Genomic DNA, 55,377 nt, shown 5'->3' with positions numbered 1-55,377 from the left:
GTAACCCGACACCGGTCGACGATGCCGCACGGGTGATTCTGTCGGTGCTCAAGCAGCTCGATTGCAGTGCGCCGCTGTGGGGCACTTACCATTACGCCGGCAACGAGGCGACCACGCCGCTGGCGCTGGGCCAGGCTATCCTTACCGAAGCAGGCCAATACCGCCAACTGGCGGTGCAGGCGCCGACACCGCAGGCCCATGCGGCACGGCCGGATGCCAGCGAAGAGCCGCAGAACGCTGTACTGGCCTGCAAGAAAATCCTTCATACCTTCGGCATCAAGCCGCGCGCCTGGCGCGCCGGCCTGCCGCCTCTACTGGACCGGTTCTACCGCCATGGCTGACGCCCCCATCCTGATCACCGGCGGTGCCGGCTTCATTGGCTCCCACCTGTGCGATGCGTTGTTGGACAAAGGCTACGCCGTACGCATTCTCGACGACTTCTCCACCGGCCGGCGCAGCAACCTGCAGGTTGACCACCCACGGCTAGAGCTGATTGAAGGCGATGTGGCCGACGCCGGGCTGGTCACGCAGGCTGCGGCAGGCTGCCGTGCCGTGGTGCATCTGGCGGCGGTGGCCTCGGTGCAGGCCTCGGTCGAAGACCCGGTGCGTACCCACCAAAGCAACTTCATTGGCACCCTCAATGTGTGCGAAGCCATGCGCGTGCATGGTCTGCGCCGGGTGCTGTTCGCCTCCAGTGCGGCGGTGTACGGCAACAATGGCGAGGGTGAATCGATTGCCGAGGACACGCCCAAGGCGCCGCTGACGCCCTACGCCGTGGACAAGCTGGCCAGTGAGCAGTACCTGGACTTCTACCGCCGTCAGCATGGCCTGGAGCCGGTGGTGTTCCGCTTCTTCAATATCTTCGGGCCACGCCAGGACCCGTCCTCGCCGTATTCCGGGGTAATCAGCATCTTCTGCGAGCGCGCAGTGCAGGGCTTGCCGATCACCATCTTCGGCGATGGCGAGCAGACCCGCGACTTCCTTTACGTGGGCGACCTGGTGCAGGTAATGGTGCAGGCACTGGAGCAGCCCCAGGTCGAGGAGGGGGCGGTGAACATCGGCCTCAACCAGGCCACCTCGCTGAACCAGTTGCTGGTGGCGCTTGAGAAGGTGGTGGGCAGCTTGCCGGCGATCAGCCATGTGGCGGCGCGTTCGGGTGATATTCGCCATTCGCGGGCGGACAACCAGCGGTTGCTGGCGCGGTTCGAGTTTCCGCAGGCGACGCCGATGGTTGAAGGTCTGGCGCGGCTACTGGGTAAAAGCTGATAGCGCTGGGGCCGCTTTGCGGCCCTTTCGCGGCACAAGGCCGCTCCTACAACGACCGCGTAAAGCCAATGGACTTACTGTCACTGTGGGAGCGGCCTTGTGTCGCGATGGGCTGCGCAGCAGCCCTAAAAATCACCCATGCCGCACAACCCTGCGCAGGCAATCCTCGGCCCCCAGTACCCGCCCATCCACAGCCCGCACCTGCAAAGTCTCAAGCGCCTGCCCCGTAATACCCTCCACCAATTCAGAACGCGCTTCCCCCGCTTCAAACAGGTACCGCTCCCCCCACTGCCTCAAGCCAACCACCACCGGAAACACCGACCGCCCTTTCTCGGTCAGCACATATTCCTTGTAGGCACTGCCATCCGATGCCGGCTGTGTCATCAGCAGCCCGCTTTCCACCAGCAGCTTGAGCCGTGAGGCGAGGATGTTCTTCGCCAGCCCCAGGTTCTTCTGAAACTCACTGAACCGCCGCAGGCCATCGAAGGCATCGCGCAGGATCATGAGTGCCCAGCGATCACCCAATACCTCCAGGGCTCGGGCCACCGGGCATTGGGCATTGTTTTCATCGAGCATGGGGTGGGCCTTTCCTGATTGTCTGGTTGCAGATTAAAACCACATTTGCTAAATAGCCAGGGGTGGTTTCAAATCGAAACCAAATTGACGAGGCCTGACCGATGACATCTGCGCTGACACGCGGGCTAACCCTGCTGCTTGCCATCACCAGCGCCATGGCGGTGGCGACGGTGTACTTCGCCCAACCTTTACTTGAATCGATGGCCGCCGATCTGGGTGTGGTGCAGCAGCAAATTGGCTGGGTAGTCGGCGTGACCCAGGCAGGCTATGCCCTGGGCCTGCTACTGATCGTGCCACTGGGGGACCTGATCGACCGCAAGCGCCTGTTGCTGGGCCAGTTGCTGTTTTCTGCCCTGGCGCTGGTCGGCGTCGGCATGGCGCCCAACTGGGCGATGTTGCTGCTGGCCTTGGCCATCACCGGGCTGATGGCCGTCATGGTGCAGATAATGGTGGCGCATGCGGCCAGCCTGGCTTCACCCGGTGAGCAGGGGCAGGCCGTGGGCACCGTCACCAGTGGCGTGGTGCTGGGGATTCTATTGGCGCGCCTGGTGGCAGGTGGGCTTGCTGACTTGGCCGGTTGGCGCAGTGTGTATCTGGTTGCCGCAGGGCTGCTGACGCTGCTGGCCCTGGTGCTGTGGCGCAGCCTGCCCGGTGGGCAGCCGCTCGTACACCGGCCTGGCTACCGGGCGTTGATCGTGTCCCAGTTCCGTTTGTATCGGGAAGACAGGCTGCTGCGCCAGCGCGGCGTGTTTGGCGTATTGATCTTCGCTGCGTTCAGCGTGCTGTGGAGTGCCATGGTCATGCCCCTCAGCGCCGCGCCATTGGCGTTGAGCCATACCGAGATTGGCCTGTTCGGCCTGGCAGGTGTTGCGGGTACTTTGGCGGCTGCGCGCGCCGGTCGCTTGGCCGACCAGGGGCTGGGAGAGCGCACCACCGGGCTGGCGCTGGCGCTGCTGACGCTGTCGTGGTTGCCCACAGCTTTTGTCGGGCAGTCGCTGATGGCCTTTGTGCTAGGCGTGCTGATGCTGGACTTTGCCGTGCAGGCGGTGCATGTCACCAACCAGAGCCTGTTGCTTGCAGGGCGTGGTGCGATGGCTAGCCGATTGATCGGCGCCTACATGTGCTGCTATTCGCTTGGCAGCGGGCTGGGGGCGGTGCTTGCGAGTTGGGTGCATGCCCGTTGGGGGTGGGCTGCGGTATGTGGGCTTGGCATGGCCTTCAGTGCGGCAGCGCTGGGCTACTGGCTATGGCTGCAACGCGCGAGGGCGGCCGAAGCCGCCCTGCAGTGTTCAGGTCAGAACTTGTAGCCAAGGCCGACCATGTACACCCACGGGTCGACATCGACGTCGACCTTGGTCTTGCTGTAGCCCAGCGCGGTCGGGCCGTTGACACTGGCTTTGGTGTCGATGTCGACGTACCAGACCGAGGCGTTGACCAGCAGGTTTTCGGTCAGCATGTAGTCCATGCCCAGTTGGCCGGCAATACCTACCGAATCCTGCAGCTTGAGGTTGCTGAAGCCTTGTTGCTTACGTGCGCTGCTCAGGTCTTCGTCGAAGAACAGGGTGTAGTTGATCCCCACGCCGGCGTACGGCTGGAAGCGCGAATTCGGCTCCATCGGGTAGTACTGCAGCGACAGGGTCGGTGGCAGTTGCTTGATGTCTGCCAGCTTGCCGTCCAGCCCGCCGCCCAGGCCTTTAACGCCGACGGTGTGCTTGAACGGGGTGGCTGCCAGCAGTTCCAGGCCAATGTGGTCGGTGAGCATGTAGGCAAAGGTCAGGCCCAGCTGGGTGTCGCTGTCCAGGGTCGCCTTGGTGCCCGACACCTTGTTGCCGTCGAACTTCAGGTCGCCGCTGCTTTCGTTCGGGGCGGTGGTGATGGCGCCTGCGCGCAGGATCATGTCCCCCGCCTGGTAGGCGTGGGCGGCAGGGGCGGCGAGCGCAAGGGCCACAAGCGAGGCGCCGAGCAAGGACTTGTTCATGGAAGCTCCCAAAGGACGTTATTAATCGAGTAGTCCAATGGTACGGAGCTGTTTAAACAGAAAGTTTGACCCAGCTCAAAGAAGCGTCTTCACGAATTCGAAACAGTTCTCATCTCAGCTCATAAACGTATATTTTCTCAGCTTCCATCTGGTAGCCGGCGTCGGCCAGTTCGCTGCTGGAGGCTCTAACTTGCATCTTTCCCTCGATCCAGTACGGCTGGTATAGGTCTTCGACGCGCACGCCCATCTCGCTGAAAATATGCACGATCTGATTCGACGGCGGGGGTGGCACGTGGATGCACGCACCGTAGTAAGGGACCAGCAGGAACTCGGTGGTGCGGCCTTCTTCGCTTACCTCCAGCGGCACGATGTAGCCCGGCAGCTTGACCTGCTGGCCGTCGAGGCCCTTCACCACTGGGGCATCGGGGGCTTGCTGGCGCGCGGCTGGCGCGGACTCCGCAGACAGGGCGTTGCTGAGCTGTGACATGTCATGCAGCGGCGCCAGTTGTGGCGGGATGACCGGGGCGCCTTCGGGGATCAAGGCCGGCCAGTCCAGCTCCTTGGGTTCGGCGGCCCATAGCGGCATTGCTACCAGCAACAGCAGGGCCAGCAGCATGCGCATTGCCGGCCTCTTCGCGGGCGTGCCCGCGAAGCAGGCGGTGAGGTGTCTGATCATTACGCGCACTCAGAGGTGTATGGACAGGCCATCGGCCAGCGACTGCCGATAGGCCCGCCACGCCGGCACGCTGCCCATCAGCAATGCCGCCCCCAGGATGATAGCCAGCAAGGCCCATTCATGAGCACTCGGCAGGGGCAGTGGCAGATACAAGCCATAGTTGGCCTGCACGTACCCCTGCGCCAGGGCAATCCCCGCATACAGCAAGCCAAGCCCGGCCACGATCCCGACCGCCGCCAGTGACAGCGCCTCCAGTACCAGCAGCCCCGCGATATGCCACGGCCTGGCCCCGACCGAACGCAAGATCGCCATCTCCCGGCGGCGCTCGTTGAGGCTGGTGAGAATCGCCGTCAGCATGCCGATCAAGCCGGTCAGCACCACGAACAGCGACACCACGAACAACGCTTGTTCCGCCGTGCCCATCAGGCTCCACAGCTCTTGCAGGGCCACGCCTGGCAGGATTGCCAGCAACGGCTCGCTGCGGTACTCGTTGATCTCGCGCTGCAGGCTAAAGGTCGCGATCTTGTTGTTCAGGCCCAGCATGAACGCGGTAATGGCGGCAGGTTGCAGGTCCATCGTGCGTGCCTGCTCGGCGCTGATGCGTCCGGCGCCTCGGGCCGGTACGCCGTTGTGCCAGTCGATATGGATGGCCTCCATACCGCCCAGGCCGATATGCAGGGTGCGGTCGACCGGTGTGCCGGTGCGCTTGAGCACGCCGACCACGGTGAACGGCTTGTCGTCATGCTTGACCAGGCTGATGGCTGCCACGCCGTGGGCCAGCACCAGCTTGTCACCCAGTTTGTAGTGCAGCGCCTCGGCCACTTCGGCGCCGAGCACCACCTCGAACGGGTCGCTGGCAAACTCACGCCCTTGGCTCATTTCCAGATGCTGGCGGCGGCCGTACTGGTAATGGCTGAAGTAATCCGTCGTGGTGCCCATCACTCGGTAGCCGCGGTGCGAGTCGCCCAGCGAGATCGGGATCGCCCACTTCACGCGCGGGTCCTGTGCATAGTGCTGGAAGCTGTCCCAGCGGATGTTGTTGGTAGCGTTGCCAATGCGGAACACCGAATACAGCAGCAGGTTCACCGAACCGGAGCGGGCGCCGACGATCAGGTCGGTGCCGCTGATGGTGCTGGCGAAGCTGGCGCGCGCTTCTGTGCGAACACGTTCCACCGCCAGCAGCAGGCACACTGACAGGGCGATGGCGAAGGCGGTGAGAAAGGCGGTGAAGCGGCGGTTGGCCAGGCTGGCCAGGGCAAGGCGGAGCAGGTACATCAGGCCTCCCGGGGCTTGGCGGCGCGGTTGAGGTCGGCCAGGGAAAGGTGACGGTCGAACAGTGGTGCCAGGCTCTGGTCGTGGCTGACGAACAGCAGGCTGGCACCGGCTGCGCGGCATTCATCGAACAGCAGGCGGATGAACGCTTCGCGTGTGTCGGCATCCAGCGCCGAGGTCGGTTCGTCGGCAATCACCAGTTCTGGCTGGCCGATCAGGGCGCGTGCGGCGGCGACCCGCTGTTGCTGGCCGATCGACAGGCTGTCGGCGCGGCGGGCGAGCAGGGCGGGGTCGCCCAGGCCCAGGTGGGCCAGCAGCGCGCCGGCCGCCTGGTCGACACTGCCATGGCGCTGCTCGGCGCGGGCCTTGCGGCTGTGCGAGAAGCGGCAGGGCAGCTCGACGTTTTCACGTACAGAGAGAAACGGCAGCAGGTTGAACTGCTGGAAGATGTAACCGGTGTGATCGACCCGAAAGCGGTCGCGGGCGCCCTGGCCCAATTTGCCGAGGTCCTGGCCAAGCAACTGGATGCGGCCCTGATCCGGCACGTTCACCCCGCCGAGCAGGCCCAGCAAGGTGGTCTTGCCACTGCCGCTGGGGCCCTTGAGGAACAGGGCTTCACCCGCGTCCAGGTGGAATGCCGGAATATCCAGCAACGGCGGCTGACCTGGCCAGCCGAACACCAGGTCATGCAGTTTGATCAACGGCTGGCTCATTCAGAAGGCGACCGCTGCCTTGGCCGGCGTGGTTTCCACGCCTTTCTGGCCGTTGGGGCCGATCAGTTGCACGTTGATTTTCTGGGTGGCCGGGAAAGCCTTGAACAGTGGCGCCAGGTCCACCTGTGCCAGTTTGTCGGGGTTGGCACAGGCGAGCTGGTAATGGGCACCGATGTCGCTGTGCTGGTGGCCGTGCGCGTGTTCGTCACCCTCGTCGTCGGCTTTCAGGGCATCACCGAACAGCGGGCTTTCCAGCTCCTGCTGTTCTTCCTTGCAGTTCGCTGCTGCAGAAAGGCCGAACAGCTTGAGGGGTTGTTCGAGTTGCTGGCGCACGGCGGCGACCTTGGCCTTGTCTGCATCGCTGCTGGCGGCATGCTCGAAGCCCACCAGGTTCATTGCCGGGCTGTCCAGCTCCAGCTCCAGGGTGTTGTCATCAAGCACGACGTTGAGCTTGGCCACGCCATGCTCGTGGGCGCCGAGCGTGCCGTGGGCGTGGTCATGATCATGATCATCGTGGGCATGGGCCACGGCCAGTGGCAGCAAGGCGAAGGGCAGGGCGAGCAGCAGGCGACGCATGGACGACTCCGGGGCGGGCTGGAAGATTGGGTTATGTTATAACAACTTTTCTGCGCGCCGCCAGCCTGCGTGGCTAAGGTTTCATGTTGCGGTAGCATGGCTGCATTGACCTGGGCTCAAGGAATGCATCATGAGAATTCGTGGACAGATTGGTGACTGGCCGGTGGACCTGACCATCGAGCTGGCGCCTGAAGAGTGGGCGCAACTGGGTAAGCCAATCGAGGTGCCTGCTGTGGCACAGGGTGCTGCGACGTCTACTGTTGCGCCACCGCGTCAGGATGACGGGCAATGGTCCGCAGCGCGTGAAGTGTTGCGCCTTGCCGGGCAGATGAGCGGGCCGGAGTTGCTGGACCGGCTGGAAGGGCTGGCGGGAAGCACGGCGGCGGGCAAACGGTTGCTGGTGCGCTTGCGGCACAGCAGTGAGGTGAAGGTGGAAAGTGGCGTGGACTCGCCGGTCTATCACTGGGTTGGGTGAAAGAACCCTACAAGGATCAGGTGGCCGTGGGTTCCGTACGGTCCCTGTAGGAGCAGCCTTGTGCTGCGAATGGGCCGCAAAGCGGCCCCGGCATTCTCAGAACATCGCCGCCGACAGCTTGCGGCGATACACACCAACCAGCGGGTGATCCCCACCCAGCAACTCGAACACCTGCAGCATCGCCTTCTGCGGCAAGCCGTTCTCGTAACCACGGTTACGCTGGAACAGCTTCAGCAGCCCATCCAGCGCCGCCTCGTACTGCTGGCGCGCCAACTGCTGGATGCTCAGCTGGTAAGCCGCTTCATCGTCTTGCGGGTTCTGCGCCAGGCGGGTTTTCAGGTCGGCCACTTCCGGCAGGCTGGCGGCCTGGCGCAGGAAGGTCAGCTGAGCCTTGGCGCCGGCCAAGGCGGCCTTGTGCTCGTCGGTCTTGACCGCATCCAGCACCACCTGGGCCTCGCCCAGTTCACCGCGCTCGGCCAGGCAGCGGGCGTACAGGATCAACGCCTCTGCATTGCTGTTGTCTTCACCCAGCAGCGCCTGCAACAGCGCTTCGGCTTCGGCAAAGCGGCTTTCGGCAAACAGCGCCTTGGCCTGCTCCAGTGGCGAAGCGGTGGGGGCGGCGGGCATCTGCACGTGTGGCTCGAGCATGGCGCGAATCGCCGATTCCGGCTGAGCCCCGGCAAAACCGTCCACCGGCTGGCCGTCCTTGAACAGCACCACGGTCGGCAGGCTGCGGATACCGAACTGGGCAACCACCTGTTGCTCCACGTCGCAGTTGATCTTGGCCAGCAGCAACTCGCCCTGGTAACCCTCGGTGATCTTGGCCAGCAACGGCATCAGTGCCTTGCACGGCGCGCACCACTCGGCCCAGAAGTCCACCAGCACCGGCTTGTGGAAAGAGTTCTCGATCACCAGTTGCTGAAAGGTGGCATCGGTAGCGTCGAAAATGTAAGGCGTGTCTTGGGTCATCGCGACTCTCGCAAACTCGTGAATGGCACCACTATAAGGCGTCGCGGCTGGCGTGGTACAGGCTGACCCTGCGGAATTCGTGTGGCTCGGCCAGGTCCGGCAGGGTCAGTGCTTCGAGCACGCCCAACTGCTGGTACAGCGGGTGGCTGAAGTCGCGTACCCGCGAGTCGGCCACCAGCGCCTGGCGACCGCGGCTGAGGAAGGCATCCAGCAGCGGCAGATTGGCGCGGTCGTACAGCACATCGGCAACCAGGATCAGGTCGAAGCGGTCGTCCTCGGCAAAGAAGTCGCTGCTGTAACTGAGCGCTACCCCGTTCAGCGCGGCATTGGCGCGGCAGGCATCCAGGGCCAGCGGGTCGAGGTCGCAGGCCACCACTTCCAGTGCCCCGGCGCGCGCGGCGGCAATGCCGGCGATACCGGAGCCGGCGCCAAAGTCCAGCACGCGCTTGCCGGCCACCCATTCCGGGCGTTCGGCCAGGTAGCGGGCCATGGCCAGGCCACTGGCCCAGCAAAAGCTCCAGTAGGGCGGCTCTTCAAGAATGCGCCGGGTTTCGTCGCTGCTGAATGCACGGTCCATGTTCTGGTCGTCGATCAACCACAGCTTCAGGTCACAGCCGGGCAGCTCGCTGACGATCAGGCGCGCTTCGCCGATCAGGCCGCCGAGAGCCTGTTGCAGGGCCAGTGGCGCCACTTAAGGTGCCTTCTCGAAACGCAGCGGGCCGGTGGCCTGGGTCTGGGCCTGGCTGATACGTACCGGCGGCAGGTGCATGATCAACTGGCCGGAACGGCTGGCGCGGCCACGTAGCTCGACCCTCGCGCCGGCCGGGAAGGCCTCGGGGTTGAAGCGAAGGTGGTAGGGCAACGCTTGCCCGGTGCCGGTCAGGTTGCTGCTGGCCAGCAGGCGTTGCGGGCGGTCGCGTTCGTCGATGACCAGCAAGGCCAGTTCCACGTCGGCACCGGCCGGGATTTCCAGCAAGGTGCCGCTCAGTTCACGCTGGTAGGCCGGCAACGGGCCCAAGACTTCGGCCGGTTTGGCCGAGCGTGTTGGCGTGGGCGCCGGGAGGGTATCGGTCTTCGGCCTGTCGCTGCCGCAAGCGGCGAGCAGGGCGGCGCAGCACAGCACGACGAGCGCTCGGTAGTGCATGGGGGAGTCCTTAACGGGCAGATTTCCCATGGATGTTAACCCCTTTGGCTTGTCTTGCCAGTGCAATGCGCTACCATGGCCCTCCCTTTTTTTGTTGCCTGCCACCATGCACTGTCCCTTTTGCGGTGCCAACGACACCAAGGTCATCGACTCTCGCCTCGTTGCCGAGGGCGAGCAGGTGCGCCGCCGCCGCGAATGCGTGGCCTGTGGCGAGCGCTTCACCACCTTCGAAACCGCCGAACTGGTGCTGCCCCGGCTGATCAAGCAGGACGGCACGCGCCAGCCTTTCGACGAAGACAAGCTGCGCGCCGGCATGCAACGGGCCCTGGAAAAGCGCCCGGTCAGCGTCGAGCGCCTGGAAGCGGCGCTGGCCCACATCAAGAGCCGCCTGCGTGCCACTGGCGAGCGCGAAGTCAAATCGCTGGTGGTGGGTGAAATGGTCATGGCCGAGCTGCGCAAGCTCGACGAGGTGGCTTATATCCGCTTTGCCTCGGTGTACCGGCGTTTCCAGGACCTGGACGAGTTCCGCGAAGAAATCGACCGCCTGGCCCGTGAGCCGGCTAAAGAGTGAACATGCCCAGCCAAGCCGCCATCCTTGACGCCCACTACATGGCCCGCGCGCTGGAGCTGGCGCGCAAGGGCCTGTATACCACCCACCCCAACCCGCGCGTAGGCTGCGTGATCGTGCGTGATGGCGAAGTGGTCGGCGAAGGTTGGCACGTGCGCGCCGGCGAGCCGCATGCCGAAGTGCATGCCCTGCGCCAGGCCGGTGAGCGTGCCCGTGGCGCTTGTGCCTACGTTACCCTTGAACCGTGCAGCCACCATGGGCGCACGCCGCCGTGTGCCGAGGCGCTGGTCAAGGCTGGTGTGGCGCGGGTTGTGGCAGCCATGCAGGACCCTAACCCGCAAGTGGCGGGGCAAGGCCTGCGGCGCCTCGCCGAGGCCGGTATCGAGGTGGCCAGTGGCGTGCTCGAAGCCGAGGCCCGCGCACTCAACCCGGGCTTTCTCAAGCGCATGGAAACTGGCCTGCCGTTCGTGCGCGCCAAGTTGGCCATGAGCCTGGACGGCCGCACCGCCATGGCCAGTGGCGAAAGCCAGTGGATTACCGGCCCGGCTGCCCGTTCGGCGGTACAGCGCCTGCGCGCCCGCTCCAGCGTGGTGCTGACCAGCGCTGCCAGCGTGCTGGCCGACAACGCCCGCATGACCGTACGTGGCGCCGAGCTGGGCCTGGATGCCGAAACCACAGCCCTGGCTCTCAGCCGAACGCCGCTGCGCGTACTGGTCGATGGCCGCCTGCGCCTGCCACTGGATGCGCCGTTCTTCCAGGCTGGCCCGGCACTGGTGGTGACCGCTGTCGCAGATGACCCGCGCTATGCCGCTGCCGGCCACGAATTGTTGAGCCTGCCAGGTGACAATGGTCAGGTCGACCTGCCGGCGCTGCTGCAGGCCCTGGCCGCTCGCGGTGTCAACGAAATCCTGCTGGAAGCCGGTGCCGGCCTGGTCGGTGCCTTTGCCCGCCAAGGCCTGGTGGACGAATATCAGCTGTTCGTTGCCGGCACCTTCCTCGGCTCCCAGGCCCGCCCGTTGCTGGACTGGCCGCTGGACAAGATGAGCGAAGCGCCGCGATTGAAAATTACCGAAATGCGGGCAGTGGGCGATGACTGGCGGGTCACAGCCATCCCCCTGCCGGCACCCGGCGTATAATGCCGGGCTTGCCCCGTGCAAACCGTTTTTGAGGAAGACCCCATGTTTACCGGCATCATCGAATCCATCGGCACCATCCGCAGCCTCACCCCCAAGGGTGGTGACGTGCGCGTCTACGTCGAAACCGGCAAGCTCGACCTGGGTGACGTCAAGCTGGGCGACAGCATCGCCGTCAATGGGGTATGCCTGACCGCTGTCGAACTGCCGGGCAATGGCTTCTGGGCCGACGTCAGCGTCGAAACCCTCAAGCGCACCGCGTTCATCGACCTCAAGAGCGGCAGCAAGGTCAACCTGGAGAAAGCCCTGACCCCCACCACCCGCCTGGGTGGGCACCTGGTCAGCGGCCATGTCGACGGCGTCGGCGAAATCATCTCGCGCAGCGATAACGCCCGCGCCATCCAGTTCCGTGTGCGTGCACCCAAGGAGCTGGCCAAGTACATCGCCCACAAGGGTTCGATCACCGTCGACGGCACCAGCCTGACGGTCAATGAGGTCAATGGCGCCGAGTTCGAGCTGACCATTGTCCCGCACACCCTGTCCGAAACCATCATGGCCGACTACCGCGCAGGGCGTCGGGTAAACCTTGAGGTCGACCTGCTGGCCCGTTATCTGGAGCGCTTGCTGCTGGGTGACAAGGCTGCCGAACCGAGCAAGGGCAGTGGCATTACCGAAAGCTTCCTGGCCGCCAACGGCTTCTTGAAATCCTGATTGAGAAGGGGGTGCCGCGTGGCGCTCAACAGCATCGAAGAACTGGTCGAAGACATCCGCCAGGGCAAAATGGTCATCCTCATGGATGACGAAGACCGCGAGAACGAAGGCGACATCATCATGGCAGCCGAATGCTGCCTGCCCGAGCACATCAACTTCATGGCCAAGCACGCCCGTGGCCTGATCTGCATGCCGATGACCCGCGAGCGTTGCGAAACGCTGAAGCTGCCGCTGATGGCGCCGCGCAACGGCTCGGGCTTCGGCACCAAGTTCACCGTGTCGATCGAAGCCGCCGAAGGCGTCACCACCGGTATCTCCGCCGCCGACCGTGCACGCACGGTGCAGGCCGCTGCCGCCAAGGACGCCAAGGCCGAAGACATCGTCAGCCCTGGCCACATCTTCCCGCTGATGGCCCAGCCCGGCGGTACCCTGGCCCGCGCCGGCCACACCGAAGCTGCCTGCGACCTGGCGCGCATGGCCGGTTTCGAGCCAAGCGGCGTGATCTGCGAAGTGATGAACGACGACGGCACCATGTCGCGCCGCGCCGAGCTGGAAGTGTTCGCCGCCGAGCACGGCCTGAAGATCGGCACCATTGCCGACCTGATCCACTACCGCATGATTCACGAGCGCACCGTGCAGCGTGTTTCCGAGCAGCCGGTGGAAAGCGAGCTGGGCGAGTTCAACCTGGTCACCTACCGCGACGCGGTGGAAGGCGACGTGCACCTGGCCCTGACCCTGGGCAAGATCTGCGCCGAAGAGCCGACCCTGGTGCGTGTGCACAACATGGACCCGCTGCGCGACCTGCTGCTGGTCAAGCAGCCAGGCCGCTGGAGCCTGCGTGCTGCCATGGCCGCCGTGGCCGAAGCCGGCAGCGGCGTGGTACTGCTGCTGGGCCACCCGCTGGATGGCGACGTGCTGCTGGCGCACATCCGCGAAAGCGCAGGCGATGCACCGGCCAAGGCACCGACCACCTACAGCACCGTGGGTGCCGGTTCGCAGATCCTGCGCGACCTTGGTGTGCGCAAGATGCGCCTGATGAGTTCGCCGATGAAGTTCAACGCGATATCCGGATTCGATCTGGAAGTTGTAGAATACGTGCCCTCCGAGTGACTTGAGGCGGCATTGACGCCCTCTGCTCGAGTCCAGACCCCTGTCGAGGCCGCTTGTATGCGGCCTCGCTCTTGAAGATGAGAATATCGGAATGACCCTGAAGACCATCGAAGGTACCTTCATCGCCCCCAAAGGTCGCTATGCTTTGGTGGTTGGCCGCTTCAACAGCTTCGTCGTTGAAAGCCTGGTAAGCGGTGCCGTTGATGCCCTGGTACGCCACGGTGTCAGCGAAAGCGACATCACCATCATCCGTGCCCCGGGCGCATTTGAAATCCCGTTGGTAGCACAGAAGGTCGCCCAGCAAGGCGCCTACGACGCGATCATCGCCCTGGGCGCCGTGATCCGTGGTGGTACCCCGCACTTCGAATACGTGGCGGGCGAATGCACCAAGGGCCTGGCCCAGGTGTCCATGGAGTTCGGTGTTCCGGTGGCATTCGGCGTACTGACCGTCGACTCCATCGAACAAGCCATCGAGCGTTCCGGCACCAAAGCCGGCAACAAAGGTGCTGAAGCTGCCCTGTCCGCACTGGAAATGGTCAGCCTGCTGGCGCAGTTGGAGGCCAAGTGATTAGCGACGAAAGCGATCGTTTCAACCCGCGCGATCCAAAACCTGCGGATGCCGGCAAGCCCTCGAAAAGCGCCAAGCGCCGCGAAGCCCGCAAGCTCGCGACCCAGGCACTGTACCAGTGGCACATGGCGCAGCATTCGCTGAACGAGATCGAAGCGCAGTTCCGGGTGGATAACGATTTCACCGACGTCGACGGTGCCTATTTCCGTGAAATCCTGCATGGGGTTCCGGCAATCAAGGGCGAAATCGACAAGGCGCTGGTGCCTTGCATGACCATGACGCTGGAAGAGCTCGACCCGGTCGAGCTGGCCGTGCTGCGCCTGTCCACCTGGGAGTTCATCAAGCGCGTCGACGTGCCGTACCGCGTGGTGATCAACGAAGGTGTCGAGCTGGCCAAGGTCTTCGGTGCCACCGATGGCCACAAGTTCGTCAACGGCGTGCTGGACAAGCTGGCACCGTCGCTGCGTGAAGCCGAAGTCAAGGCGAACAAGCGCTGATTCTGGCGCTGTAGAGCCATGGGTGAGTTCGAGCTGATCAACCATTACTTCGCCGCCGCGCCTTGTGCGCAGGGCGGCGAGGGCGTGGCCCTGGGTATCGGCGACGACTGCGCCCTGCTAGCCCTTCCCCCCGGTGAGCAACTGGCGGTGTCGACCGACACCCTGGTCGCCGGGGTGCATTTTCCCGCTGTCTGCGACCCGCTGCTGCTTGGCCAGCGTTCGTTGGCCGTGGCCGCCAGTGACCTGGCCGCCATGGGCGCGACTGCGATCGGCTTCACCCTCGCCCTGACCCTGCCGGACGTTGGCCCTGACTGGCTGGCGGCGTATGCCGACGGCCTCAGCCGCATGGCCCACCGTTGCCGCATGAGCCTGATCGGGGGTGACACCACCCGGGGCCCGCTGAGCATCACCGTCACCGTGTTTGGCCGCGTGCCGGCAGGCCAGGCGTTGCGCCGTAGCGGTGCGCGCCCAGGCGACCTGCTGTGCGTCGGTGGTGTGCTGGGCAAGGCGGCCGGCGCGCTGCCGCTGGTGCTGGGAGAACGCGAGGCACCTGCCGAGCAGGCCGAGCCGCTGCTGGCCCATTACTGGTCGCCAATGCCGCAGCTCACCCTCGGCACGCTGCTGCGTGGCCGGGCCACGGCGGCGCTGGACATTTCCGACGGCCTGCTCGCAGATTGCGGGCATATCGCCAAGGCGTCCGGCGTAGCACTGGAGGTGAACCTGGCCCAGGTGCCGGTGTCTCCTGCTGTAGAGGCGTTTCTCGGCCGCCAAGCGGCAGTGCAGGCAGCCCTTACCGGTGGCGACGACTACGTGCTGGCCTTCACGCTGCCGCCTGAGGCGCTGGCGCCTCTGGCTGGCCTCGGCCTCGTCGAGGTGCATACCATTGGCCGTGTGCTCGAAGGGAAGGGCGTGACCTTGCGCGACGTGCAGGGCCGGGACATCACCCCCGTTCAGCGGGGCTATCAACACTTTAGGGAGACACCGTGACCGATCACCCCAATCAGGTGCCTGCGGAGTTCGTTCCGCCTTCGGTCTGGCGCAACCCGTGGCACTTCATCGCGTTTGGCTTTGGTTCTGGCACCTTGCCCAAGGCCCCGGGTACCTGGGGCTCGCTGGTGGCCATACCGTTCATCCCGTTGTGGCAGATGTTGCCTGACTGGGGCTACTGGCTATTGCTGGGCGTGAGCATGCTGTTTGGCTTCTGGTTGTGCGGCAAAGTCGCCAATGACTTGCGCGTACACGACCATGAAGGCATTGTCTGGGATGAGATCGTCGGCATGTGGATCACCCTCTGGCTGGTGCCAGAAGGCTGGCAGTGGCTGCTGGCAGGGTTCCTGATGTTCCGCTTCTTCGACATCCTCAAGCCATGGCCCATCCGCTGGATCGACCGCCATGTGCACGGGGGCGTCGGCATCATGCTCGACGATATCCTGGCCGGCGTGTTTGCCTGGCTGGGCATGCAGGTTCTGGTGTGGGCGGTTGCCTGAACAGGGAGCGCGTGAATGGCCATAAGGACGTTGCTGTTGGCAATGCTGCTGAGCGTTGCCCCATGGGTGGCGGCTGCTGAAGGCGTGCCGAAGCAGATCCACCTGGTCAGTGAGGAGTGGCTCGATTACACCAACGCTGACGGTACCGGGGTGGCCTGGGACGTGCTGCGCAAGGTGTTCGAGCCGGCAGGGGTCAAGGTGGTGCCGCAGAGCGCGCCCTACAGCCGTGCAGTCGGGCTGGTCAAACGTGGCGAAGCCGATGCCTGGGTGGGCTCGTACAAGCAAGAGAATGCCGACAACCTGTACCCGCGCTGGCACTTCGACATGGACCACATCTACGCCCTGGGGCTGGCCAGCAAACCTGCGCCTACTGCGCAGAATGTGGGCAAGTATCGCCTGGCCTGGGTGCGCGGCTACGACTACGGCAGCTACCTGCCAGATGTGCATGAATACCGTGAAATTCAGCGTCGCGAAGGCATTCTGCCGATGCTCGAGCATGACCGGGTGGACTTCTACATCGATGCACAGACCGAAGTCGATTATGTCCTGAGCCAGTCATCCCAGCCCGAGCGCTTCCGTCGTACCCATGTGGCCGAGCTGCCGCTGTACCTGGCGTTTGCCCGCAACGGCCAGGCGAAGGCGCTGTGTGACCTGTTCGACAAGCGCATGGACGAACTGGTGCGCAGCGGCGAGCTGAAGCCGATTTTCGAGCACTGGAAACAGCCGTATCCGTTCACTGCAGACAGCAAACCGCATTGAAGCAGGGGCGCTTTGCACCCCATCGCCGGCAAGCCAGCTCCCACAGGATCACCACAGCTTCGAATCCCGTGCAGTACCTGTGGGAGCCGGATTGCCGGCGATAGGGCCGAGCCTGGTTAACCTAAGCATCGAACTTTTCGATCTTAACCCGCGGTATTCAGCCCGCCCACAGCCTGCAACCGGCTGATACAATCGGCCCACGAGAAATTTCCAACTTATTCCAGGAGCACAACGTGCCCGTCGTCTTTGTTGCCGCCTCTAAACTCCCGACGCCATTCGCGACCTTCACCATGCATGGCTTCCTCGACGAAGCCACTGGCCGCGAGCACGTAGTGCTCAGCCTGGGTGACATTGCGGACGGCCAGCCGGTGCTGGGGCGCCTGCACTCCGAGTGCCTGACCGGCGATGCCTTGTTCAGCCAGCGCTGCGACTGCGGTTCGCAGTTGGAAGCCGCGCTGCAGGCCATCGCCCGTGAAGGCCGCGGGGTACTGCTGTACCTGCGTCAGGAAGGCCGTGGCATCGGCCTGTTGAACAAGATCCGCGCCTACGAGCTGCAGGATGGTGGCGCCGATACCGTCGAAGCCAATGAACGCCTGGGCTTTGCCGCCGACCAGCGCGACTACGCCATCTGCTTGCCGATGCTGGAGCACTTGGGTGTGAAAGCCCTGCGACTGATGACCAATAACCCGCGCAAGGTCAAAGCGCTGACCGACATGAACATCGTGGTTGCCGAACGTGTGCCGCTGCACACCGGCCACAACCCGCACAACCGTTACTACCTGGCGACCAAGGCCGGCAAACTCGGCCACATGCTGGGCAATGAACACCAGGGCGAGGTGCCCCAGGCGTGACCCGTACCGAGGTCAAGCGGCGCCTGGCACTGGCCTGGTGGCAGTACCTGGCGATGGGCCTGGTGCCGCTGCCGGTCATGGCCTGGGCCTTTGGTGGTGGTGACGCGCTGATCCCGGTGCTGGCCATGCCACTGTTCATCGCCGGCGCGGCGACCATGTTCCTCAGCCTGCCGCGCTTCGGCGCCTACAAGCGCGCACTGATCGCCACCTCCAAGGTGCTCGGCACGGGCGAAGAGCCCGCTGCCTGGATCGAACTGGCCCGGGTACGGCGCATGGCCATGTTGTACGCCTGCTTCCCGGCCTGGGTCGCCGCACTGTCGGTGCTGGTCGGCCTTGAGGCGGTGCCGCAAATTCTGCTGGCACTGTCTACCGTGGTGGTGCTGTACCTCTATCGCATTCCACGCCAGCTCGGCTGATGCGCCTGCTGCCAGGCCTGCTGGCGCTGTTCGCCTGCACCGTGCTGGCCGCTGACCCCCTGCGGGTGGTCAGCCTGGCGCCCTCGATGACTGAAATCATGCTCGAACTGCGGGCCGACGACCTGCTGGTGGGGGTGCTCGACGGTGGCGAGCGGCCACCAGCGCTGCGCGACCTGCCGTCGGTTGGGCGCCAAGGGCAACTGAACATGGAGCGCCTGCTCAGCCTGCGCCCCGAGCTGTTGTTGCTCTGGCCGGGCAGCGTGCCACCCGCCCAGCGCGACCAGCTCAAGCGCCTGGGCATCGCCACCTTCAGTGCGGAACCCCATGATATCGACCAGTTGATCGCGCAGATCGAAGCCATCGCCGAGCGTATCGGCCGTGCCGAACAAGGCCATCAGTACGCCCGGGCCCTGCGAGAGCGGCTGCAGCAGTTACGTGAGCAGTACCGGCGTGACGAGCCATTGCAGGTGTTCTACCAGGTATGGGACCAGCCGTTGTACACCCTGGGTGGCCGGCAGGTGGTGAGCGATGCCTTGGCAGTGTGCGGGGCGCGCAATGTGTTCGCCGACCTCAACCAGCCGGCACCGCAGGTGAATGTGGAGTCTGTGCTGCTGCGCAACCCACAGGTCATCCTGGCTGGCGACCCAGCGCAACTGGCGAGCTGGAAGGCCTGGCCGCAATTGCGTGCGGTTGCCGATGGCCGCTTGCTGGTGGTGCCCGACAAAGGTCTGGAGCGGCCCAGCGGGCAGATGATCGAAGCCACCGCACGCTTGTGCGCGTTGCTCGCGGCTAAAGCGCCGGCGTCCAGGTAACGCTGAACAACAGCGTGCGGCCTTCTTCGCGGTAGGGGTGGTAGGCACCCTCGTAGCTGTACAGGGCACGGCTGTGAGTGTGGTCCAGCAGGTTATCCAGCTTTGCTTCCAGTTTCAGTTCGTCAGTGGCTGCCCAGCTACCGCGCAAACCGAGCAGGCCATAGCCGCCGATGCGGTTGCGGTTGGCCTCATCGTCATAGCTGCCGCTGACCGCTTGCCAGCCTGCGCCCACGGTGAAACGCCCGAGTTCACGGTCCAGGTCCAGGCTTAGCGTGCGGCGTGCACGGCGGGCGAGGGTGTGGCCGCTGTCACGGTCACGAGGGTCGATCAGTGCCAGGCCCAGTTGGCTGTGCCAGGCGCCCCATTGTTGCGCCAAGGCCATTTCGAAGCCGTTGATACGGGCCGAGGCAACGTTGCGGGGTATCGAGTCCTGGCCGAACACGATCGCATCGCGCAGGTCGGTGCGGTACAGCGAGGCTTCCAGGCGGCTGTCCGCAGTCAGCTGGCTGCGCCATTGCAGCTCGTAGCTTTTGGAGTGCTCGGGGTCCAGGTCCGGGTTGCTGAACTGGGGGTAGTACAGGTCGTTGAAGGTTGGCGCCCGAAAGCCTTCGCTGTAGGACAGCAGCACATCATTCTGTGCGTTCAACGGTACGGTCAGGCTGCCGCTCCAGGTGGTCTGGCCGCCGAACTGCTGGTTACGGTCATGGCGCACACCCACTTCGGTGGAAAACCGTTCGCCCTGGTAGCGGTGCTGGACAAAGACGGCGCGGTTCCAGCGGCTGTCTTCGGTGAAGTCGGTGCTGGCGTGCACACGGTCTTCGTACCAGTCGCCACCCAGCAGCAGGTTGTTCCGCTCGCCCAGGGCCAGGTCGTTCTGCCAGGTGACCTGATCACGGTAGGTGTTGAACACGAAGCGTTCGGCGCTGAGCTTGTCGCGCTTGTCGTCGCGGTTTTCGCTGTGGGCCAGTTCCAGCCGCGAATGCCAGGCGTCGGTGAGCTGGGCATCGAAGTAGCTGCCCAGGCTGCTGACGCTGAAATCGGTGTAGGGCTGTTGGCCGAAGCTTTCGAAGGTGACCGGGTCGAAGCCGCCGAACGGGTTGTCGTACTCGCTGCGGCCACGGCTGTCGAGCAGGTTCAGCCCGGCCTCGAAGCGCTCACCGAAGGTGTGGGTCAGGCTCAGGTTGAATGCCTTGTTGCGGTAAGCGTCGTGGTCGCCATCGCTGGCGAATGACGGCCCGGTCGAGTCGATGCCGGCCGTTTCATCCCGGCTGGCGCCAAGGTTGAAGCGGGTCGCGTCGTTGCCGCCCGAAAGCCCCAGGCTGCGCTGGAATGTCTGGTTGCTGCCGGCGGCCATTCGCAGGCGCGGCTGCAGGCCGGGGCCGTTGCTACGCCGGGTGAAGATCTGGATTACCCCGCCAATGGCATCGCTGCCGTACACCGCTGAGCGCGAGCCGCGCAGCACTTCCACCCGCTCGATCTGGTCGACGTCGAGAAACTGCAGGCCGCTGTCGCCGGAAGTAGCGTTGGCGATGCGCACGCCATCGACCAACACCAGGCTTTGTGCCGCCTTGGTGCCGCGGATGAAGATGCCAGGCAGGCTGCCGCGGCCACCGGTTGGCGCAACTTGCACGCCAGGCACGCGGCTGAGCAGGTCGGTGACGCTGGTGGGTTGCAGGCGGTCGATGTCAGTGCGGGTGAAGACGGTGTTTGCAGCACTGGTGGCGGTGCGCGACTCGACCTGGCGGCTGGCGCTGATCAGCACGTCGGGGAGCTTGAGGGCGTCGTCGCGCTCGGCGGCCAGCAGGGGGAGGGGGAGGCAGAGCAATGTGGCAAAGCTTGGGGCTTTCATGGACAGTACCATTTTGCGAGGGCTGCGCCCTCGATCGCGACACAGGGCCGCTCCTACAGGTGGGCGAGTCTTGGAGCGATTGTGTTGTGTGGCCTGTCAGGGCCCCATCGCCGGCAAGCCAGCTCCCACAGGTATTGCCCAAGCCTGGGGAGCGGTGCGGTCAATGTGGGAGCGGCCTTGTGTCGCGATGGGCCGCAGAGCGGCCCCGGGGATTACAAGCCGAGCATGGCCATGCGGGCCTTCACCGAAGCTTCGATCCCGGCCGCATCCAGCCCGCACTCAGCCAGCATCTGTGCAGGCTTGGCATGCTCGACGTAGATGTCGGGCAAGCCCAGGTGCAGCAGCGGCTTGAGCACTGCCTGGCTGGCCAGGAACTCACCCACCGCAGCACCCGCGCCACCCATGATGGCGTTCTCTTCAATGGTCACCAGCAGCGCGTGGCTGCCAGCCAGTTCCAGCACCAAGGCCTCGTCCAGCGGTTTGACGAAGCGCATGTCAACCACTGTGGCGTTGATCTGCTCGGCCACCTGCATGGCCTCGGCCAGCTGCACGCCAAACACCAGCAGGGCGACGTTCTCGCCTTGGCGGCGAACCACGCCCTTGCCGATTTCCAGTGGTTCCAGGTCGCCGCTGATCGGCGCATCCGGGCCGGTGCCACGCGGGTAGCGCACGGCTGCCGGGCCGTTGTACAGGTGGCCGGTGCTGAGCATCTTGCGCAGCTCGTTCTCGTCGCTCGGGGTCATCACCAGCATGCCCGGGATGCAGCGCAGGTACGACAGGTCATAACTGCCCGCATGGGTCGGGCCGTCTTCGCCAACGAGGCCGGCGCGGTCGATGGCAAACAGCACATCGAGGTTCTGTACGGCCACGTCGTGGATCAGCTGGTCGTAGGCACGCTGCAGGAACGTGGAGTAGATCGCCACCACCGGCTTGCTGCCCTCGCAGGCCATGCCGGCCGCCAGGGTAACGGCGTGCTGCTCGGCGATCGCCACGTCGAAGTAGCGTTCCGGGTAGCGCTCGCTGAAGTCGACCAGGTCGGAGCCTTCCTTCATCGCCGGGGTAATGCCCACCAGGCGGTTGTCGGCGGCGGCCATGTCGCACAGCCACTGGCCGAACACGGCAGAGTATTTCGGGCCGCTGACTTTCTTTGGCGCGGCAGGCTTATCGGCCGGCTCCAGCTTGGTGATGGCGTGATAGCCGATCGGGTCGACCTCGGCCGGGGCGAAGCCCTTGCCCTTCTTGGTCACCACGTGCAGGAACTGTGGGCCCTTCAGGTCACGCATGTTGCGCAGGGTGGCGATCATGGTCGGCAGGTCGTGGCCGTCGATGGGGCCGATGTAGTTCCAGCCCAGTTCTTCGAACAGCGTGCCCGGCACCAGCATGCCTTTGGCGTACTCCTCGGTGCGGCGGGCGATTTCCCAGGCGCCTGGCAGGCGCGACAGCACTTTCTTGCTGCCTTCGCGCATGCTCGCGTAGGTGCGGCTGGAGAGGATCTTGGCCAGGTAGTTGGACAGGCCGCCGACATTGCGCGAAATCGACATGTCGTTGTCGTTGAGGATCACCAGCATGTCGGCGTTGACTTCCTGGGCGTGGTTCAACGCCTCGAAGGCCATGCCGGCAGTCAGCGCGCCGTCCCCGATCACCGCAATCGACTTGCGTGCGCTGTTCTGCAGACGGGCGGCAATGGCCATGCCCAGTGCTGCGCTGATCGAGGTGCTGGAGTGGCCGACGCCAAAGGTGTCGTACTCGCTCTCGCTGCGGCGCGGGAAAGCGGCGATGCCGTCCTTCTGGCGCAGGCTGAGCATGCGGTTACGGCGCCCGGTGAGGATCTTGTGCGGGTAGGCCTGGTGGCCCACGTCCCACACCAGCCGGTCGTCCGGGGTGTCGAACACGTAGTGCAGGGCGATGGTCAGCTCGATCACGCCCAGACCGGCGCCAAAATGCCCACCGGTCTGTCCCACGGTGTAGAGCAGTTCCTGGCGCAGTTCGTCGGCCAGGGTCTCCAGGTCGGCTTCGGCCAGCCGGCGCAGGCCGGCAGGCGTGTCAGCGCGGTCTAGCAACGGCGTGACCGGGCGTTCGCGGGGGATCTCTTGAAACGTCGTGGGCATCAGGCGAGTCGTTATAGGTGTGTGAAGACGCGGCAGTTTACCCCATTGTGGGAAAAGTGCCCATTCGACGACAGGTTACGCGGCCCCTGTGGGAGCGGGTTTACCCGCGAATGCGTCCGTAAATTCAACATCGCATTCGCGGGTAAACCCGCTCCCACAGGGAATGGTGTAGCTGCTCAGTTACGGCGTTCGACGATGTAGCGCGCCAGGGCCCGCAGTGGCTCGGCCGTTTCACCGAAGCCTTGCAGTGCGATCAGCGCCTGGTCGCGCAGTTCGATTGCATAGGCCTTGGCCGCTTCCAGGCCCAGCAGGGCCGGGTAGGTCGGTTTGTCACGAGCTATGTCGGCACCCTGGCGTTTGCCCAGGGTGGCGGTGTCGCTCTCCACGTCGAGGATGTCGTCCTGCACCTGGAATGCCAGGCCGATGGCCTGTGCATAAACCTGCAGGGCATCCAGCTGCGCCTGTTCGGCACGGGCGCTGGCCAGGGCGCCGAGGCGTACGCTGGCTTCAATCAGTGCGCCGGTCTTGTGCCGGTGCATGAACTCCAGTGCCTGCTGGTCCAGCTTCAGGCCTACCGAACCGAGGTCGATGGCCTGGCCGCCGACCATGCCTGCGGGGCCGGCAGCCTTGGCTAGGGCCTGGACCATGGCCAGGCGAATGCCGTCGGCCTGCGGGCTCAGGCCTGGGTCGAGCAGGGCACTGAATGCCAGGCTCTGCAAACCGTCGCCAGCGAGGATGGCGCAGGCTTCGTCAAATGCTTTGTGGGTAGTGGGTTGGCCACGACGCAGGTCGTCGTCGTCCATGGCTGGCAGGTCGTCATGCACCAGCGAGTAGGCGTGGATCAGTTCGACCGCGCAGGCCGCGCCGTTGGCCTGTTCGGCCGGGGCGCCCAAGGCTTCGCAGGCCGCGTAGGCCAGCAGCGGGCGTACGCGCTTGCCGCCGTTCATCACGCTGTAGCGCATGGCGGCGTAAAGGCGGTCCAGCTCTTTGGACGGGGCAACGAACAGCGGTTCGAGGGCAGCGTCGACCCGAGCCTGGCAGCTGGCCTGGTAAGTGCCAATCATGCTTCCGGCTCCGCGTCGAACGGCTGCGCGGCCAGTTCGCCGTCGCGTTCCAGGAGGATTTGCACCTTCTGTTCGGCCTGGGCCAGGGCACCCTGGCAATCACGGGTCAGGGCGATGCCTTGCTCGAAGGCGGCCAGCGACTCTTCCAGCGACAACTCGCCGTTCTCCAGGCGCTCGACCAGTGCTTGCAGGTCTGCGAGGGATTGCTCGAAATCGAGGGAGGCTTTTTTGCGGGCCATGGCGACTTTCTCGGTGGCATTCAGAACGGCGCGACACTAGCAGAGCGGGGCGGGGGGAGCAAACTTCCGACAGCTGCCCGGCTGATACAGGCCGCTCTCAAAAGGGCCGCAAAGCGGCCCTGTCCGGAGGATCAGGCCGGCTCTGCTTCCCGTTCCAGCATCGCCTCGCGGTACCGCGCCAGCTCCTCGATGGTCAGCACCGGCAAGCTGTACTGCCGCGCATAAACCGCCACCTGCTCGCCACGCGCCATGCTGCCATCGGGGTTCATCAGCTCGCACAGCACTGCCGCAGGGCGCAGGCCGGCCAGGCGCGCCAGGTCCACCGAACCTTCGGTGTGCCCACGGCGGGTCAGCACCCCGCCATTGCGGGCGCGCAGCGGGAACACATGCCCCGGGCTGACGATATGACGCTGTTCGGCGCTGGAGCGCAGTGCCGCGCCAATGGTGGTGATGCGGTCCTGGGCAGAAACCCCGGTGGTGATGCCTTCTGCAGCCTCGATGGTGACCGTGAAGCCGGTGCCGTGGCGGGCCTGGTTGTTCTGCACCATTGGCGCCAGTTGCAGTGCGTCGACGGTGGCTTCGTCCAGGCACAGGCAGACGATGCCGCTGCAGTCGCGGATCATCATGGCCATGGTCTGCAGCGTAATGTTTTCGGCAGCGGCAATGATGTCCGCTTCGTCCTCGCGGTCGTCATCGTCAAGCAGCAGCACAGGGCGCCCGGCCTGGAAGGCGGCGATGGCGGCGGAAACAGCGGGGAATTGCGGATGGTTACGGGTGGACATGAAACGCTCCTCGTGAATGATCGATGAACGTCTCGGGGCGAACAAAATGCGCGCGCAGGGGCGCCCGGATGGCCCCTGCCTGACGCCTTCTTTCATCCGGACTATGACCGTCGGCTCTGGAGTTGCACCAGATCTGCTGACCCCCGGCATGGCCGGGGCGCTCGCGGGCTCATCTTTCGATTTACCGCCGGTGGGGACTTTCACCCCGCCCTGAAGACCGCCCAAGCATACCGCACCTTGCCCCCCCGCTGGCAACCCACGGCTCTACGACCTTTGGCGGTATCATGCCGTCATGCATTCGAGGAACAAGCCCATGGATATTCTCCAGGTCGCCGGTGGCAAGCCGATCAAGTTGTGGACCGATGGCGTGCCGGTCGAAGACGAGGCCCGCCAACAACTGCTGAACACGGCCAGGATGCCGTTCATCTTCAAGCACCTGGCGGTGATGCCCGACGTGCACCTGGGCAAGGGCTCGACCATCGGCAGCGTGATCCCTACGGTCGGCGCGATCATCCCCGCTGCGGTTGGCGTGGACATCGGCTGCGGCATGATCGCCGCGCGCACCTCGCTGCACGCGCGTGACCTGCCAGACAACCTGCATGGCTTGCGCAGTGCCATCGAGCAGGCGGTGCCGCATGGCAAGAGCTTCGGCAAACGTGACCAGGGCGCCTGGGCCGATGTGCCGGCCAAGGCGGACAAGGCCTGGGGCCAGCTGGCCGGGCGGTTCAAGGCCATTACCGACAAATACCCGCGGCTGGAAAAGACCAATAACCGCCACCACCTGGGCACACTGGGCGGTGGCAACCACTTCATCGAAGTGTGCCTGGATCAAGCCGACCGCGTCTGGTTCATGCTGCACAGCGGCTCGCGCGGTGTGGGCAATGCCATCGGCAACCTGTTCATCGAGCTGGCCCAGGCCGACATGCGCCAGCACCTCGCCAACCTGCCGGACAAGGACTTGGCGTACTTCGAAGAAGGCAGCCGCCATTTCGCCGACTATGTCGAAGCGGTGGAGTGGGCGCAGGAGTACGCCCGGCAGAACCGCGAGCTGATGATGCTGGCCGTGGTCGGCGCTGCTCGCAAGGCGCTGGGCAAACCGTTCGAGGCCAGCCTGGAAGCGGTGAACTGCCACCACAACTACGTGCAGCGTGAGCAGCATTTTGGCCGCGAAGTGCTGGTGACGCGCAAAGGGGCGGTGTCGGCACAGAAGGGGGAACTGGGCATCATCCCGGGCTCGATGGGGGCCAAGAGCTTCATCGTGCGTGGGCTGGGCAACGAGGAGTCGTTCTGTTCCTGCAGCCATGGCGCAGGCCGGGTGATGAGCCGGACTAAGGCCAAAAGCCGCTTTACCGTCGAGGACCAACGGCGTGCCACGGCGCATGTGGAGTGCCGCAAGGACAAGGACGTCGTCGACGAGATCCCAATGGCGTACAAAGACATCGACGCGGTGATGCGTGCCCAGCAGGCGCTTGTAGAGGTGGTTCATACCCTGCGCCAGGTTGTGTGTGTGAAGGGGTAGCGAGAAGTGCCATAACTGGCTACCGCACAGTGCGCCGGGGTAGTTCCTAGAGTGTTGCGCAGCCCACTTGGGGCAGACACCAGAGGATTGCAGAAATGGCCACGCTTTACCCGTTCACTGACAGCGACGTCGATGATGCCTTCGCCCAGCTCGACCACGCATTGTTCGACAAAGTGCGCGAAGCTGATGGACCTGGAAGTGACCCCACCCCGAACATGCTGATCGTTGCCGGTGCGCAAGGGTCAGGCAAGACCTACCTGCTGGAGAAGCAGTTGCTGCCCAGCGAGCGCTACCAGAACCATGTGCGGCTTTACCTGCCAGAATTTCGCAAGCTGCACCCGCACTACACCGAAATGAGCGAGCACGGTGTGCTGCACGTATACGAGCACACCGAAGCCTTCATCAGGGCATTGAGCGGCAAGGTTTTTGGGTACGCTTTCGCCAACCGCTACAACATCATCATGGAAACGGCACTGGACGACGAAGCATTCGCCGGTTTCCCGCCTGCAGCCGTAGAGGCGGGTTACCGCTTCGAGATTCACATGATCGCCTGCAAGGTGGAATTCAGCCATTGGGCGACCCTCGACCGCGGTGTGAAGAGCGTTGCCAAGGGCGAAATCGAGCGATTCGTGGCGTTGTCGCAGATCCAGGCCTCACAGGCGAATGCCAAAAAGATCCTGAACGCTTTCGAACACGCCTGCACCCAGGCCCCTGGCTCGCAGGTCACACTTTATGAACGTGGTTTCGAAGCGGATCAGCAGAGCAAGGTGCTGTGCCACAGCACTTGTGATGCCCCTGGCGTGTTGACCCCGCAGGCGGACTACGATGGCCAGCCCTTTTTCCGGGCGCCTTACCACGACACACTGGTTGAAATCCGGCGCAGCCCTGAAGGCAACGACTCTGGCACCTACCTGCAATTCTTCCAGGTCGTGCATGCCGGCATGCTCGATGAGCCGGTGCGCCAACAGATGGTCATGGCCTGCTGCAAGACCCTTGGCCGTAGCACCGACCTGGTACCGCGGATTTCCAGGGATGCCTTCCGCGACCTGAGCCAGTACCTGCTCAAGTACACCTATCCTTGATGCTACGAGGGCTCAGCAGGCGCCGGATAGGCGGTTATCTGGCCAGCTGCTCGACCACCGTCTGCAAAGAGGCCCCCAGCATTTCCCCATGGCCCAGCCCTTCGAACCTTTCGAAACGCACCTGAAGGCCTTGTACCATGGCCAGGTCTGCCGCCAGTTCTCGTGCAGGCCTCTCGACATCGCCCTTTAACTGCGCCCTGGGGTTGGCAGGTTCCTCGCTACCGCGCATCAGCAGCAGCCGCACAGGGTTGCTGCCCAACCGTTGTTCAAGGCCCTGTGCCTCCTGCACGATTGCCCCGTCATGCCACCACAGCGAAGGGCTGGCCGCCGCATAGTCACTGAACGCCCCGGGCCGGGTGAACAGCGCATGCAGCACGGCCAGCCCGCCGTAGGAGTGGCCCCACAGCGTCTGTCGCTGCAGGTCGATGGGGGCCAGCCCGGCCACCATCGGCCGCATGCGCTCGGTCAGCAGATCCAGAAATGCATCCACGCCACCACTGGGCAGGCCGGTCAGCGGGTCACGCTGCTCGGCCTGCCCAGGCAACGCCGGGGTATAGTCATAAGTCCGCCCCGCCCGCTCGATACGCTGCCCGGTCTGGTACCCCACGGCCACCAGCAAGGGCGCCTGGCCGGCGGCCAGTTTGGCCAGTTGCTGGCTGTTCAGCGCGCCGAGCGCAGCATTGCCGTCGAGCATCCACAGTACCGGGTACCCCGATGCTGGCGCCGGGCGGTTCGGCTTACCGACCCATAAACGGTAATGACGCTGGCCATCCGCCGAGTCCAGGTCGAGCTGGGTGAAGCGGTAGGCCAGGTCCTGACGCTGCAGCAGCGAGGTGTCCATCTTCTGGTTGCGCTCGGGCTGTGCCAGGGCAACGGGGGCTGCAAGGGCCAGTGCCAAAGCCAGCGTCAGGGTCATCTTGCTCATCAGGCGTCTCGTCAGGGCTTTGCGAGGAACGCAAGGCTGGAACGCCCAGATGATAATCAGTCCTGATTGAGCGTAAAGCGCATTAACTTTCTAAACAGTCCCTGGCCATCGGCAAGGTCAGGTGCAGGCACAGCCCAGGGCGGCCATTGCTGGCCCACAAGCGGCCGCCTTGCAGCTCGATGGCGCGGCGGGCGATGGCCAGGCCCAGGCCGAAGCCCGCGCCACTGTCGGTCAGGCGCTGGTAGGGCTTGAAGATGCGTTCAAGGTCGGCGTCAGGTACGCCGGGGCCCTGGTCGCTCAGGCGCAGGTGCCAGCAGTCGCCTTCACGCCAGCCCTCCAGGCTGACCCGGCCCTCGGCCGGCGAGTGGCGAATGGCATTGCGCATCAGGTTTTCCAGGGCCTGGGCCAGGCTGTCCAGATGGGCCTGTACCAGGCAATCGGTGCCGAGTGAACACGGCAGGCGTGCACGGTTCCAGCCACTTTCGAAGCAGGCGTCCTGGCACAGTGCCTCCCATACGGAAACCATCAGTATCGGCTCGGTCGGCAAGCTGGGCTGTTCGGTGTCCATCCAGGCCAGGTCCAGCGTGTCTTCCAGCAGTTTCTGCATGTCGGCGACTTCACGGTCCAGGCGCTCGCGCAACTGCAGCGGCGGCAAGTCGCTGTCATGGGCGATGCGCAACCGTGCCAGGGGCGTGCGCAGCTCGTGAGACAGCGTGCGCAGCAGCAGGCGCTGTTGCTCCAGGCTCTGGCGCAGGCGCCCGGCCATGTGCTCGAAGGCCTGTGCCAGTTCACCCAGCTCGTCACGGCGTGCCAGCAGGGGCAGGGCGGGGCTGTCGAGGTCATCGGCACGCAGGGCGTCGGCGCGGTCGCGCAGGCGGTTCAGCGGCACTACCAAGTGCCGGTACAGCGCCAGGCCCAGTAGGAGGGCGAGCAGTGCAGGTGCAACGCCGTGGGTGATCACATGGGTCCATGGCGTCAGGCCGGTGGGCAGCAGGCGTTCGGGCAGTTGCAGCACCAGGCGGCCGCGCTCGGGGTGCTGCGGGAATTCGATGCTCACGTAGGGCAGCTCATCCTGCAGGCGCCGGCTCATGGGCCAGTCCAGTTTGCGCATGAAGGTCAGGTGGCTGGCCTCCTCGGCGCTCAGCGGCGTGGTGCCGAGGCTTTGCAGGTGTGGGCCGATCACCGCCACCCAGGTGTCCTCGGCCTGTTCCAGTTGCCTGCGCCAGGCCTCGGCGCCTACCGCACCGCCCTGGCTCCAGGCGTCTTCAGCTTGTTGCGCATAGCGCGCCAGGTAATCCTGGTCGGCCGGGGACAGAAAATAGGTGCTGCGCTCCACCGACAGGCCCCAGGTCCAGATCAGCCAGATCAGCAACAGGCAGAAGCTGACCTGCAGTACGGCCAGTTTCCACAGCAACGGGTGGCGACGCATCAGGGCTGTTCCGTGTCGACCAGGATATACCCCTGCCCGCGCACGGCCTGGATCTGCAGGTGCTGGGCACTGATGTCGGCCAGTTTGCGGCGCAGGTTGCACACATGCACGTCCAGGCCCCGGTCCAGGCGGGTATAGGCCCGGTGCAGCACGGTCTGGTACAGGAAGGGTTTGCTCAAGGCTTCGCCGGGATGCGCCCGCAGCGTCACCAGCAAGCGGAATTCGGATGCGGTGAGGCCAGCGGCATTGCCGTTGTGGATAACGTCCTGGCGGTCGTGGTCCAGCATCACTTCGCCGACATCGGCACGCAGCGCCGTGCCGCGATCAAATGCCACGCGCCGCAGCAAGGCATCGACCCGTGCGTCCAGCTCCGCCAGGCTGAAGGGCTTGGGCAGGTAGTCGTCGGCACCACGGGTAAAGCCACTGATGCGGTCCTGCTCGGCGCCCAGCGCCGACATCAGCATGACCGGCACCGCCTGCTGCCGGCGCAACTCGTCGAGCAGGCTGAGGCCATCGATACCCGGCAGCATGATGTCCAGCAACACCAGTTCGAACGGTGTTTGCCGAATGGCGTCCAGGGCCTGGGTACCCGTGGCGCAGGCGTGTACCCGGAAACCGCGTTTGAGGAAATGGCGTTCCAGGTCCTGACGCAGGCTTGCGTCGTCTTCGGCGAGGAGAAGTGAGGTGGGCACGGGGAGCCTTGAATGAGAACCTGTATCAGTTACGAATCATCCCATTGCCAGCAAGGGAGGGCAACGCCTGGGTGTGTTAAGAAGGTTAATCCTGCTGCGCCCCCGTTTTCCCTCCGGTATCGTTCGCAAAAAGCAACTTGTTTCGTTTGCGAATTACTATCATTTGGGCGAAGGGTGTGTCATGAACGGTTTCACAGGTGTGGGGAGCTCGCGACGGGCTCGGGGCTGGCTGGTGCTGGGGTTGCTGGCGCCGTTTTCGGTGTCGGCACTGGCCGAAACGGTAGCGACCCAGGCGGCAGCCGAGGACACCTCGCTCGACCTGCCGGCATTGACCATCGAAGGCAACCGCCTGTACGACATGCTGCCCTCGGAAGCCACCGGTGGCTACAGCGTCGATGCCGCGACCGTGGGCACCAAGACGCCAGCAGCGCTGAAGGACATCCCCCAGTCGATCACCGTATACACCCAGGACTACGTCAAAGACCGCCAGTTCGTACACCTGGATGACCTGGCCAAGTACACCGCCGGCCTGCGTACCCTGACCAACGACAGCGGCCGGTCGTCGATCTACGCCCGTGGCTATGAGTACAGCGAATTCAACATTGACGGCCTGCCGGCGCCGATGGCCAGCATCTTCGGTACCGTACCGTCGCTGGCGGCGTTCGACCGTGTCGAAATCATGCGCGGCCCGGCGGGGCTGTTCAGCAGCACCAGTGAACTGGGTGGCATCGTCAACATGGTGCGCAAGCGCCCGACTGCCGAGTTCCAGGGCCACGTCGAAGGCAGCTATGGCACCTGGGACACCAACCACGAAGAAATCGACCTGAGCGGGCCGCTGGATGACGCCGGCCGCGTGCGCGGGCGTTTCGTCGCGTCCCGTGACGACACCAATGGCGAAGTCGATTACAACGCCAACACCAGTAACAGCTACTACGGCGCGCTGGATGTCGACCTGGACGACGCCACCACGCTGTCGTTCGGCCTGATGCATGAAGTGAAGAACATCACACCGCACAATGGCTACCCGGCAACGTTGTCCGGTGATGTGCCCGACTTCAGCCATTCCCGTTTCCTGGGGGCGGACTGGAACTACTTCGACGGCAAGACCACCGACCTGGTCGCCGAGCTGACCCACCGCTTCGACAACGGCGGCTATGGCCGTATCGCGGCGCGCGGCTCGCACCGCGACACCAATTACCTCTACGCCTTCACCGCCACCAATGCCACCACCGGTGCCAACTCCGAGCGCGCCAGCGCGCGCGACTTCACCCAGGACACCTACTCGCTGGACGCCAGCTACAGCCAGCCGTTCGAAACCCTCGGCCAGGTCAGCGAGTTTGTGGTCGGCACCGACTACAAGAACTACGACACCGAGTACCTCAACGGCACCACCAACCTTGGCGCCATCAACGTCAACACCTACTCGCCCAAGCGGTTCGCCAAACCGTCGCCCAACTACAGCACCGAGACCGGCATGCAGGAAGAGGAATATGGCCTGTATTCCAAGGTCACCTTCCGCCCGATCGAGCGCCTGGCGCTGATTGCCGGTGGCCGCTTCAGCTGGTACCGCGGTGATTTCTACACCACCACCCTGAGCAGCGGTGCCAGCACCAACGACAGCAAGCGCGTGGACGGGCACTTCACGCCGTATGGCGGCCTGGTCTACGACCTGACCGAGAACCATGCGCTGTACGCCAGCTACTCGCAGGTGTTCAAGCCGCAGTCCGACACCGACAGCAACGGCCGGGTGCTGAAGCCGCGTGAAGGCGAGCAGTACGAATTCGGCCTCAAGAGCAGCTACTTTGGCGGCGACCTGAATACCCGTTTCTCGGTATTCCGCCTGACCGACAAGAACCGCGCCACCACCGAATATGACGAGGATGGTGTAGACACCAATTTCTCGATTGCCTCCGGCAAGACCCGCGTCAAAGGCGCGGAAGTGGAAGTGAGCGGCAAGCTGACGCCAAACTGGGAGTTGCTGGCCGGCTACACCTGGATGGAAACCGAAACCCTCAAGGGTGACGCCGAAACCACCTTCTTCATCATGCCGCGCAACCAGGCTTCGCTGTGGAGCAAGTACACCATCAGCCAAGGCCCGCTGACCGGCCTGGTCATTGGCGGCGGTGTATCGGCGATGAGCAACTTCTATTCCGAGAACGGTGGCGTGCGTATCGATGCACCCGGCTATGCCACGGTTGACGCGATGCTGTCGTACCCGGTTACCTCGAAGCTGACGGCCACCTTCAACGTCAACAATCTGTTCGACCGGGACTACCTGTCGCGGGTGGGGTCGACGTCCACGTTCAACTTCTACGGGCCGTCGCGCAGCATGATGGTAGGGGCGCGTTACGACTTCTGATCGGCTCGTTCCGGTACGCGTGCGGTCCCTGTAGGAGCGGCCTTGTGCCGCGATGGGGCGCGCAAGGCCCCGGCAATTTCAGCTTCACGCAGATATTGTCGGGGCCGCTGCGCGCCCCATCGCGGCACAAGGCCGCTCCTACCAGGGGGCAGCAAACGATGAGAAATTGTTGCTACACCGCGTGTGCAACCTGTGAAGCCGCACTAGAGTGAACCCATGCGGAGCGCTTGCTGCTTACGCAGGAGGTCTGCAAGGACGCTACAACGTTGTTGAGATGGACGGCTGGTATTGAGGAGTAAGCCCCATGTAAACAATTTGAAAGTTAGTGTCCTGGCATCCCTGTGAGGGGAATATGATTGAAGACCCATACATGCTGTTCACCCGTATTCCTGTTGTCGTAGACGCGCAAGGTGGTTTGTTTACAGACCCCTTGTGGGTCAAAGATATAGAGCTTCACCTCACCTACATAGAAAACTTCGGCATGTGCTGCCCTGTCGAGAGAGGCGGCAACGTCGACGGGCTGCAAAGCATTAGCCATCTGGATGTTAAATGGCTTTATGGGTTGCGCAAAGACTATGGGCTTTCGTCAGTATTAAAGAACTTTTTTCCGAATTTCATAACCGTCATCAATGCCTGCAAGCATGCCCGGATCGTTCATTCTGACGGGGCCGGTTGGGCATTCCCCTTGTCCTTTTACCTATTGCCGCTCAAGCCGTTGTTCCGCTTCCAATGGGTGATTGTCATAGAGTCTTCATTCTGGATGTTGGCTCAGGGGCAGGCGCGAACCCTCAGAGCAATCATCGAACACCACGTGCACACCCTGTTATTGAAGTGCTGCCTGAAGTTGGCGAATGCCAGGATTTTTACCCAGTCCTTCTACAAGGAATATTTTCTTGGGAGCAATAACAATCGTACGTTAATTAACCCTGCCAGCTGGCTCGACAAGAAATTCATGGCATCCCCTGAGGCCGTCAGACATAGATTCGAAGGCAGGCGCAGCCGCACACTCAACGTGCTTTACCCATCCCGCCTTGTTCTGGATAAAGGTGTACTGGTAGTCCTTGAAGCCATTGAACAGCTGAAAACCGAAGACGTTGATATCACCGTCACCCTGATGGGCGATGGTGATTTGAAAGAGCACTGCCGACGCTTTGCTGCCGAAAAGCGTGGCGGCGTCGAGGTGAGGTTTCAGGACGCGGTTGATTACGGCAAAGATTTTTTCAGGATCATTGCCCAACATGACTGGCTGTTGGTGCCGACATTGAAACAGGAACAACCCCGAATCATTTTTGACGCATTCAGCCAGGGCGTTCCCGTCATCGGTTCTGACACATCCGGGGTCCTGGACATAACCAGCAAGCACAACGCGCTGACGTTCGAAACCGGGAACCCGTCCAGCCTGGCAGACCGTATTCGTCATGCTGCCCGGCATCCCGAGCTGGCGCTGGAAATGGGGCTTGCGGGGTTGGATTATGCGACCGGGAAAACACACTTGCAGATGCATCAGGTGCGCGAGGAGTTCCTGAAGAGCAGTTTGACGCCCTCTGCCAACCCGCGCGCCCCAAATGACTGACGACGGGCGCCCCTATCACCGACTGATAACCAGGCGCCCACCACCTTGGCGAACCTGCAGCCCATAGGTCTGGGCCAGCATGGCCAACGCCAGCGGCATATCATCGACCGGGAAGGTGCCAGACACCCGCAGTTCGCTCAACGCGGGGTCGCACTCCAGGCGCTGGTCGGCGTAGCGCATCAATGCCTGCGCCCACTGTTGCAACGGCATGTCATCGGCCACCAGCAAGCCGCGTTGCCACGCCAGGCTGGTTTCACGCACCTCCCCGACAAGGCCCAGACGCTCCCGGGTGAATCGAACCTGCTGCCCGGCGCGAATGATGTTCTCGACTGCCGCCACACTGGTGCTTTCGGGTCGTACCTGCACGGCGCCTTCGTACACCTCAAGCAAGGTTTCATCGGCCAGCTGACGCACGCTGAACCGCGTGCCCAGTGCAAGCAACTGCCCATGCACGGTCTGCACCATCAGCGGCCGTGGGTCGGCAGCGGTCACGATGTACACCTCGCCACGGCGCAGATGCAGCAACCGTTGCGCGCTATCGAAAAGCAGCTGCAGGGCACTGTCGGTATTCAGGATGATTTGCGTGCCATCGGCCAGCCGCGCGTGTCTGCGCTCGCCCACAGCCGGATGGTAATCACTGGCAAAACGCCCGGCCTGCGAGCGCCAGCCCCACCAGCCAAGCGGTGCGGCACCCATCAGCAGAACCAGCCCGCGCAGTACCGCGCGCCTGCCCGGGGGGCGTTGCAGGGTGTGCCTGGCCAGCGTTGGCGGCAGGCTGCCCAGGCGTGAAAGCAGGCGCTGCGCCCTTTTCCACGCACGTTCGTGCTCATCACTGGCAAGCCGCCAGCGTTCCAGTTCGAGCTGCTGGGCAGGCAGCAGCGGCCCTTCCTGCATCAGCATCAGCCACGAGGCTGCCTGGGCAAGCACATGCTGCGCGATGGCATCGTCGGGTGTTGCAGTACCGTTAGTCATCGGGCATCTGCGTCAGGCAGGTCAGGTAGCCGTCGTGGATGTACTTCTTCACCGTCGGCAGCGCTATGTTCAAGGCCACGGCGATGTCCTTGTGCTTCATGCCGTCCAGGGTCGCCATCAGGAATGCCTGCCTTGCACGCGGTCGAAGCTTGTGCAGAACTGCGTCGATCTCATGCAGGGTCTCGAGGATCACACATTGCAGCTCAGGCGACGGATACTCGGGCTCTGGCAGCAACAGCAGCGCTTCGAGCCACGCCTGCTCCAGCGACTGCCGGCGCCGCCAGCTCACCAGCACGCAGTTCGCGATGCGCGTCAGGTAGGCGCGGGGTTGACGAATCGGCTCGACCCGCGCGCCCTCGCGGCTGGCCAGCACACGCAGGAACGTATCCTGGGCCAGATCGTCGGCCACCCCGCGCCCCCATGACCTCAGCCGGTAGGCAAGCCAGTTACGCAGCCAGGCGTGGTTCTCGATGTACAGCGTTTCGATACTGCACGGCTCGGTACTGTCAGGCGGGGAGAAGGGGGCATTCATCGTCGATTGAATTGATACATGGTCTGTCGCAAATGCAAACCATTATCACTAGAATTGCTCAAGTCACAAGGCCAGTTCGGTAAATTCGGACGCTTCCTAGCCATTCATATCCTTTTTTCGATCTCGTGCGACAGAGGAGGTAACTAGCCCGCTGCCAGTGGTGGGCGCGAACCCTACGAGCGAGAAAAGCATGCTCCCAGTACGTTGTCCTTCACCTGCTCCGCGCCCTCGGCCTTGCCTGTCGGCCATCAACTTTGTGCTGCGTTGCACGCTGACCAGTTGCTGCGCTTCAGGCCTGCTGCACAGCAGCGCGGTTTTGGCCGAGGATGCCCACAAGGCTGCGCTCACGGCTACCCGCCTGGACGACGCCACGCTGCGTGACTACAACATTGCCCAAGGCCCGTTGGGGGCAGCCCTCGGCAGCTTCAGCAGCCAGGCCGGGCTGCTGCTGTCGTACGAGCCTGACCTGATTCGCGGGCGAACAGCGCCCGCCTTGAAAGGGCGGTATACGGTCAGCGAGGGCATGCAGCGGTTGCTCGCCAATACCGGTTTGCGGCTGGTGCCAAGTGCTACCGGCACCTACGTGTTGATGGCGCAGGGCACCGCTGCCCGTGCAGCAGCAGAGTTGTCGCCGACGATGGTCGAGGCCGCCGCGCAGGGCCCAGAGGTGGAAACCTACAGAGCGCCACGTTCGTCAGTGCACCTGACCAGCGAGCAGATCGACCGCTTCGGCCGGGTGTCTGCGGGCGACCTGCTCAACGGTATCCCTGGCGTGCAGGTTGGTGACACCCGCAATGGCGGTGCCCTGGACGTCAACATCCGCGGCATCCAGGGCCAGAGCCGGGTGGCGGTCAAGGTCGATGGTTCTGAGCAGGCCCTGGATGTCTATCGAGGTTATGGCGGTACCCAGCAGCGCAGCTATATCGATCCCGATCTGATCAGCAGTCTGACCGTGAACAAAGGGCCGTCGACCAAGTCCGGGGCGATAGGCGGCACGGTGGAGATGCAGACGATCGGTGTGCAGGACATTCTGGTGGACGGCAACCAGGTCGGCGTGCGCCTCAAGGGTGATTTCTGGGACAACGGCGTAGCCCCCGCCCACCGCAGCGCCAGCTCCAGGGATGAAAGCCTGACCGCGCCGCCACGCGACAGCCGGGGCAGCCTGTTTGGCTCCGAGGCTGAGTCTGGCAGCGCTGCCTTTGCCTTTACCACAGAGCGGCTGGACGTGGTGGCGGCGTATGCACACCGTAACCAGGGCAACTACTTTTCCGGCAAGAAAGGCCAGGACCGCTACCGCATCCATGACGAAGACGGCCGGGAGCAGCCAAGCGTGGCAATGACCTACAACGCCGGGGAAGAAGTGCTCAACTCTTCATCGAAAACCGACTCGTACCTGCTGAAGGCAACCTGGCGGATAGCCGACGACCATACGCTGGACCTGGGCTATCGCCGCTACCACGGTCGCACTGCCGAGATCATGCCTTCCGACATCTATCGTTTCGGCACCGCGGGTATCTACCAGTACCCCTTGGGCGAGGTGAAGATCGACACCTACACGGCGCGCTACCACTACCTGCCTGCCGCTAACCCCTGGGTCGACCTGACCAGCAACCTGTGGATGACAGACGCCAAAACCAGCACCTTGAGCTCAGCCTGGACGGCGCCTGCTTCGCAGTTGTTTCGTTCTGACCGCAGCTGGACCCGCCAGGACAACCGCCGTATTGGTGGCGACCTGAACAACGTCTCCCGGTTCGAGACGACCCATGGCGACTTCAAGCTCGACCTGGGCGGCGCTTTCCAGCTCGAAGACCTGCAACCGCAGAAAAGTGTGCTTATCACCCAGCATGACATCGATGCCAACCGCACCCTGCGCGATGCCTCCAGGCAGGAGTTCAGCTTCAACGGCAAGCTCGAGTACCAGCCGATCGAGCAACTGACCCTGTGGGGCGGTGGCCGTTATAGCCACTTCCACACCAGGGACAACACCGTGCTGGCCACCGCCCGGCGTCAGGACCGCGAGGTACGATACATCTCGGCGAGTGGCCCGAAAGGCTGGGGCAGCATGACCTGGTTCCCTGATCAGAACGGCCAGTACACCGATGCCACCGACCCCAGGCTGAACAACGGCATCGTCTTCGGCAACAGCAACGAGCCGTTCAATGGCGTGCGTTTCAACGACTTCGGCGCGACCAGCGTGGAGGTCGGCACCGAAGGCATCAGCAGCGTAGTCACAGGCTATGACCATAGCCCGCAAGGCAGCAGCAGTGGCGGCGGCTTCTCGCCGGCATTCGGCATCAACGTCGAGCTGATGCCCGACACGTTCTTCTATGTCTCCTACACCCAGGGCCTGCGCCTGCCGTCTTTGTTCGAGACCAGCCAGGGTACCCAGCAAGTCTCCCCCGGTAAAAGCCTGAAGCCCGAACGCTCGCAGAGCTGGGAGATCGGCGTCAGTGCGTTGCGCGACAACCTGTTGACCGAGCACGACTCGGCCGCGGTCAAGCTTGCCTACTTCGACAACGTGATAAAGAACTACATCACCCGTTACTACGACCCAAGCCCGGGGCTTTGGGGCCTGATGACCTTCAGCAACACCGACAGCTTCAGCACCCGCGGCCTTGAGCTGCAATCACACTACGATGCCGGCCGTGTGTTTGCCGACCTCTCGGCCACCTACTACCTCAAGACCGAGACCTGCGATGCGGACTTCGCCGGCAAACTCCGCGCTACCGCCAACCCGTACCAGAAGACCGAGAACACGCCCAACTGTACGCCGGGCAGTTTCATGGGCTCTTACACCAACACCCAGAACCCGCCACGGTTTTCAGCCAATCTGACTGGCGGCATGCGCTTCCTCGACGAGGCATTGACCGTGGGTGGCCGGGTGACCTACACCTCCGGCCCGACCAGTACCCTCGACAAGCCTTGGCAGTCCGGTGCTACCACGCCGCAGATCGAATACCGCTCGGTTGCGCTGTTCGATCTGTTCCTGAAATACAAGTTGCTCGAGAACACCGAGGTGAATGCCTCGCTGCAGAACTTGACCGATCGCTACTATCTGGACCCGCTGGCGCAAAGCTTCATGCCGGCACCGGGGCGCACGCTGCGGGTGGGGGTAGTGACGCGGTTCTGAAGGCCGCAGAGGGCGTTGGCGCAGAGGGTTTCGCCAGCGCCCCGACATTTTTGCGGGCATTAAAAAGCCGGCTTGTGGCCGGCTTCTCGGGGACGCTTCCGACTAATTTATGGTAAGCCGCAATCGCCTTAACTGTGTGGCCATCAAGGGCCTGAAAGAGATGGCAGATGCCCGTGTGGGATATCGCCGAGCCCTCTGGACCGCGGCTCGCGCCGGTCGGGGCTTAATGTGCGGCGTAGCATACAAGGGCACGCGCAGGATGCCCAGCAAAAAATGGCACAGGTTGTTTCAGCCGGGCCGTTGCTGGCGGAAATGCGACCAGTGGAATACCCAACCGATAATCTCCAGGCCCTGCGCCTGGCGCTGGGCGCAGGTGTAGCGTTCGACGGCGTAATTGCGACGGTCATGGCTGTTCAGGTACAGCGTGCCCTGCGGGCCGAGGCTGAGGTTGTTTACCCTGAGCACGCCATTGTGCAGCAGGGCATAGGTTTCGCCCTCTATTACCCGGGTCATGCCCAGGTCCACGGCCAGGATGGCCTCCTGCGGAATAAGCGGAACCATGTTGCTGGCGGGCATGGCCAGGCAGATGGCGTGATGGGCGTGCACACCCAACCCTTTCAGCGCTTTTGCCGGCAGGCGCAGGTGTTTGCTGGCCACCGGCGCAAGCAGGCCGTTTCGCAGTTCGTAAAAAGGCACCCTCAGCTCCCGGGCACGGTGTGCCGACAGTGGGCTGGGCGGGTTGGCCGGTGCCTGGCGTGGCGGGTGGTTGCGCTGGATCGGGTTTGGGTGTTTGGGCCCTTCGCCTGTGCGTAGCCAGCGCCGATGCACACAGAACAGGTCGGCCATTTCGTCCAGGCGGGCCAGGGGTACGCCGCGGTTGAACCAGTTGTTGACGTGCTGCGGTGTGACGCTGCGCTGAGCGGCGAAATCAGAAGCGGACAGGCCACATTCGTGGAGAAGGGCTTTGAGGCGGTCGCCGGAAGTGTTCATGGGGGCGAGTGTAGCGACGGGGTACCCGCAAGGAAATGAACCGCTTGTTGACGGAATTTGTACGAAAAGTGCCTGCTTGTAGGGCGTTGGTGTAGGACTGCGTAGGACTTTTTACCGAATGAAGGTGCTGTCGCCCCTTCGGGCAAAAAAAAACCCGCCGGAGCGGGTTTTTTTACAACCGGTATCAGCCTTTGTAGGCAGCAACCGATTTGGTGATCGCAGCACGGGCGGCGTCAGCGCCATCCCAGCCTTCGATCTTGACCCACTTGCCCTTCTCGAGATCTTTGTAGTTGGCAAAGAAGTGCTCGATCTGCTGGATCAGCAGGGCTGGCAGGTCGGTGTATTCCTTCACGTCGACGTACAGCTGCGACAGCTTGTCGTGAGGAACAGCGATGACCTTGGCATCACCGCCGCCGTCGTCGGTCATGTTCAGGATGCCAACCGGACGGGCGCGGATAACCGAGCCTGGCGCTACCGGGTAAGGGGTAACCACCAGCACGTCCAGCGGATCACCGTCGTCAGCCAGGGTGTTCGGGATGAAGCCGTAGTTGGCTGGGTAGAACATCGGGGTAGCCATGAAACGGTCGACGAACAGGGTGTCGCTGTCCTTGTCGATCTCGTATTTGATCGGCGCATGGTTGGCCGGGATTTCGATGGCGACGTAGATGTCGTTCGGCAGGTCTTTGCCCGCCGGAATCTTGCTGTAGCTCATTGGGCAGTGCCCCCGTGTTTGACCAAAAAAGTGGCGGCGATTATAGGCACATTCTGCCGGGGCATGCCACGCCTGGCCTGATGTGCGGCCCCGTCAGGCGTGGCTTTCGCGGTACTCGGGGTGTTCGGCCTGCAGCCGAAGCAGCCGCGCCAGCGGGTCTTGCCGGTAGAACTGCGACAACTGGTGGTAGACCCGTGGATAAGCCTGATGCAGCAGGTCGGGGGCACTAAAGAAGTATTCGCTGGTGACAGCAAAGAACTCCGCCGGGTTTTCCGCGGCATACGGGTCGATGGCGGTTTCGGCGTCGGGGTTGTTGTCCAGCTGGCGGTTGAGGTCGTCGTAGGCCTGCTGCATGGCCGTTGCCCACTCATCCACCGGCATGCCGCTGTGCAGCGGCGGCAGGCCGTTGGCATCGCCATTGAGCATGTCGAGCTTGTGCGCCAGCTCATGGATGACCAGGTTGTAGGCCTCCCAGCCACCGCTGGCCAGCACGCCGTTCCAGGCCAGGATGATCGGCCCCTGTTGCCAGGCCTCGCCGCTGTGCTCGCCGTCCCACACGTGCTCCACGCCACTGGCATCGCGGTGGCGCTGGGGGCTCTTGAAGTCGTCGGGGTACAGGATGATTTCGTGGAAGCCCTGGTACCAGTTCAGCTCGCCCAGGTGCAGCAGCGGCAACTGCGCCTGGGCGGCCAGCAACAGGCGCTGCTCGTCGTCGGGTTCGACACCTGGCAGGCAGGTGAGGTGCTTGTCGAGCAGGAACAGGATGCAGGCTTCGCGCAGCCAGTGGTCTTCGTCGTCGCTGATGCCGTCCAGCATCGGCAGGCGCTCGCGCACGGCCTGCCACTGCTTTGGCTCGATGGGGTAGCGCGCCAGTGCGCGCTTGCGCCGCCAGGCGCTGAACGACCACATGCCTGCTGTTCTCTAAGTGTTCAGTGAGCCTTGGCCGCACGGCCCAGGCGGCCGCGCAACAGGCCGAGGATCATCGGCACCAGCGACAGGATGATGATGCCCACCACCATCAGCGACAGGTGCTGCTTGATGAATGGCACGTTACCGAAGAAGTAGCCCAGGGTGACCAGGCCGCCGACCCACAGGATTGAACCGGCAACGCTGAAGCCCAGGAAACGTGGGTAATGCATGTGGGCGATGCCGGCGACGAACGGTGCGAAGGTGCGCAGGATGGGCAGGAAGCGCGCGAGCGTCACGGTCTTGCCGCCATGGCGTTCATAGAACTCATGGGTGCGCTGCAGGTAGTCGCGGCGGAATATTTTCGAGTTGGGGTTGTTGAACAACCGCTCGCCGGCTGTTCGGCCGATCACGTAGTTGGTGCTGTCGCCCAGGATTGCGGCAGCCATCAACAGGCCAGCCAGCAGCACCGGGTCCATACCGCCACCCGCCGCTACGGCGCCAGCGATGAACAGCAGCGAGTCGCCCGGCAGGAAGGGCATTACCACCAGCCCGGTTTCGCAAAAGATCACGGTGAAAAGGATGGCGTAGATCCAGGGACCGTAATTGGTGACCAGCAGATCGAGGTAGGCATCGAGATGCAGGATAAGGTCCAACGGGTTGAAATCCATGTACAGCACCTGTGTTCTTGGGCGTAGGCTGGGTTACCTGGGGATGGGTAAATTTTCACACATGACAGGTGGGGCATTATACGGCGAAGTGAAGATCATGCCCGGGGAGTTTGTAGCGGGGGGTTACGATAGGGACTGTTTTGTGTCAGCACCGAGCCCATATAGGAGCAGCCTTGCGCTGCGAAGAGGCCACTGATGCCACAAGCAATCTCGGCCCTTTCGCAGCGCAAGGCTGCTCCTACAAATGCGGTGAACCGTTTTGACAGGTCAATCCTGGCTGATGGGCAGGATGTAGCTCTTGAACTCGGTATCTTCACGAAACCCGATGGATTCGTAGGTCTTGTGCGCTACCTCATTGTTCGCGCTGGTCGACACCCGCATGCGCACGGCGTTGGTCTCTTTGGCCATTTTCTTCGCTTCACGCATCAGGTGGTCGGCCACCAGCATGCGCCGCGAGTCTTCGGCCACGTAGATGTCGTTGAGAATCCACACGCGCTTGAGCGACAGCGACGAGAAGCTCGGGTAAAGCTGGCAAAAGCCCATCAACTTGCCGTCATCATCATCGGGAAGTGCCAGGTAGATCACTGATTCATCCCGCTTCAGGCGCTTTTCCAGGAAGCTGCGCGAGCTGTCGGGGTAGGGGAGCTGCCCGTAGAACTCACGGTATTTGACGAACAATGGCGTGAGCAGGTCGAGGTGTTCCAGGGTTGCCTTGATGATGCGCATGTGCGGCCCTCAGAGTCCATTTAGGGAAACAGCGGAATGCCAGCGGCTTACAAGGGCATGCTGCCCAATGCGCGTCACAAGTGCAATCCGCCTTCCGTGACATGTTGTTTACTCTTTGCCGAGCAGGAAGTTGCCCTTCTGGTTACCAGTGTGCTCACTTTCCAGGCTATGGACCTCGGCTTCGTCCTTGAGATTCACTCCGGAAAGCTGCCGACGGCAGGCTTCGCGCATCAGGTACAGCAGGCGGTGCGCCGCCATGCCATAGCTCAACCCCTCCAGGCGGATGTTGGAGATGCAGTTGCGGTAGGCATCGGTCAGGCCGACTTTTGGCCCGTAGGTGAAATACAGGCCAAGGCTGTCGGGGGAACTCAGCCCCGGGCGCTCGCCGATCAGCATCACGGTCATCCGTGCGCCCAGCAGTTCACCGACCTCGTCAGCCACTGCCACGCGGCCCTGCTGCACCAGCACAACCGGGGCGCTGGTCCAGCCGTCAGCGGCGGCCTGTTCCTCGAAACGGGCCAGGAACGGCAAGGTGTGGTGGTGCACCGCCAGCGCCGACAGGCCATCGGCGACCACAATGGCCAGGTCGACGCCGCCGGGGTTGGCCTGGGCATGCTGGCGCAGGGTGGCAATCGACTCTTCGTTCAGGCGCCGGCCCAGGTCCGGGCGCTGCAGGTACTGGTGGCGGTCAGTGGCAGCGCTGTGCAGCACCAGGCTTTCGCGCCCGCGGTCACCCAGCTGGGTAGCCAGGCCGGCATGGTCGAAGGCCAGGTGCACGGCATCGCGGGCCTGGGCGTGGGCGAACTGGAAGTCCAGCTGCGCCCCGGTCGGCAGGCTGGTACCGGCACGGCCCAGGGCGATGCGCGCCGGGGTCAGGTTGCGCAGGGCCAGCCAAGGGTTGTCGGGGGTAGGCGTGCGATGGTCCATGGTCATCCCTATGCAAGCTGTGCCAAGGCCTGGCGGAAGGCCGGTGGCAGGTTGTCACCAAAGCGCACCCGGCCATCGGCCTGGGTGAAGATGCCGGTGCGGGCCAGCCATGCCTCGAATTCCGGCCCGGGTTTCAGGCCAAGGGTTTGGCGCGCGTACAGCGCGTCGTGGAACGAGGTGGTCTGGTAGTTGAGCATGATGTCGTCGGAGCCGGGGATGCCCATGATGAAGTTGATCCCGGCCACCCCCAGCAGGGTCAGCAGGGTATCCATGTCGTCCTGGTCGGCTTCGGCGTGGTTGGTGTAGCAAATGTCGCAGCCCATCGGCACGCCCAGCAGCTTGCCGCAGAAGTGGTCTTCCAGGCCGGCGCGGATGATCTGCTTGCCGTTGTACAAGTACTCCGGGCCGATGAAACCGACCACGGTGTTGACCAGAAACGGCTTGAAGTGGCGGGCCACGGCATAGGCGCGGGTCTCGCAGGTTTGCTGGTCGACGCCATGGTGGGCGTTGGCCGACAGTGCGCTGCCCTGGCCGGTTTCGAAATACATCAGGTTTTGCCCGAGGGTGCCGCGTTTCAGCGACAGGCCCGCTTCGTAACCCTCCTGCAACACGTTCAGGTTGATGCCAAACCCGGCGTTGGCCGCCTCGGTGCCGGCAATGGACTGGAACACCAGGTCCAGCGGCACGCCGCGGTTGATCGCCTCGATCGAAGTGGTGACATGGGTCAGCACACAGGCCTGGGTGGGGATGTCGTAGCGCTGGATGATGGCGTCGAGCATTTCCAGCAGGGCACAGATCGAGGCGATGCTGTCCGTGGCCGGGTTGATGCCGATCATCGCGTCGCCGTTGCCGTACAGCAGGCCGTCAAGAATGCTGGCGGCGATACCGGCCGGCTCGTCGGTCGGGTGGTTGGGCTGCAAGCGCGTAGACAAGCGCCCGCGCAAGCCCATGGTGCCGCGGAACCGGGTGACCACGCGAATCTTCTGCGCCACCAGCACCAGGTCCTGCACGCGCATGATCTTCGACACGGCCGCAGCCATTTCCGGCGTCAGCCCTGGCGCCAGAGCGCGCAGGCTGTCTTCATTGGCCTCTTCGCTCAGCAGCCAGTCGCGCAGGCCGCCCACGGTCAGGTGGCTGACCGGGGCGAAGGCCTGGGCATCGTGGGTGTCGATGATCAGCCGGGTGACTTCATCGGCTTCGTAAGGGATCAGGGCTTCATTGAGGAAATGGGTCAGCGGGATATTGGCCAGCGCCATCTGCGCAGCGACACGCTCGCCGTCATTGCTGGCCGCGACGCCTGCCAGGAAGTCCCCCGAGCGGGCCGGGCTGGCCTTGGCCATCACGTCCTTGAGGCTGTCGAAGCGGTAGACCAGGTGGCCTACCGTGTGTACGAAACTTGCCATACAGAATCTCCAGAGCCGCGGGTTGCCCCGCGGCGGGTGGCGGCAATCAGTGCAAGGCCTCTTCGGCCTGCTGGATGGCGGCGAATTCCTCTTCCGGCGTGCCCGCGACCAGGTGGTGGCGGCTGTAGAAAGCAAAGTAGGCAATTAGTACCGCATAGATCACTGCGGCGCCAATTACCACCCGTGGGTCGACCAGGAAGCCGGCAACCACGGCGATGCACGCCAGCACCAGTGCCACGCCCGAAGTGAAGATGCCACCGGGGGTGCGGTACGGGCGCTCCATCTTCGGCCGGCGGATGCGCAGGGTGATGTGCGCGGCCATCATCAGCACATAGGACAGCGTAGCGCCGAACACCGCCACCAGGATCAGCAAGTCGCCCTGGCCGGTCAGCGACAGGGCAAAGCCAATGATGCCGGGGATGATCAAGGCCAGTACCGGGGCCTTGCTTTTGTTGGTCTCCGACAGTTTGCGCGGCAGGTAGCCGGCACGGGAGAGGGCAAAGATCTGGCGGGAATAAGCGTAGATGATCGAGAAGAAGCTGGCGATCAGCCCGGCCAGGCCGACCAGGTTGACGAAGCCGCCCATCCAGGTGCTGCCGCCGTAGGCCTTGGACAGCGCTTCGACCAGCGGGTTGCCGGATGCCTTCAGCGCTTCGGAGCCTGCACCACCGGGGCCGACCACCAGGATCAGCAGGGCGAAGGCCAGCAGTACCAGCATGGCGCCGATCAGGCCGCGTGGCAGGTCACGCTTGGGGTTCTTGGTTTCTTCGGCGGCCAGCGGCACGCCTTCGACGGCAAGGAAGAACCAGATGGCGTAAGGGATGGCCGCCCACACGCCGACATAGCCGAACGGCAGGAAGCTGCTGGCGCCTACTGCGTCCGTTTTGGCGATGTCGAACAGGTTGGCTGCATCAAAATGGGGCACCATGCTCACCAGGAACACCGCCAGGGCGATGGCGGCGACGGCGGTGATGATGAACATCAGTTTCAACGCTTCACCCACACCGAAGATGTGGATGCCGATGAACACGATATAGAACGCCAGGTAGATCACCCAGCCGCCGATGCCGAACAGTGACTCGCAATAGGCGCCGATGAACACGGCGATGGCCGCGGGCGCAATGGCGTATTCGATGAGGATTGCCGTGCCGGTCAGGAAGCCGCCCCATGGGCCAAACGCACTGCGGGCAAAGCCGTAGCCGCCGCCTGCGGTGGGGATCATCGACGACAGCTCGGCCAGCGAGAAGCACATGCACAGGTACATGGTGGCCATCAGCAAGGTGGCGAGGAACATGCCGCCCCAGCCGCCCTGGGCCAGGCCGAAGTTCCAGCCGGCATAGTCGCCGGAGATGACATAGGCCACGCCCAGGCCGACCAGCAGTACCCAGCCGGCGGCGCCTTTTTTCAGTTCACGTTGCTGGAAATAGTCCGACCCGACTTTTTCGAAGTCGACGGAAGAGCCTGCCGGCGAGCCGGCGGAATGATCGCTTGGCATAGATTCACCTGTTGTTTTTCTTGGTGGCCGGAAGGGTTCGGGCCGATGGTGATGTGTACTGCAGGAAGCGAGCCAGAGCGGTTGGTGCACGGTTGCCGCTCTGGGTTTTGTGTAGATCAGGTCCGGCCTCTTCGCGGGCTTGCCCGCTCCCACAGGTATTGCATCGGTTCTGGAAGCAACGATGAACCTGTGGGAGCGGGCGAGCCCGCGAAGGCCGCGACGCTGTTTAGAAGAAGCCCAACGGGTTGATGTCGTAGCTCACCAGCAGGTTCTTGGTCTGCTGATAGTGATCCAGCATCATCTTGTGGGTCTCGCGGCCGACGCCGGACTTCTTGTACCCGCCAAACGCGGCATGCGCCGGGTACAGGTGGTAGCAGTTGGTCCACACACGCCCGGCCTTGATCCCGCGGCCCATGCGGTAGGCACGGTTGATGTCACGGGTCCACACGCCGGCACCCAGGCCGAACTCGGTGTCGTTGGCAATCGCCAGTGCTTCGGCTTCGTCCTTGAAGGTGGTGACGCTGACCACCGGGCCAAAGATTTCCTCCTGGAACACGCGCATCTTGTTGTTGCCCTTGAGCAGGGTCGGCTGGATGTAGTAACCGGTGGCCAGCGAGCCTTCCAGCTTCTCGACCTTGCCACCGGTCAGCAGCTCGGCGCCTTCTTCCTGGGCGATCTGCAGGTAGGAGAGAATCTTCTCGAACTGCTGCTGCGAAGCCTGGGCGCCGACCATGGTGTCGGTGTCCAGCGGGTCGCCGCGCTTGATCTGCAGCACCTTCTTCATCACCACTTCCATGAACTGCGGGTAGATCGACTCCTGTACCAGGGCACGCGACGGGCAGGTACACACCTCGCCCTGGTTGAAGAACGCCAGCACCATGCCCTCGGCAGCCTTCTCGATGAAGCTTGGCTCGGCCTGCATGATGTCTTCGAAGTACACGTTCGGCGACTTGCCGCCCAGCTCGACGGTGGACGGGATGATGTTTTCGGCCGCGCATTTCATGATGTGCGAGCCCACCGGGGTAGACCCGGTGAAGGCGATCTTGGCGATACGCTTGCTGGTGGCCAGGGCTTCACCGGCTTCGCGGCCGTAGCCTTGCACCACGTTGAGTACGCCAGGTGGCAGCAGGTCGCCGATCACTTCCAGCAGCACGGTGATGCCCAGTGGCGTCTGCTCGGCAGGCTTGAGCACCACGCAGTTACCGGCGGCCAGCGCAGGCGCCAGCTTCCAGGCCGCCATCAGGATCGGGAAGTTCCACGGAATGATCTGCCCGACGACACCCAGCGGCTCGTGGATGTGATAAGCCACGGTGCCTTCGTTGATCTCGGCAGCGCCGCCTTCCTGGGCGCGGATGCAGCCGGCGAAGTAGCGGAAGTGATCGACGGCCAGCGGAATGTCGGCGTTGAGGGTTTCGCGGACAGGTTTGCCGTTGTCCCAGGTTTCGGTAATGGCCAGCAGTTCAAGGTTCTGCTCGATGCGGTCGGCAATCTTCAACAGCACGTTGGAGCGGTCCTGCACTGAAGTGCGGCCCCAGGCGTCGGCAGCGGCATGGGCAGCGTCGAGCGCTTTATCGATGTCTTCGGCAGTGGAGCGGGGGAATTCGGCAATCAGTTTGCCATTCACCGGGGACGTATTCTCGAAGTACTGCCCCTTGACCGGAGCTACGAACTCGCCACCGATGTAGTTGCCGTAGCGGTTCTTGAAGGAAACCTTCGCGCCGTCGGTACCGGGATGTGCGTAACGCATGGTGTGTCTCCTGGCTGTTATGTTTGTTGAGGAGTTGAGAAGCGTAGAGCAAAGGTTGGGCCAGCGTTGGGCACCCCAGGCAAATCAATGATTTAGGTCAGTTGCCCGGCCCCGGTGAGCGGCCGTTGTGCCAGCGCCGGTACACGCGGGGGTGACACTTTGTGCCATTTGCGACACGTCACGGCAGGCTGCATTGCAAAGCCTTCCCGGGTGGAGGATGCTGATGTGACTCTCTATCTGCAGAGAACTACAACAATGCAGAGCAATCATTTCAGTCGCCATGCCCAGCAAGTCCATACCGTTGCCCATGGTGGCGCCGGGGAGGGCGGCAGTGACCCGTCCATCGCCCGCTCCTGGCTGCGTTGCCTGGAGGACTACCACCTCGACCCAGCTGTGATCGCGGCCCCGGTGGTGCTTGAGCACGGGCGCCTGCTGGAAAGCCGCGAGCGCCTGCGCCAGGTGCTGCAAATTGCCGACCCTGAAATGAATACCCTGCACCAGCAGCTTTCCGGGGCCGGCCACGCGGTACTGCTGACCGACGCCCGCGGGGTAATCCTCAACTGCGTCAGCGCGCCCACCGAGCGGCGCAGCTTCGAGCGTGCCGGGCTGTGGCTGGGCGCCGACTGGAGCGAAGCGCGCGAGGGCACCAACGGCATCGGCACCTGCCTGGTCGAGCGCCAGGCCCTGACCATCCACCAGAACGAGCACTTTCGTGGCCGCCATACCGGCCTCACCTGTTCGGCGAGCCCGGTGTTCGACCCGCATGGCGAACTGCTGGCGGTGCTTGACGTATCGTCGGCCCGGCCCGATGTTTCGCGCCAGAGCCAGTTCCACACCATGGCGTTGGTCAACCTTTCGGCGAAGATGATCGAAAGCTGCTATTTCCTGCGCCATTTCGAGCAGCAGTGGCTGCTGCGTTTCCACCTGCAGGCCGAGTCGGTCGGCCTGTTCAGTGAAGGGCTGCTGGCCTTCGACGGGGACGGGCGCATCTGCGCGGCCAACCAGAGTGCGCTGAACCTGCTGGGTACCGTGCGCGGTGGCGTGCTGGGCAAACCCATGCAGCGCTTCTTCGCCTGCAGCCACGACGAATTGTTCAACCGCGCCATGCCCGCTGGCAGCACGGTATGGCCGCTACACACCCTGGACGGCCGCCAGGTGTTCGCCAGCCTGCGTGGCCAGGCCCGTACGCCGGTATGGTCAGTGCCCACCGCCTACCGGCAGCCCGTTCGCGAGGTGGAACCGGCCATCTGCCTGCTCGACCCGGCGTTGCAAAACGATTTTCGCCGCTGCGTGCGGGTGTTCGAGCGTGACGTGCCGTTGTTGCTGCGCGGCGAAACCGGTTGTGGCAAGGAGGCGTTCGCCCAGGCCGTGCACCAGGCCAGCGAGCGGCGCGGCAAGCCGTTTGTCGCCATCAACTGCGCCTCGATCCCGGAGAGCCTGATTGAAAGCGAGCTGTTCGGTTACCGCGGTGGCAGCTTTACCGGCGCACGCAAGGAAGGCATGCGCGGCAAGCTGTTGCAGGCTGACGGCGGGACCTTGCTACTGGACGAGATCGGCGACATGCCGCTGGCCCTGCAAACCCGCCTGCTGCGGGTGCTGGAAGAGCGCCAGGTGGTGCCGATCGGGGGTGAACCGCAAGCGGTTGACGTGCGCATTGTCAGCGCTACCCACCGGCACCTGCTGGAACGGGTGGAGCAGGGCAGTTTCCGCGAGGACCTGTATTACCGCCTGAATGGCCTGGAGGTGGCGTTGCCGGCGGTGCGCGATCGCAGTGACAAGGCGCAGTTGCTGGACTTCCTCCTGCGTCAGGAGGCACAGGGGCATCCGGTCGAGCTGGAACCCAGTGCGCGCCAGGCGCTGCTGGACTTCACCTGGCCGGGGAACGTGCGGCAGATGCGCAATGTGCTGCGTACATTGGTAGCGCTTTGCGAAGATGCCCGAATCATGTTCTCGGATCTCCCCGCCATCGTCCGCGAGGGCTTTGCCCTCGATCGCCGGCAAGCCAGCTCCCACCCCGATCACACTGGCTTCGAGCCATTTGTAAATCCAAGGGGATCCGGCTTGCCGGTGGCAGGGCCAGAACAGGCGCTAGAAGGCAGTTGCACCTACAGGGTAAATAGGGCTTTCGAAGCTGACGCTGCACCTGTGGGAGCTGGCTTGCCGGCGATAGGGGCGGCAGCGTTGAAAGAGGCCGAGCGCCATGCGCTGCTGGCGACCCTGGAGGCAAAACACTGGCACCTGACCCGCGTCGCCGAGCACCTGGGCATCAGCCGCAATACCTTGTATCGAAAACTGCGCAAACACGGCATCACCAGGGCCGACTGAGCGAAACAGCGGGTGCGATTTGTCGCGCCCTGGGCTACCCTGCCTCGATGTTTTGCGAGGTCGACCATGCATATTCACATTCTCGGTATTTGCGGCACTTTCATGGGTTCGCTGGCGGTGCTGGCCAAGGAACTTGGCCATCGCGTCACCGGCTCGGACGCCAACGTCTATCCCCCGATGAGCACCCAGCTCGAAGCCCAGGGCATCGAGTTGACCCAAGGCTATGACCCAGCCCAGCTGGACCCGGCGCCAGACCTGGTGGTCATCGGCAATGCCATGTCGCGTGGCAACCCGGCGGTGGAGTACGTGCTGAACAAGGGCCTGCCTTATGTGTCCGGCCCGCAATGGCTGGCTGACCACGTGCTGCAAGGCCGTTGGGTACTGGCCGTTGCAGGCACTCATGGCAAGACCACCACCAGCAGCATGCTGGCCTGGGTGCTGGAACATGCCGGCATGAGCCCGGGCTTCCTGATTGGTGGTGTGCCGCAGAACTTCTCGGTGTCGGCGCGCCTGGGCGACACGCCGTTCTTCGTGGTCGAAGCCGATGAATACGACAGCGCCTTCTTCGACAAGCGCTCGAAGTTTGTCCACTACCACCCACGTACCGCGATCCTCAACAACCTTGAGTTCGATCATGCGGACATCTTCCCGGACCTGGCCTCGATCGAGCGGCAGTTCCACCACCTGGTGCGCACCATCCCGGGCGAAGGCCTGGTCATTCACCCCACCACCGAGCACGCGCTGGAGCGGGTCATCGGCATGGGCTGCTGGACCCCGGTGCAGACGACCGGCGAAGGTGGCCAGTGGCAGGCGCGCCTGCTCAGCCCCGACGGCTCGCGTTTCGAAGTGCTGTTCGAGGGCGAGGCGCAGGGCGTTGTGGACTGGGCAATGACTGGCCAGCACAACGTCGCCAACGCCTTGGCTACCTTGGCAGCGGCCCGCCATGTTGGCGTGGTGCCGGCCATGGGTATCGAAGGCCTGAGCGCCTTCAAGAGCGTCAAGCGGCGCATGGAAAAGGTTGCCGAAGTACAGGGCGTGACCATCTACGATGACTTCGCCCACCACCCGACCGCCATCGCCACCACCCTCGACGGCCTGCGCAAGCGCGTTGGCGTGGCGCCGGTGATTGCCGTGATCGAACCTCGCTCCAACTCGATGAAGCTCGGCGCCCACCGTGACGGTTTGCCGGAAAGCGTCAACGACGCCGATCAGGTGATCTGGTACGCCCCGGCCAACCTGGGCTGGGACTTGGCCGCCACTGCGGCGAAGTGCAAGGTACCGAGCGTGGTGGCCGACAGCCTCGACGCGATCATCGAGCGGGTCAAAGGTCAGGCACGCCCGGGCACCCACGTGGTGATCATGAGCAACGGCGGCTTCGGTGGCCTGCACGGCAAGCTGGCCGAGGCCCTGAAGTGAGCGGGCCGGAACGCATCACCCTGGCCATGACGGGCGCCTCGGGCGCCCAGTATGGCCTGCGCCTGCTCGATTGCCTGGTGCGCGAGGACCGTGAGGTGCATTTCCTGATCTCCAAGGCCGCGCAACTGGTGATGGCCACCGAGACCGACGTGGTGCTGCCGGCCAAGCCCCAGGCGATGCAGGCATTCCTTACCGAATACACCGGCGCCGCCGATGGGCAGATCCGGGTGTACGGCAAGGAAGACTGGATGTCGCCGGTAGCCTCCGGCTCCGGCGCCCCGGCGGCGATGGTTGTGGTGCCCTGTTCCACCGGCACCCTGTCGGCGATTGCCACGGGGGCCTGCAACAACCTGATCGAACGCGCTGCCGACGTTACCCTCAAGGAGCGGCGCCAACTGATCCTGGTGCCGCGCGAAGCGCCGTTTTCCACCATCCACCTGGAGAACATGCTCAAGCTGTCGCAAATGGGTGCGGTGATCCTGCCGGCGGCGCCCGGCTTCTATCACCAGCCGCAGACCATCGACGACCTGGTCGACTTTGTCGTGGCGCGCATTCTCAACCTGCTGGCCATTCCCCAGGACATGTTGCCGCGCTGGGGCGAGCACCACTTCGGGGTGGATGATTGAAGCGAGCGCTGTTGGGTGTGGCGGCGCTGGTGATGCTGGGTGGCTGCGCCACGGTGCGCACGCTGGATGCTGCAAAACCTGGGGCGCCGGTGGTGTATGCCGGTACCCGGCTGGATTTGTACGTGATCAATGGCGGGTGCTGCCCGCGCGATCATTACGGGGCTGATGCACCGGCGTATCCACGCTTGGACCTGCCTGGCAGCATGCTACTGGATACCCTGTTGTTGCCGTTGTCATTGCTGACTGCGGCCGGTGTCGGCTTCCAGGCCACCGGCGGCCTGTGATGGCCATTTCGCGGGCTAGCCCGCGAAGAGGCCCTTTCAGGAAAAGCTTATATCTTGCCCAACTTGCGAAGCTCATCCGACTCCACAATCCGCACCCCGTCATCTTCCTCCAGCGCCAACCGCCACAAGGCCCGGGCCAAGGTACACGCCTCAATCCCCCGGTACTTGCCAGGTATCAACCTGGAAAACGGCGAAACCAGTTGTTCTGCCAGCCGTGGCTCGATCCGCTCGCCCAGCAGCAACGACGGCCGCACGATGGTCAGTTGCGGCCAGTCCTGGGCCTTGAGCGCCTCTTCCATCTCGCCTTTGACCCGGTTGTAGAAAATCGACGATTTCGGGTCCGCGCCCAGCGCACTGACTACCAGCAGATGCCGCGCGCCCATCTCCCGGGCACGCTTGCTGAACGCCACTACCATGTCCAGGTCCACTGCGCGGAAGGCCGATTCGGAGCCGGCCTGCTTCAGTGTGGTGCCCAAGCAGCAGTAAGCGATATCGACCCGCCCGGCCAGCTGTGGAAGGAATACCGCCGGGTCGCCCACCGGGTTTTCCAAGTGCGGATGCTCGGCCAGCGGCCGGCGGGTAGGCGCCAGTACGCGGGTGATGGTGGGTTCGTTGAGCAGGCGGTCCAGCAGGTGTTCACCGGTCAGGCCGGTAGCACCGGCAAGCAGGACATGCTGAGGCGTCAAATACATGATGTCTCTCCCTTGTTACACACAAGTCTAGTGGCTGCCAGGTGTTTTTGCCTGTGCCCCCACGTTGGCCTGTGCGGCGTTACGCAATGCTTCTTCGGCCTGTTGCCGGCGCAGGTGCTGCCAGTGTTCCAGTACTGCTGGCGGTGCCCACAGCTGCGGCTCCGAGGCTTCGAAGCCTTCCCTTTGTTCTCTTTCGGCAACGCTGGAGCGTGCCAGTTCAAACGCCTGTTTCAGGTCGTCGGTCTGGTTCAGTGCTTCTGCGAACAACGCATCGCCAAAGTAGGTGAAGTCGGCTTCTTCCGAGCACCCGAAGGATACGCGGTCGGCCCGGGCGGCGGTCATGATCACCGTGCGATCGTCCTTGAGCGGGGCGATGTAGCCCCCTGAATAGCAAGCCGAGATGACGATTACCTTGTCGCGGTCCTTCAATGGCGCCAGGGCAGTGGCCAGTTCGTCGGCAGAAAGGTCGGCCAGTTGCAGGCGCGGCTGGTCAAGCACCAACTGATGGTCCTGGCTGCCATGGCTGGTGAGGTAGATGAACACCAGGTCTTCGGGGCCGCTGCGTTCGGCCAGGGTACTGGCGGCGCGGGTGAGGTTCTCGCGGGTGGCCATGGGGCGGGTGGCCATGTGGTCACGGTGGTTGACCAGGGTTACCTGGCCGCGGGCGCCAAAGCGCACCTTGAGCATGTTGCTGACGTAGTCGGCTTCGCGCAGGAAAACGCTTTGCTGGCCATCGCCGGCCACCACCAGGCTGTACAGCTGGATGGGCGGCGTTGAGCGCGGTACCCGGGCCAGCGACTCTTCAAGCAGCCGGCCCTGGTTGAGCAGGGCCAGGTCCAGTGGGTCGGGCAGCAGCTTGCCTTTCTGGTCGCGTACGCGCACACCGTTGGCCCAGGTGCCACCTTCGACCCGGCCGCTTGGCAAGGTCAGCTGGCCATGGCCATGGTAGGCATCGTTCAGGAAACCGCCGACGTAGATGCTGCCGTCGGCCAGTTGCAGGCTGCCCCGGCCCGACAGGCGCCAGTCGACGAATTCGCCCTTGTAGTGGCTGCCGTCACTGCCCAGCAGTTCGCCTTCACCCATCAGCGCGCCGTCCTTGAATTCGCCGATCCATACATCGCCATCGGCGTTTTCGTAGCGGCCTCGGCCTTCCAGGCGATTGTCCTTGAACTCACCGATGTACTGCTCGCCGTCGACGCTGTCGTACGTGCCGCTGCCTTGCAGCTGGCCGTTGACGAAGCGCCCACTAAACTGGTTGCCGCTGGCATCGCTGCGCACCCCGGCGCCGTTGGGCTTGCCCTTGGCGAACAGGCCCTGGTAGCGGCTGCCGTCGGCCAGTTCCAGCTCGCCTGCGCCATCGTACAGGTCGTCCTTGAACTGGCCGCGGTAGGTCTGGTCGGCTTGCTTGAGCGTGCCTTCGCCGTCGCGGCGGCCGTGCTTGAAGGTGCCGCCATAGTGGCTGCCCGGCGTGGTCAGGTCGCCCAGCCCCTGGAACAGCCCCTCGGCGAACTGGCCACGGTACACCTCGCCGTTCTGGCCATGCCATTCGCCCTGGCCATGCCACTGGCCGTCCTTGAAGCCGCCGGCGTACCAGCTGCCGTTGGGGTAATCGATACGGCCCTCGCCCTGCAGCAGGCCATCAACC

General features: G+C 63.8%; 55 protein-coding genes and 1 riboswitch (2 of these 56 running past the window's edge). Of the genes, 25 read left to right on the top strand and 30 right to left on the bottom strand.

Annotation, left to right across the window (positions count from 1 at the left end):
• Both E8E78_RS03470 and E8E78_RS03465 read left to right on the top strand, forming a co-directional pair.
• Positions 1-341, top strand: the 3' end of a protein-coding gene (locus E8E78_RS03470; protein ID WP_016497765.1) for a sugar nucleotide-binding protein. It extends 544 nt beyond the left edge of the window; only the last 341 of its 885 coding nucleotides appear in the window; its start codon lies beyond the left edge, outside the window; it ends in the stop codon at positions 339-341.
• Positions 334-1,266: an NAD-dependent epimerase/dehydratase family protein gene (locus tag E8E78_RS03465; RefSeq protein WP_049275088.1), complete on the top strand. Its 933-nt coding sequence runs from the start codon at positions 334-336 to the stop codon at positions 1,264-1,266. The genes E8E78_RS03470 and E8E78_RS03465 overlap by 8 nt, the downstream gene beginning before the upstream one ends.
• Positions 1,267-1,398: 132 nt before the next feature.
• Here the strand turns inward: E8E78_RS03465 and E8E78_RS03460 are convergent, their stop codons facing one another.
• Complete coding sequence (locus tag E8E78_RS03460) at positions 1,399-1,842, bottom strand: helix-turn-helix domain-containing protein (protein ID WP_049274644.1); 444 nt, start codon at positions 1,840-1,842, stop codon at positions 1,399-1,401.
• A 101-nt stretch (positions 1,843-1,943) separates the two neighbouring features.
• On the opposite strand from E8E78_RS03460, the gene E8E78_RS03455 reads away from it, so the two are divergent.
• Positions 1,944-3,149, top strand: coding sequence for an MFS transporter (locus E8E78_RS03455; protein WP_063424871.1), 1,206 nt, complete (start codon positions 1,944-1,946; stop codon positions 3,147-3,149).
• Here the strand turns inward: E8E78_RS03455 and E8E78_RS03450 are convergent.
• From E8E78_RS03450 to E8E78_RS03430, 5 genes are all read right to left on the bottom strand, one after another.
• Entirely contained in the window at positions 3,137-3,820 is a 684-nt protein-coding gene (locus tag E8E78_RS03450) for an OmpW family outer membrane protein (protein ID WP_016497769.1), read from the bottom strand. The two genes, E8E78_RS03455 and E8E78_RS03450, sit on opposite strands and share 13 nt — an antisense overlap.
• A 109-nt stretch (positions 3,821-3,929) precedes the next feature.
• The gene (locus E8E78_RS03445; RefSeq protein WP_016497770.1) at positions 3,930-4,442 is read right to left on the bottom strand and encodes a DUF3299 domain-containing protein; all 513 of its coding nucleotides are present in this window, start codon (positions 4,440-4,442) and stop codon (positions 3,930-3,932) included.
• 63 nt (positions 4,443-4,505) lie between these two features.
• Entirely contained in the window at positions 4,506-5,771 is a 1,266-nt protein-coding gene (locus E8E78_RS03440) for an ABC transporter permease (protein ID WP_280311855.1), read from the bottom strand.
• On the bottom strand, positions 5,771-6,481 hold the full coding sequence (locus E8E78_RS03435) for an ABC transporter ATP-binding protein (RefSeq protein ID WP_280311853.1): 711 nt from the start codon (positions 6,479-6,481) through the stop codon (positions 5,771-5,773). Before E8E78_RS03435 ends, E8E78_RS03440 begins: the two co-directional genes overlap by 1 nt.
• Positions 6,482-7,057 (bottom strand): DUF2796 domain-containing protein, encoded by a 576-nt coding sequence (locus E8E78_RS03430; protein ID WP_049274640.1) that lies wholly within the window; start codon positions 7,055-7,057, stop codon positions 6,482-6,484.
• A gap of 130 nt (positions 7,058-7,187) precedes the next feature.
• Here E8E78_RS03430 and E8E78_RS03425 point away from each other — a divergent pair, with 130 nt between their 5' ends.
• On the top strand, positions 7,188-7,532 hold the full coding sequence (locus tag E8E78_RS03425) for a hypothetical protein (protein ID WP_049274639.1): 345 nt from the start codon (positions 7,188-7,190) through the stop codon (positions 7,530-7,532).
• Between the two features lie 96 nt (positions 7,533-7,628).
• Here E8E78_RS03425 and trxA read toward each other — a convergent pair whose 3' ends face one another.
• Genes trxA through E8E78_RS03410 form a run of 3 tightly spaced genes read right to left on the bottom strand, consistent with a single transcriptional unit; the run spans position 7,629 to position 9,645 of the window.
• Entirely contained in the window at positions 7,629-8,501 is an 873-nt protein-coding gene (gene trxA / locus E8E78_RS03420; protein ID WP_043199370.1) for a thioredoxin, read from the bottom strand.
• Between the two features lie 31 nt (positions 8,502-8,532).
• Positions 8,533-9,192 (bottom strand): 50S ribosomal protein L11 methyltransferase, encoded by a 660-nt coding sequence (locus E8E78_RS03415; protein ID WP_059395822.1) that lies wholly within the window; start codon positions 9,190-9,192, stop codon positions 8,533-8,535.
• Complete coding sequence (locus E8E78_RS03410) at positions 9,193-9,645, bottom strand: YbaY family lipoprotein (protein ID WP_280311848.1); 453 nt, start codon at positions 9,643-9,645, stop codon at positions 9,193-9,195.
• Positions 9,646-9,751: 106 nt separating this feature from the next.
• Between E8E78_RS03410 and nrdR the strand changes: the two genes are divergently transcribed.
• The 12 genes from nrdR to E8E78_RS03350 all read left to right on the top strand — a co-directional run bounded on the left by nrdR (position 9,752) and on the right by E8E78_RS03350 (position 18,557).
• Positions 9,752-10,216: a transcriptional regulator NrdR gene (gene nrdR, locus E8E78_RS03405; protein ID WP_009685710.1), complete on the top strand. Its 465-nt coding sequence runs from the start codon at positions 9,752-9,754 to the stop codon at positions 10,214-10,216.
• A gap of 2 nt (positions 10,217-10,218) precedes the next feature.
• A complete protein-coding gene (gene ribD / locus E8E78_RS03400; RefSeq protein ID WP_049277432.1) occupies positions 10,219-11,349 on the top strand; it encodes a bifunctional diaminohydroxyphosphoribosylaminopyrimidine deaminase/5-amino-6-(5-phosphoribosylamino)uracil reductase RibD in 1,131 nt (376 codons plus the stop codon).
• 42 nt (positions 11,350-11,391) lie between these two features.
• A complete protein-coding gene (locus E8E78_RS03395; protein WP_016497780.1) occupies positions 11,392-12,057 on the top strand; it encodes a riboflavin synthase in 666 nt (221 codons plus the stop codon).
• 18 nt (positions 12,058-12,075) lie between these two features.
• Positions 12,076-13,167: a bifunctional 3,4-dihydroxy-2-butanone-4-phosphate synthase/GTP cyclohydrolase II gene (gene ribBA / locus E8E78_RS03390; RefSeq protein ID WP_016497781.1), complete on the top strand. Its 1,092-nt coding sequence runs from the start codon at positions 12,076-12,078 to the stop codon at positions 13,165-13,167.
• Positions 13,168-13,258: 91 nt separating this feature from the next.
• The gene (gene ribE, locus E8E78_RS03385; RefSeq protein WP_003255395.1) at positions 13,259-13,735 is read left to right on the top strand and encodes a 6,7-dimethyl-8-ribityllumazine synthase; all 477 of its coding nucleotides are present in this window, start codon (positions 13,259-13,261) and stop codon (positions 13,733-13,735) included.
• On the top strand, positions 13,732-14,232 hold the full coding sequence (gene nusB, locus E8E78_RS03380) for a transcription antitermination factor NusB (RefSeq protein ID WP_016497782.1): 501 nt from the start codon (positions 13,732-13,734) through the stop codon (positions 14,230-14,232). Before ribE ends, nusB begins: the two co-directional genes overlap by 4 nt.
• Positions 14,233-14,250: 18 nt before the next feature.
• Positions 14,251-15,219, top strand: coding sequence for a thiamine-phosphate kinase (gene thiL / locus E8E78_RS03375; RefSeq protein ID WP_084966981.1), 969 nt, complete (start codon positions 14,251-14,253; stop codon positions 15,217-15,219).
• Positions 15,216-15,719, top strand: a complete 504-nt coding sequence (locus E8E78_RS03370; RefSeq protein WP_003255391.1) for a phosphatidylglycerophosphatase A — start codon at positions 15,216-15,218, stop codon at positions 15,717-15,719. Before thiL ends, E8E78_RS03370 begins: the two co-directional genes overlap by 4 nt.
• Positions 15,720-15,734: 15 nt before the next feature.
• A complete protein-coding gene (locus E8E78_RS03365; protein ID WP_049277429.1) occupies positions 15,735-16,478 on the top strand; it encodes a transporter substrate-binding domain-containing protein in 744 nt (247 codons plus the stop codon).
• A gap of 233 nt (positions 16,479-16,711) precedes the next feature.
• Positions 16,712-17,329: a GTP cyclohydrolase II gene (gene ribA, locus E8E78_RS03360; RefSeq protein WP_016484701.1), complete on the top strand. Its 618-nt coding sequence runs from the start codon at positions 16,712-16,714 to the stop codon at positions 17,327-17,329.
• Positions 17,326-17,745 (top strand): hypothetical protein, encoded by a 420-nt coding sequence (locus E8E78_RS03355; RefSeq protein ID WP_049277427.1) that lies wholly within the window; start codon positions 17,326-17,328, stop codon positions 17,743-17,745. The genes ribA and E8E78_RS03355 overlap by 4 nt, the downstream gene beginning before the upstream one ends.
• A complete protein-coding gene (locus E8E78_RS03350) occupies positions 17,745-18,557 on the top strand; it encodes a cobalamin-binding protein (protein ID WP_096425523.1) in 813 nt (270 codons plus the stop codon). Before E8E78_RS03355 ends, E8E78_RS03350 begins: the two co-directional genes overlap by 1 nt.
• Here E8E78_RS03350 and E8E78_RS03345 read toward each other — a convergent pair.
• From E8E78_RS03345 to ribB, 5 genes are all read right to left on the bottom strand, one after another.
• Entirely contained in the window at positions 18,535-20,406 is a 1,872-nt protein-coding gene (locus E8E78_RS03345) for a TonB-dependent receptor (RefSeq protein WP_059395818.1), read from the bottom strand. The genes E8E78_RS03350 and E8E78_RS03345 overlap by 23 nt on opposite strands.
• Positions 20,407-20,618: 212 nt before the next feature.
• Positions 20,619-22,514, bottom strand: coding sequence for a 1-deoxy-D-xylulose-5-phosphate synthase (dxs, locus tag E8E78_RS03340; protein ID WP_280311837.1), 1,896 nt, complete (start codon positions 22,512-22,514; stop codon positions 20,619-20,621).
• 176 nt (positions 22,515-22,690) lie between these two features.
• Positions 22,691-23,578, bottom strand: a complete 888-nt coding sequence (ispA, locus tag E8E78_RS03335) for a (2E,6E)-farnesyl diphosphate synthase (protein ID WP_059395817.1) — start codon at positions 23,576-23,578, stop codon at positions 22,691-22,693.
• A complete protein-coding gene (locus E8E78_RS03330; RefSeq protein WP_003255380.1) occupies positions 23,575-23,817 on the bottom strand; it encodes an exodeoxyribonuclease VII small subunit in 243 nt (80 codons plus the stop codon). The genes ispA and E8E78_RS03330 overlap by 4 nt, the downstream gene beginning before the upstream one ends.
• A 131-nt stretch (positions 23,818-23,948) precedes the next feature.
• Entirely contained in the window at positions 23,949-24,599 is a 651-nt protein-coding gene (gene ribB, locus E8E78_RS03325; RefSeq protein WP_059395816.1) for a 3,4-dihydroxy-2-butanone-4-phosphate synthase, read from the bottom strand.
• An 80-nt stretch (positions 24,600-24,679) separates the two neighbouring features.
• Positions 24,680-24,821, bottom strand: a riboswitch (FMN riboswitch).
• A 91-nt stretch (positions 24,822-24,912) separates the two neighbouring features.
• Between ribB and E8E78_RS03320 the strand changes: the two genes are divergently transcribed.
• Positions 24,913-26,118: an RtcB family protein gene (locus E8E78_RS03320; RefSeq protein ID WP_059395815.1), complete on the top strand. Its 1,206-nt coding sequence runs from the start codon at positions 24,913-24,915 to the stop codon at positions 26,116-26,118.
• A 95-nt stretch (positions 26,119-26,213) separates the two neighbouring features.
• On the top strand, positions 26,214-27,200 hold the full coding sequence (locus tag E8E78_RS03315) for a zeta toxin family protein (RefSeq protein ID WP_280311833.1): 987 nt from the start codon (positions 26,214-26,216) through the stop codon (positions 27,198-27,200).
• 34 nt (positions 27,201-27,234) lie between these two features.
• Here the strand turns inward: E8E78_RS03315 and E8E78_RS03310 are convergent, their stop codons facing one another.
• The 3 genes from E8E78_RS03310 to E8E78_RS03300 form a co-directional block, all read right to left on the bottom strand.
• Positions 27,235-28,125 carry an alpha/beta hydrolase gene (locus tag E8E78_RS03310; protein WP_059395814.1) on the bottom strand — a complete coding sequence of 297 codons (891 nt, stop codon included), beginning with the start codon at positions 28,123-28,125 and terminating at the stop codon, positions 27,235-27,237.
• An 82-nt stretch (positions 28,126-28,207) separates the two neighbouring features.
• Positions 28,208-29,554, bottom strand: a complete 1,347-nt coding sequence (locus E8E78_RS03305; RefSeq protein WP_059395813.1) for a sensor histidine kinase — start codon at positions 29,552-29,554, stop codon at positions 28,208-28,210.
• On the bottom strand, positions 29,554-30,246 hold the full coding sequence (locus tag E8E78_RS03300; protein ID WP_016497795.1) for a response regulator transcription factor: 693 nt from the start codon (positions 30,244-30,246) through the stop codon (positions 29,554-29,556). Before E8E78_RS03300 ends, E8E78_RS03305 begins: the two co-directional genes overlap by 1 nt.
• 181 nt (positions 30,247-30,427) lie before the next feature.
• On the opposite strand from E8E78_RS03300, the gene E8E78_RS03295 reads away from it, so the two are divergent.
• Positions 30,428-32,605 carry a TonB-dependent siderophore receptor gene (locus E8E78_RS03295; protein WP_232861441.1) on the top strand — a complete coding sequence of 726 codons (2,178 nt, stop codon included), beginning with the start codon at positions 30,428-30,430 and terminating at the stop codon, positions 32,603-32,605.
• Between the two features lie 370 nt (positions 32,606-32,975).
• Positions 32,976-34,178 (top strand): glycosyltransferase family 4 protein, encoded by a 1,203-nt coding sequence (locus tag E8E78_RS03290; protein ID WP_280311827.1) that lies wholly within the window; start codon positions 32,976-32,978, stop codon positions 34,176-34,178.
• 15 nt (positions 34,179-34,193) lie between these two features.
• On the opposite strand, the gene E8E78_RS03285 is transcribed toward E8E78_RS03290, so the two are convergent.
• Complete coding sequence (locus E8E78_RS03285; RefSeq protein WP_280311826.1) at positions 34,194-35,150, bottom strand: FecR domain-containing protein; 957 nt, start codon at positions 35,148-35,150, stop codon at positions 34,194-34,196.
• Entirely contained in the window at positions 35,143-35,682 is a 540-nt protein-coding gene (locus E8E78_RS03280; protein ID WP_016497832.1) for a sigma-70 family RNA polymerase sigma factor, read from the bottom strand. Before E8E78_RS03280 ends, E8E78_RS03285 begins: the two co-directional genes overlap by 8 nt.
• 190 nt (positions 35,683-35,872) lie before the next feature.
• Between E8E78_RS03280 and E8E78_RS03275 the strand changes: the two genes are divergently transcribed.
• Positions 35,873-38,812, top strand: a complete 2,940-nt coding sequence (locus tag E8E78_RS03275) for a TonB-dependent receptor (RefSeq protein ID WP_280311824.1) — start codon at positions 35,873-35,875, stop codon at positions 38,810-38,812.
• Between the two features lie 288 nt (positions 38,813-39,100).
• Here E8E78_RS03275 and E8E78_RS03270 read toward each other — a convergent pair whose 3' ends face one another.
• The 9 genes from E8E78_RS03270 to E8E78_RS03230 form a co-directional block, all read right to left on the bottom strand.
• Positions 39,101-39,802 (bottom strand): XRE family transcriptional regulator, encoded by a 702-nt coding sequence (locus tag E8E78_RS03270; protein WP_049275260.1) that lies wholly within the window; start codon positions 39,800-39,802, stop codon positions 39,101-39,103.
• 184 nt (positions 39,803-39,986) lie between these two features.
• Positions 39,987-40,514 carry an inorganic diphosphatase gene (gene ppa, locus E8E78_RS03265; RefSeq protein WP_016497835.1) on the bottom strand — a complete coding sequence of 176 codons (528 nt, stop codon included), beginning with the start codon at positions 40,512-40,514 and terminating at the stop codon, positions 39,987-39,989.
• A gap of 93 nt (positions 40,515-40,607) precedes the next feature.
• Positions 40,608-41,423: a M90 family metallopeptidase gene (locus tag E8E78_RS03260; protein ID WP_016497836.1), complete on the bottom strand. Its 816-nt coding sequence runs from the start codon at positions 41,421-41,423 to the stop codon at positions 40,608-40,610.
• Positions 41,424-41,443: 20 nt separating this feature from the next.
• Positions 41,444-42,091, bottom strand: coding sequence for a DedA family protein (locus E8E78_RS03255; protein ID WP_041167541.1), 648 nt, complete (start codon positions 42,089-42,091; stop codon positions 41,444-41,446).
• Positions 42,092-42,358: 267 nt separating this feature from the next.
• Positions 42,359-42,817 carry a GNAT family N-acetyltransferase gene (locus E8E78_RS03250; protein WP_016497838.1) on the bottom strand — a complete coding sequence of 153 codons (459 nt, stop codon included), beginning with the start codon at positions 42,815-42,817 and terminating at the stop codon, positions 42,359-42,361.
• Positions 42,818-42,925: 108 nt separating this feature from the next.
• Complete coding sequence (gene eutC / locus E8E78_RS03245; RefSeq protein ID WP_049277565.1) at positions 42,926-43,744, bottom strand: ethanolamine ammonia-lyase subunit EutC; 819 nt, start codon at positions 43,742-43,744, stop codon at positions 42,926-42,928.
• A gap of 8 nt (positions 43,745-43,752) precedes the next feature.
• Positions 43,753-45,147: an ethanolamine ammonia-lyase subunit EutB gene (locus E8E78_RS03240; RefSeq protein ID WP_016497840.1), complete on the bottom strand. Its 1,395-nt coding sequence runs from the start codon at positions 45,145-45,147 to the stop codon at positions 43,753-43,755.
• Between the two features lie 46 nt (positions 45,148-45,193).
• On the bottom strand, positions 45,194-46,642 hold the full coding sequence (eat, locus tag E8E78_RS03235; protein ID WP_049277561.1) for an ethanolamine permease: 1,449 nt from the start codon (positions 46,640-46,642) through the stop codon (positions 45,194-45,196).
• A 226-nt stretch (positions 46,643-46,868) separates the two neighbouring features.
• Complete coding sequence (locus tag E8E78_RS03230) at positions 46,869-48,389, bottom strand: aldehyde dehydrogenase family protein (protein WP_016497842.1); 1,521 nt, start codon at positions 48,387-48,389, stop codon at positions 46,869-46,871.
• Between the two features lie 255 nt (positions 48,390-48,644).
• Here E8E78_RS03230 and E8E78_RS03225 point away from each other — a divergent pair, with 255 nt between their 5' ends.
• The 4 genes from E8E78_RS03225 to E8E78_RS03210 all read left to right on the top strand — a co-directional run bounded on the left by E8E78_RS03225 (position 48,645) and on the right by E8E78_RS03210 (position 53,040).
• Positions 48,645-50,714: a sigma-54-dependent Fis family transcriptional regulator gene (locus E8E78_RS03225; protein WP_049277559.1), complete on the top strand. Its 2,070-nt coding sequence runs from the start codon at positions 48,645-48,647 to the stop codon at positions 50,712-50,714.
• A gap of 66 nt (positions 50,715-50,780) precedes the next feature.
• Positions 50,781-52,130 (top strand): UDP-N-acetylmuramate:L-alanyl-gamma-D-glutamyl-meso-diaminopimelate ligase, encoded by a 1,350-nt coding sequence (gene mpl, locus E8E78_RS03220; protein WP_049277557.1) that lies wholly within the window; start codon positions 50,781-50,783, stop codon positions 52,128-52,130.
• The gene (gene ubiX / locus E8E78_RS03215) at positions 52,127-52,756 is read left to right on the top strand and encodes a flavin prenyltransferase UbiX (RefSeq protein WP_019472370.1); all 630 of its coding nucleotides are present in this window, start codon (positions 52,127-52,129) and stop codon (positions 52,754-52,756) included. Before mpl ends, ubiX begins: the two co-directional genes overlap by 4 nt.
• Positions 52,753-53,040 (top strand): YceK/YidQ family lipoprotein, encoded by a 288-nt coding sequence (locus E8E78_RS03210; RefSeq protein ID WP_049277555.1) that lies wholly within the window; start codon positions 52,753-52,755, stop codon positions 53,038-53,040. The genes ubiX and E8E78_RS03210 overlap by 4 nt, the downstream gene beginning before the upstream one ends.
• 47 nt (positions 53,041-53,087) lie before the next feature.
• Here E8E78_RS03210 and E8E78_RS03205 read toward each other — a convergent pair whose 3' ends face one another.
• Positions 53,088-53,732: an oxidoreductase gene (locus E8E78_RS03205; protein ID WP_049277553.1), complete on the bottom strand. Its 645-nt coding sequence runs from the start codon at positions 53,730-53,732 to the stop codon at positions 53,088-53,090.
• A gap of 27 nt (positions 53,733-53,759) precedes the next feature.
• Positions 53,760-55,377, bottom strand: partial view of a C13 family peptidase gene (locus E8E78_RS03200; protein ID WP_049277552.1) — the 3' portion only. It continues 116 nt past the right edge of the window; 1,618 of the gene's 1,734 nt are visible here — the last part of the coding sequence; its start codon lies beyond the right edge, outside the window; its stop codon occupies positions 53,760-53,762.

Origin of the sequence: Pseudomonas sp. BN505 (assembly GCF_029873175.1) — a bacterium.
Lineage (GTDB): Bacteria > Pseudomonadota > Gammaproteobacteria > Pseudomonadales > Pseudomonadaceae > Aquipseudomonas > Aquipseudomonas putida.
Note: the sequence above shows the minus strand (reverse complement) of the source record. Positions and strands in the feature narration are given on the sequence as shown.

What these genes read in the sequence shown, in the direction of transcription:
- E8E78_RS03250 (WP_016497838.1), bottom strand. Translation starts at nt 42,817, where the DNA reads ATGCGCATCATCAAGGCAACCCTGGAACACCTCGACCTGCTCACGCCA.
- E8E78_RS03310 (WP_059395814.1), bottom strand. Translation starts at nt 28,125, where the DNA reads ATGAGCAAGATGACCCTGACGCTGGCTTTGGCACTGGCCCTTGCAGCC.
- E8E78_RS03330 (WP_003255380.1), bottom strand. Translation starts at nt 23,817, where the DNA reads ATGGCCCGCAAAAAAGCCTCCCTCGATTTCGAGCAATCCCTCGCAGAC.
- eutC (WP_049277565.1), bottom strand. Translation starts at nt 43,744, where the DNA reads ATGGACCATCGCACGCCTACCCCCGACAACCCTTGGCTGGCCCTGCGC.
- E8E78_RS03455 (WP_063424871.1), top strand. Translation starts at nt 1,944, where the DNA reads ATGACATCTGCGCTGACACGCGGGCTAACCCTGCTGCTTGCCATCACC.
- E8E78_RS03460 (WP_049274644.1), bottom strand. Translation starts at nt 1,842, where the DNA reads ATGCTCGATGAAAACAATGCCCAATGCCCGGTGGCCCGAGCCCTGGAG.
- E8E78_RS03205 (WP_049277553.1), bottom strand. Translation starts at nt 53,732, where the DNA reads ATGTATTTGACGCCTCAGCATGTCCTGCTTGCCGGTGCTACCGGCCTG.
- E8E78_RS03270 (WP_049275260.1), bottom strand. Translation starts at nt 39,802, where the DNA reads ATGAACACTTCCGGCGACCGCCTCAAAGCCCTTCTCCACGAATGTGGC.
- trxA (WP_043199370.1), bottom strand. Translation starts at nt 8,501, where the DNA reads ATGACCCAAGACACGCCTTACATTTTCGACGCTACCGATGCCACCTTT.
- E8E78_RS03350 (WP_096425523.1), top strand. Translation starts at nt 17,745, where the DNA reads ATGCGCCTGCTGCCAGGCCTGCTGGCGCTGTTCGCCTGCACCGTGCTG.
- E8E78_RS03395 (WP_016497780.1), top strand. Translation starts at nt 11,392, where the DNA reads ATGTTTACCGGCATCATCGAATCCATCGGCACCATCCGCAGCCTCACC.
- E8E78_RS03365 (WP_049277429.1), top strand. Translation starts at nt 15,735, where the DNA reads ATGGCCATAAGGACGTTGCTGTTGGCAATGCTGCTGAGCGTTGCCCCA.
- E8E78_RS03430 (WP_049274640.1), bottom strand. Translation starts at nt 7,057, where the DNA reads ATGCGTCGCCTGCTGCTCGCCCTGCCCTTCGCCTTGCTGCCACTGGCC.
- ribB (WP_059395816.1), bottom strand. Translation starts at nt 24,599, where the DNA reads ATGTCCACCCGTAACCATCCGCAATTCCCCGCTGTTTCCGCCGCCATC.
- E8E78_RS03255 (WP_041167541.1), bottom strand. Translation starts at nt 42,091, where the DNA reads ATGGATTTCAACCCGTTGGACCTTATCCTGCATCTCGATGCCTACCTC.
- E8E78_RS03280 (WP_016497832.1), bottom strand. Translation starts at nt 35,682, where the DNA reads ATGAATGCCCCCTTCTCCCCGCCTGACAGTACCGAGCCGTGCAGTATC.
- E8E78_RS03260 (WP_016497836.1), bottom strand. Translation starts at nt 41,423, where the DNA reads ATGTGGTCGTTCAGCGCCTGGCGGCGCAAGCGCGCACTGGCGCGCTAC.
- thiL (WP_084966981.1), top strand. Translation starts at nt 14,251, where the DNA reads ATGGGTGAGTTCGAGCTGATCAACCATTACTTCGCCGCCGCGCCTTGT.
- E8E78_RS03240 (WP_016497840.1), bottom strand. Translation starts at nt 45,147, where the DNA reads ATGGCAAGTTTCGTACACACGGTAGGCCACCTGGTCTACCGCTTCGAC.
- nrdR (WP_009685710.1), top strand. Translation starts at nt 9,752, where the DNA reads ATGCACTGTCCCTTTTGCGGTGCCAACGACACCAAGGTCATCGACTCT.
- ribE (WP_003255395.1), top strand. Translation starts at nt 13,259, where the DNA reads ATGACCCTGAAGACCATCGAAGGTACCTTCATCGCCCCCAAAGGTCGC.
- E8E78_RS03435 (WP_280311853.1), bottom strand. Translation starts at nt 6,481, where the DNA reads ATGAGCCAGCCGTTGATCAAACTGCATGACCTGGTGTTCGGCTGGCCA.
- E8E78_RS03450 (WP_016497769.1), bottom strand. Translation starts at nt 3,820, where the DNA reads ATGAACAAGTCCTTGCTCGGCGCCTCGCTTGTGGCCCTTGCGCTCGCC.
- E8E78_RS03305 (WP_059395813.1), bottom strand. Translation starts at nt 29,554, where the DNA reads ATGCGTCGCCACCCGTTGCTGTGGAAACTGGCCGTACTGCAGGTCAGC.
- dxs (WP_280311837.1), bottom strand. Translation starts at nt 22,514, where the DNA reads ATGCCCACGACGTTTCAAGAGATCCCCCGCGAACGCCCGGTCACGCCG.
- E8E78_RS03230 (WP_016497842.1), bottom strand. Translation starts at nt 48,389, where the DNA reads ATGCGTTACGCACATCCCGGTACCGACGGCGCGAAGGTTTCCTTCAAG.
- ispA (WP_059395817.1), bottom strand. Translation starts at nt 23,578, where the DNA reads ATGATTGGCACTTACCAGGCCAGCTGCCAGGCTCGGGTCGACGCTGCC.
- E8E78_RS03465 (WP_049275088.1), top strand. Translation starts at nt 334, where the DNA reads ATGGCTGACGCCCCCATCCTGATCACCGGCGGTGCCGGCTTCATTGGC.
- E8E78_RS03320 (WP_059395815.1), top strand. Translation starts at nt 24,913, where the DNA reads ATGGATATTCTCCAGGTCGCCGGTGGCAAGCCGATCAAGTTGTGGACC.
- mpl (WP_049277557.1), top strand. Translation starts at nt 50,781, where the DNA reads ATGCATATTCACATTCTCGGTATTTGCGGCACTTTCATGGGTTCGCTG.
- E8E78_RS03285 (WP_280311826.1), bottom strand. Translation starts at nt 35,150, where the DNA reads ATGACTAACGGTACTGCAACACCCGACGATGCCATCGCGCAGCATGTG.
- E8E78_RS03425 (WP_049274639.1), top strand. Translation starts at nt 7,188, where the DNA reads ATGAGAATTCGTGGACAGATTGGTGACTGGCCGGTGGACCTGACCATC.
- E8E78_RS03315 (WP_280311833.1), top strand. Translation starts at nt 26,214, where the DNA reads ATGGCCACGCTTTACCCGTTCACTGACAGCGACGTCGATGATGCCTTC.
- E8E78_RS03290 (WP_280311827.1), top strand. Translation starts at nt 32,976, where the DNA reads ATGCTGTTCACCCGTATTCCTGTTGTCGTAGACGCGCAAGGTGGTTTG.
- E8E78_RS03410 (WP_280311848.1), bottom strand. Translation starts at nt 9,645, where the DNA reads ATGCACTACCGAGCGCTCGTCGTGCTGTGCTGCGCCGCCCTGCTCGCC.
- ppa (WP_016497835.1), bottom strand. Translation starts at nt 40,514, where the DNA reads ATGAGCTACAGCAAGATTCCGGCGGGCAAAGACCTGCCGAACGACATC.
- E8E78_RS03295 (WP_232861441.1), top strand. Translation starts at nt 30,428, where the DNA reads ATGAACGGTTTCACAGGTGTGGGGAGCTCGCGACGGGCTCGGGGCTGG.
- E8E78_RS03345 (WP_059395818.1), bottom strand. Translation starts at nt 20,406, where the DNA reads ATGAAAGCCCCAAGCTTTGCCACATTGCTCTGCCTCCCCCTCCCCCTG.
- E8E78_RS03225 (WP_049277559.1), top strand. Translation starts at nt 48,645, where the DNA reads ATGCAGAGCAATCATTTCAGTCGCCATGCCCAGCAAGTCCATACCGTT.
- E8E78_RS03445 (WP_016497770.1), bottom strand. Translation starts at nt 4,442, where the DNA reads ATGCGCATGCTGCTGGCCCTGCTGTTGCTGGTAGCAATGCCGCTATGG.
- ribD (WP_049277432.1), top strand. Translation starts at nt 10,219, where the DNA reads ATGCCCAGCCAAGCCGCCATCCTTGACGCCCACTACATGGCCCGCGCG.
- E8E78_RS03275 (WP_280311824.1), top strand. Translation starts at nt 35,873, where the DNA reads ATGCTCCCAGTACGTTGTCCTTCACCTGCTCCGCGCCCTCGGCCTTGC.
- eat (WP_049277561.1), bottom strand. Translation starts at nt 46,642, where the DNA reads ATGCCAAGCGATCATTCCGCCGGCTCGCCGGCAGGCTCTTCCGTCGAC.
- E8E78_RS03440 (WP_280311855.1), bottom strand. Translation starts at nt 5,771, where the DNA reads ATGTACCTGCTCCGCCTTGCCCTGGCCAGCCTGGCCAACCGCCGCTTC.